Below are 57,058 nucleotides of genomic sequence, written 5' to 3' on the forward strand. Positions count from 1 at the left end.
AGATGCCGAACGCCTTGGCGCGCTCCTTGGCGTCGGTGAACATCACCGCGAGGAGGGAGAGCGCGGCGGGCGCGAGCAGCGCGCCGAAGACGCCCTGGAGGGCGCGGGCGCCCAGCATCATCGCCTCACCGGTGGCCGCGCCGCCCAGCGCGGAGGCGCCGGCGAAGCCGATCAGACCGGTGACGAAGGTGCGCTTGCGGCCCCAGATGTCGGAGATACGGCCGCCGAAGAGCAGCAGCCCGCCGAAGGCCAGGGCGTACGCGGTGATGACCCACTGGCGGTTGCCGTCGGATATCCCCAGGTCCTGCTGGGCGGAGGGGAGGGCGATGTTCACGATGGTCGCGTCGAGCACGACCATCAGCTGAGCCAGGGCGATGAAGACGAGCGCTTTCCAGCGGTTGGCGTGCGCGTCGGCGGTATCGGAGGTTCCGGATACGGCTGTTCTGGACATGGGGGTACCCACTTCGGGACTTCGTGACGGAAAAGCTCGGAAGAGAAAAGCTCGGAAAAGCTCGGAAGAGATCGAGAAAGATCGGTGTCGGGTGGCAAAAAAAGGGCGTGGAGGGCCGACGGCTCGGCGTCTCGGCAGCGGGATCGGCGTCAGGACACGTGCGGGCGCGGGTGCCGGTTTCGGTGCCGGGGTCTACGACGGCGGCCGTGGACTCGGTGGGTCGGGGCAGGCTGGTCGGGGCAGGTGGGTCGGGCCAGGCGGGTCAGGGCCGGCTGGGCCTCCGTAGGTCCTCCACGGTCACCGGGGTGCCGGGCAGTTCGGATGTGGCGGGGGCGCGCAGTCCGTCCAGGAACAGTTGCAGGAGGCGGTGGACGAAGGGGTCGACGCCGGCGCACTGGGTGCCGGCCGGCGGCCTGCTGAGCTGGCTGACGGCGATCATCAGATCGCCGACGCCCACGTCGGGGCGGAGCTGCCCGGCGTCCCGGGCACGCCGCATGATCCCTTCGACCAAGTCCTCCAGGCGCTCGCGCGCCGCCTCCAGGTCGGGGTGGTGCTTGTCGAACGTGCTCTGGACCATCGGGCAGAGCGCGCTGACCCGTTCGTCGGCCGAGCTGTGCACGAAGCGCGAGAGCGCCTCGAACGCGTCACCGGTCTCGGCGAGCGCCACCTCGGCCGCGAGGGCCGTGCGGTCCATGACCGAGCAGACGACCTCACGGACCAGTGCGTCACGGTCCGGGAAGTTGCGGTACAGCGTGGCGTTGCCGACACCGGCCCGGCGGGCGACCTCGTCGAGCGGCACCTCGGGGCCGAACTCCACGAACATCTCCCGGGCGGCGGTGACGATCCGCTCCCGGTTGCGCAGGGCGTCCGCCCGAGGGCGAGGCACCTTGCGACGCACGGCGGTGGCGGTGCAGCTCTCCACGGCGTACTCCTCTGCCTGATCCAGTGGTGTGGGGGGCGCCCGGTGACGATCCGGGGATGGAGTCCCCGTTTCGCTCGGACGAAGGGTTAAACGGGGAAACGGTCCCCGGTTATTTCCCGGCTCCGAAGACTTTTCGCGTGACCTGGGTCACATAACGGCCCGGGGTGGCGTCCGTCGAGGTGAACCCACGTTCGGCCCTTCCAGCGCGCGCCCGCGCAGCCGTCGACCCAGGGTGATCGAGAGGGCGCAGCCTTGTCACCGGACGGCTGCCGTGGAGCGAAGGACGCGGGCATGCAGCAGCCGTTCCGCAGAAGCGGGATACCTCCGCGCCGGATACGCGCGCGGCGGACACGCCCGCGCCGGGCCGTCGCGCTCGCCTCCGTCACCGCCCTCACGCTCGCGGTCAGCACCTCCGCCGGGGCCGGGCGGCTGATGGCGAAGGAGACGACGACGGCCGCGGGGGCCACCGCCGTGGTCCGCGGTTCGGCGCTCGGCCCCTGTCTGATCCGCGGCCCGCTCGGCACCCAGATGTCCGAGGGCATGCCGACGCCGCCGGGCTACTCCCGCTCCACCGGCACGGTCCGCGCGCTCAACCTGATGATCGACTTCTCCGACGCCCCCGGTGAGGGCAGCGCGATGGACCGCTTCGCGGAGTTCGCGCCCCAGACCCAGAAGTGGTTCAGGACGAGTTCGTACGGCCGTGTCGACTACCGTCCCGAGGCCCCGCTCACCGAGTGGCTGCGGATGCCGAAATCCTTCCGCTCCTACGACATAGAGCGCGGCGCCCCCTTCGACCCCGGCTACCGCCGGCTGGTCCAGGACATGGTGCGGGCCGCCGATCCGCTCGTGGACTTCCGCTCGTACGACCTCGTCAACGTCCTTGTCACCCCGAACGCGGGGCCCTCCGCCCTGGACACGGTCCTGTCGGTGACGTTCGCGGGCAACCGGGAGGCGCCGGTCGCGGACGGTGTGCCGGTCTCCAACGCGTCCTTCGTCTACAGCCGCCAGGACGACGGCTCGGGGTCGTACGGGGAGACCGGGTACCGGGTGCTCCCCCACGAGAACGGCCATGTCTTCGGCCTTCCCGACCTCTACACGCACGAGGGCGGGGGCGCGGTCGGGCACTGGGACATCATGAGCGAGGACTGGGGCGTCGACAACGATCTGTTGGGCTGGCACAAGTGGAAGCTCGGGTGGCTCGACGAGACGCAGGTGGCGTGTGTGGCGCACGTCGGTTCGGCGGAGTATCTGCTGACGCCGCTCGCCGCCGAGGGCGGGGCGAAGCTGATCGTCGTGCCGCTCAGTTCCCGTACGGCGTACGTGGCTGAGTTGCGGACGCGGGCGGGCAACGACGCGGTGGTGTGCCGGCCGGGGGTGCTGGTCTACCGGGTCGACGCGGCCGTCGACACCGGGAACGGGCCCATCAAGGTCCACGACTCACGGCGGGACAGCGGGGGGTGCACCCGGAGCCCGAACGTCCACGCGGAGCTGTCCGACGCGCCGTTCGTGCCGGGTGAGACGTTCAAGGACGCGCGGGCGGGGGTGGAGATCGCTGTGGCGGGGGTGGATGTCGGGGGGAACCATCGGGTGGTGGTGAGCCGGAGGTGAGGGGGTGGGGGGTGGGGGGCGGGGGTGAGGGTGAGGGTGAGGGTGAGGGTGAGGGGGTGCGTTGTCGGGTGCGGGTGGGTGGGGCTTCTCGCGCAGTTCCCCGCGCCCCTAAAGGACCAGGCCCCTGCGGGCCTGAAAGACCACGCCCCTGCGGGCCTGAGAAGCGCGGGGCGCAGCCCCGGCTTTTCAGGGGCGCGGGGAACTGCGCGAGCAACCCCCACCCAGCCGCAGTCGCCAACGAACCGTCCGCCCCGAGCCATCAGGCGCCCGGCGCGGCGGCGCAGCCCGACCGCATTACCGTGAACCCATGCTCCCGAACGCCCCCGGCGCGGTCGCCGCCCCCGCGCCCGCGCCCGCCGAAGCCGTCGCCCCCCTGATGCGGGGCCTCACCGTGCTGCGCCGGCTCACCGAAGCGGACGGCGCGCTGAGTCCGAGCGCGCTGGAGAAGGCGACCGGGCTGGCCCGTTCCACCGTGGACCGGATCACGGCGACCCTGGCACGCATGGGCTACGTACGGCTGGACGGCCGCGACGCGGTCCTCGCCCCCCGGCTGATGGAGCTGGGCAACGCCTATCTGGCCGCCCTCCGCCTCCCCCGCCTCCTGGACGCCCACGCGGACGCCCTCGCCGACGAACTCGACGAGTCGGTGTCCCTCGCGGTCCGCGACCAGGACGGCGTCCGCTTCATCCACCAGGCCACCCGCCGCCGTGCGATGTCCCTCAGCTTCCGCATCGGCGACCTCCTCCCCGCCGAACGCACCGCGCCTGGCCCCCTGTTCGCCACCGAGTGGGAGCCCGCCGACTGGGCCCTGTGGCGTACCCGCCGCACCGCCGACCCGGAAGGCCACGGTTTCCCGGCGGTGCCTCCGCGCGGCGGCGCCTACGACGACTTCGAGGACCGTACGGACCGGGCGGGCGCCCAGGGGTGGGCGCTGGACGACCAGTTGATCGAACCGGGGCTGGTGGCGGTCTCCGTACCCGTACGGGATCCCCGTACGGGACGGATCGCGTGTGTGGCGAGCGTCGTCAGCCACACGAGCCGGCACACCGCGGATGCGCTGCGCTCGACGCTGCTGCCCCGACTGCGCGCGACGGTGGCGGAGATGGAACGAGAGCTGCGGGAAGCGCGCGACCCGCGGGAGCCGAGGGGGGCGGGCGGTGCCGTCGTCGGTGGCGACGCGGCGGCCTCCGGGCTGGCCGCCTGGACGGGTGCCTCCAAGCAGGAACTGGGCCGCGAGTTCGTCGAGTCGCTCGCGCGGGGGCTCACCGTGATCACCTCGTTCGGCGAGGGCCGGGCCGAGCTGACCCTCACCGAGGTCGCGCAGGCCACCGGGCTCGCGCGGGCGACGGCCCGACGCGCGCTGATCACCCTCGAACACCTCGGGTACGTCGAGTCGTACGACCGCATCTTCCGCCTGACGCCCCGTGTGCTGGGCCTCGGCTTCCCGCCCCTGTCGATGCTGCCCCTCTCCGCGATCGCCGCGCCGCACCTGGCCGAACTCTCCGCACGGCTCCACGACTCGGCGTCCCTCGCCGTCCTCACCGGGGGCGGGGAGGAGGTGCAGTACACGGCGCGGGTCGCCACCAGCCGCATCATGAGCGTCAACATCACCCTCGGAACGCGGTTGCCGGCGTACGCGACGTCCCTGGGGCGGGTGATCCTCGCCGACCGGCTGCCGGAGGTCCCCCTGCCGGAGCGTCTCGACCCGCTGACCCCGCACACGGCCACCGACCGGCGGCAACTGCTGACCGTCCTGGAGCGCGTACGGGACAGCGGGTACGCCCTCGTCGACGGGGAGTTGGAGGAGGGGCTGCGGTCCATCGCCGTACCGGTGCGGGAGCGCGGCGGACGGGTCGTCGCCGCGGTGAACGTCGCGATGCACAGCAGCCGGCGGTCGATCGAGGAGTGCGTGACGGAGGTCCTCCCCGAGATGCGGGTCGCGGTGGGCCGGATCGAGGCGGAGCTGGCGGTGGCGGGGATGTTCCGGCGCGTACCGGAGGTCTGACCTCCGGGAGGAGCGGGCTGCGCACACCGTACGCTGGTGGCGTCATTCGTACGCTGGTCGCGTCAGCCGTACGCAGGGAGAGGAGACGTGCCCCCATGGCACCCGAGAAGCCGGTCAGGAAGCAGCAGGGGATCCAGTCGGTCTGGACCCGGCCCCGGACCGGGCGGGAGCAGCCCGCGCTGAGCCGGGAGCAGATCGTGGCCGAGGCGCTGCGGCTGCTCGACGAGGAGGGCATCGACGCGCTGAGCATGCGCAAGCTCGGCGCCCGCCTGGGGGCCGGCGCGACCTCCCTCTACCGCCACGTCACCAACAAGGACGAACTGCTGGAGCTGGCCGTCGACGAGATCTACGGCGAGATCGAGGTGCCCACGACCCCCGACGCGGCGAACTGGCGTACCGACACGGCGAGTTGCGCCCACAGCCTGCGCACCACGATTCTGCGCCACCCGTGGCTCGCCTCCGTGCAGGGCGAGTTGGGCATGTCCTATCTCGGCCCGAACTGGATGCGGGTCTCCGAGGCCATGCTGAGGGTGCTGACCACCGCCGGGTTCCCGGCCGACGAGGCCGACCGAGCGCTCACCACGGTCGTCGCGTACGTCACCGGCACCGCCACCACCGAGGCCGCCTGGCTCAACGTCCTCGCCCGCAGCGGGCAGGACGAGCAGAGCATGGTCGAACAGCTGTGGCCCGCCGCCGAACAAGCCGCCCAGGACTATCCGCTGCTGCGCGAGGGCTACGCCGAACAGCGCGGCGCGGACCCCCGGGCGGCCCGGGAGGAAGGGTTCCAGTACGGTCTCGATCGGGTCCTGGACGGCTTGGCGACCCGGCTGAAGTGACCCGCAAGCTCCTCCCCCATCACCCTTCGCTCCCCCGACCCTCCCTCCTCTCCTACCCGTTGACGCCCGTGTACTTGCTGAGGCTCCAGTTCCACAGCAGCCGTGACAGGACGAAGGCGGTGAGGCCGATGAAGGGGGAGGCGACCGCGAGCACCTCCGGTACGCCCATCGCGTCTCCGTGGCCGGTCAGCACACCGGCCGGGAAGTAAGCGATGAACGCGAGCGGTACGACGAAGGTGAACGCGGCGGACGCGGCCTTCGGGAGGATGCTCAGCGGGTAGCTGCCGAAGGTGCCCATCAGCTCCTCCAGCCACTGGCTCCAGTACGACGTGGCCGGGAAGTGGAACGCGGCGGCCGCCAGGGCGGTGAAGAGCGCGGCCTCCACGAGCATGCCGCCGAGGACCCCGGCCACCACGTACGTGATGCGGCCGGCCGTCCAGTCCAGCGCACTGCGCTGGAGCGCGGCGACGAACAGACCGACCGCGACGACCAGGTCGCCGATGGCGTTGACCGGGAAGAACGTCAACTGGACCTGCCGGTAGACCGGCATCGGACGGATCAGACAGGGGTCGACGACTCCTTCCTGGACGAGCATGTTCATGTACTGGATCCGGCCGAGGAAGAGCACGTACAGACCGTGGGCCAGCATGCGCATGCTGGCGATGAGCAGCACGTCGGAGCTGGACCAGCCGCCGAGGCCGGGGAACCGGGTGAGCAGGACGGAGGCGAAGACGACGATGGAGACCTGCCAGATCGCCCCGACGGCGACGCCCATCAGGAACTCGCCCCGGTACTCCAGCCGGGCCTTGAAGTTGAGCTTGGTGATCCGCCAGACGACCCGCCAGGCGTGCGCGGCCCCGTGGGGATTTCCTTGGGGTGTCCCTGGGGGTGTCCCTGGGGGTGTCCCTGGCGAATTCCCATGGGTGCTGTGTGTGGTTGCGGTCTCCATGGTCATCCTCCCTGGGACACGACGCGACGGCCGGCCAGGGCCCAGAGCCGGCGGGTGAGCAGCGCGAGCAGGACGACCCAGACGGCCTGGACCGCTAGCTGCCCGAACGCGTCCCCGACCGCGATCCGGCCGACGTAGATGGAGAGCGGCACACTGAGCGTCGCCTGGAACGGCAGGAACGAGCTGAGCGTGATGAACCAGTCCGGGAAGTACCAGAGCGGGGCGTACACACCGGAGAGCAGGTTCTGCGCGAAGACCAGGATCAGCAGGGCCGCCTCGTTGCGCAGGGTCCAGAAGCAGAGCAGGTCGACCAGCATCATCACGTAGTAGAGGACGAGTTGGCCGAGCAGCATGCTCACCGCGAAGACCCCGGCGACGGAGAGGGAGGCGGGGAGGGGGACGACGCCCACGGCGAGACAGAGCAGGTATCCGGCGAGCACCCAGCAGAAGCCGTACAGCTGGTCGCCGAGGGCGCGCAGGGCGTAGTAGCGCTGGGGCTTCATCGGCCGCAGGTACCAGTAGACGATCGTGCCGAAGCGCAGGTGCTGGATCACCATGTCGCGGCCCGCCTGCCGGTCGAGGCCGCGGATGCGGTTCGCGAGCACGGCGAGTACGGCGTAGCCGACGGCCTGGCTCTCGTCGAGCCCGGCGCTGGAGTCGGTGTTCGCGTACAGCCCGCGCCAGAGGTAGACGACCAGGCAGACCTGGACGAAGAGCCGTATGGCGGTGGCGGACATCCGGGGCGGCGCGAGCAGTTCACCTCGGGGGGTGATCCAGGAGACGCGACGGGCACGGGAGAGGGCGGCGGTGAGGGTGGTGGGGGTGGGAGCGGAGGGGGTGGTGGCGGCCATGGTTCAGCTGCCCTCGGGGGTGGAGGGGGAAGGGGAAGGGGAGCCGGTGGTGGATGTGGGGGCGGAGGGGGAGGCGGAGGCGACGGTGGCCAGGTACTGATCCTCGCGCCCCTCCTGGTTCTCCTGGGGCGGTACGTCCTGGTTCTCCTGGGGCGGTACGTCGCTGAGGTAGGCGGCGCGCATGACGTCCTCCAGGTCGTTCTCCTCCAGCGCGAGGTCCGCGACCCGGAACCGCCCGATGATCACCTTGAGGGCCTCGTGGACGGTGGGCGCGTCCTCCCCGACCGGCCCGAAGACGACCCGCGGCCCTTCGCGCCGCAGCACCCCGATACCGCCGAACCCGGGCAGCGCAACGGGACCGCCGCCCCCTTCGCCCTGCTCGACGGCCTCGACGTCGGCGGGGTCGGCGAGGGTGGCGCGGACCTGCCAGGTGCCGCCGAAGCGCCGCCGGATCTCCTGGAGGGAGCCGTCGAGGACGATCCGGCCGTGGTTGATGAGCACGACGCGTTCGGCGAGGCGTTCCACCTCGGTCATGTCGTGCGTGGTGAGCAGGACGGTACGGTCGCGCTCCTCGACCTGGTGCCGCAGGAACCGCCGTACCTGTTCCTTCACCACCACGTCCATGCCGATGGTGGGTTCGTCGAGGAAGACGACGGGAGGATCGTGGAGCAGGGAGGCGGCGAGATCGCAGCGGACCCGCTGCCCGAGGGACAGATGGCGGACCCGGGTGTCCCAGAACTCGGAGAGTTCGAGGAGCCCGTCGAACTCCTCGATGCGCTCGCGGAACCGCGCTTCCGGAACACCGTAGATGTCCCGGAGGATCTCGAACGACTCCCGGGCGGGGAGGTCCCACCACAACTGCGTGCGCTGCCCGAAGACGGCCCCGATGTTGTGGGCGTTGCGCTCCCGGTCCCGGTGCGGGACGACACCGGCGACGAGCGCCTCGCCCGAGGTGGGCGTGAGGATGCCGGTGAGCATCTTGATGGTGGTGGACTTGCCGGCCCCGTTGGGACCGAGGAGCGCGAGCAACTCCCCTCTGCCCACGCTGAAGTCGACGTCCTGCACGGCGACCTTGTCCACGCGGCGCGGACTGACGAGCGATCTGAGCGCCCCCAGGAACCCGGGTTGCCGCACGGTCGTCTGAAACACCTTGGACAGCCCACGCGCCTCGATCACCGCGGACAACGGCGCCACTCCCCTTCACCCGACCCGCTCGACATCACACGCACCACTCCGTCCGAAATCCCGGACACCATTCGAAGCACCTTGCGGACCACCTGGCCGAACGCCCCGGAACGCCAGCCGGACTCCACCCGGAACCCCGCTCGTGCCTCGCCTCGGAAGTCCACTCGGAACGACTGCGGCATGCTAGGCCCGCAGACGCCCCCGGCAAACCGATTTCTCGACCGCCCGGACCTACCCACCCCACCCACCCCGAACGCCTACTCCCCACCCGCCCACCACCCGCTACACTGACCGGGCACCTTGCCTTCGTAGCTCAGGGGATAGAGCACCGCTCTCCTAAAGCGGGTGTCGCAGGTTCGAATCCTGCCGGGGGCACCACCTGCACCGCAGGTAAGAGAGATCCCGGCCCCCCGTTCCATTCGAACGGGGGGTCTTCCTCATGTCTGGAGTCCACAAAAGTCCACATCTCCATGTGAACCCCGGACGCGCCTCTCGCAGACCTGCGCGGTATCCGTCGGGAGGCGCGGTATCCATCGGGAGGGCGGCCCGGGCAGGTGAGGAGCCTGTCGTGGAAGCGGACCTGTTACATCGGTGACTGGTCGTTCCTGCCGCAGACCCGTTTCCGCGGTCCCGGCGTGCCGGAGCTGTTCTCGGGGATCTCGGTCAACTCCTTCCGTAGGTTCCCGGCGGGCGCCTCCAAACACATCGTGCAGACCAACGCGCACGGCCATGTCATGAGCGAGGGCATCCTGACCCGGCTGGATGAGGAGGGCTACGTCTTCCACGGGCCGGGTGGCGACTGGGCCCGGTACAACCTGGAGCACGGCGACTTCAAGGCCACTGCCGGGGACGAGGACTGGTTCGTGTACCAGGTCTCCGGCCCCGCGCACTCCCTCGGTCCCGCTGCTGCTGGATCTGACCGGCGACGATCGGCTGCTGGAACCCCGTACATGCATGCGGTGCCCACCACCCTCGCCGGGCACCGCGTCTGAGCGCTGCGGCAGGGCATGGCCGGCGAGGTCGGGTTCGAGTTGCAGGGCCCACGCGAGATCGGCTGTGCCGTGTACGACGCGGTCGTTCAGGCCGGGCAGAAGTACGGCATCCGCCGCCTGGGCAACCGGGCCGCGCCCATCAACCACCTGGAGAACGCGGTTCCCACCCGGAACCTGGACTACCTGCCCGCCCTGTACTAGCCCGAGCAGGCCGACTTCCTGGCCCACCTGCTCAGCTCGCCCTGGCACATCCCGCGGGCGTTCATCGCCGGCAGCTTCCAGGGCGAGTCGCTGCGCGACTCCTACCGCGACCCGGTCGAACTCGGCTGGACCAGGCAGATCAGCTTCGACCACACCTTCCTCGGCGATGCCGCCCTCATGGAGCGGCTCGCCAAGCCCGCGCGGGTGCTGCGCACCCTGGTGTGGAACAGCGACGACGTCCTCGACGTACACCGCTCGCTGTACGGCGACGGCCCGCACCCCACCTTCATGGACATGCCCCGCGACCTGCGCGGCCACCTGTGGATGGACCGAGTGGAGCGCGACGGCGTCCTTGCCGGCACGGCCACCCGGGCGCGCCCGCCGAGAAGGCCCAGGCGGCGGGCACCGCCCAGCCCATGGGCGCTGGCCGCAGCTGACCGGGCGGCAAGGGGAGGGCGTCGCACGCGCCGGTCACAGCAGAGCCCGAGGGCAGGTCTATGCACCTCACCAATCAGCTGACCTTCTCAACAAGCTCTACTGCACCCGCGACCGCCAGCCCCTGAAATGGCGCTGCGCACAACAGGGCGTAGCACTGGGAGAGCCGTGGACGTCACCGGAAACCAGTACTCAGGAACGGACTGGATCGGCGAGAGCCGAGACGCTCTGTATCAGGACGGCCCGACACTTTGAGGCGCAACACCGAGAGGCGCTGGAGATCGGCGACACGTTGCATGCTGCCGGGTCTCGGCCGTGAGGGCCGGCTCGGGAGAAGGTCTCTCTCGCGCCGGCCCGTCCTCGCGTCTCGGTCGTGCCGCACGCTCTCCGCCCAGCAGCAGGGGCAAGGAGCGCCCGGTGTCGACGCCGTCAGTCGTAGACACCGTCAGTCGTAGGCTCGGTCAGTTGTAGACGTTGAATTCCGCGATGGACCACCAGTTACTCGCGACATCAGCGGTGTTGACGACCTTGATGTGGCGAGCCGTCCGCGTGGGGAAGGAGACCACCTGGACGCGCTGGCCGTCCGTCACGGAGGAGACCTTGATCCAGTCGGTTCCATCCTCCGAGACGTACACGTCCGCGCTTCGCGCGTAATCGTCGATGCTTCCGCCGACATCCAGGACGACCTTGTCGAAGGTCTGCGCCTGCCCCATGTCCACGTGGATCCAGAGGCCGTCGTACTGCCCGGTTCCGGAGCTGTAGCGGTTACCGGAATCGCCGTCCAGCATGTTTCCGGGTTCGTCCCACTGGCTCGCGTCCGAAGCCGTCGCGGTCCAGCCCGTGCGCGGCAGTGCGGGGCCCAGGTCCATGACGTCGAAGGACGAGCCGCCCGCGTCCGCTCCGGTGGCGCCCTTCACGGAGACCGTGACCTTCCCCGCCGGGAGTCCCTTCGGGACGTAGGCGCTGATGCTCGTGTCCGACCAGGTGTCTGTCTCGGCATAGCTCGATCCGAAGTACACCGTGCCCAGCCCCTGCGAGTCGCCGAAGCCGGAACCGTGGATCGTGAACTTGGAGCGTGGCACGCCCCGTTCCGGCTTCAGATCGCTGAAGGTCGGCGACGGGAAGCTCGAGAGCTTCCTGGTCGTGAACATCGCCGAGGTGCCACCCGGCAGCTCATAGGTGTACGAGCCGTCGGTGGACATCTTGAAACTCCTGCTGTCAGCGGTCCCGTTGAAGACCACGGTGACCTGGTCCCCGTGCTTGCTGGTCCAGCTCTTCGACTGGAGGCCGCTTGCCACCGCTGTCGGAGCCGCGATGGAGCCGGTTCCGCGCGCGGCCCCGTACACCTCGATGTCGCCGATGGCCCACCAGAAACCGGAGGCCGCGGTGCTGACGATGCGAATGTACTGTGCCGTGCGGGTCGGCAGTGCGACGGTTATTTTCCCGATTCCCCCGCTGCCGCTCGCGACCGCGCTGCCCCACTCGGCTCCGTCGTCCGACACGTAGATCTGATACTTCGTGACGTAGTCGAACGAGTTGTTCACGCCGGTGTCGAAGACGATCTTGTTGAAGCTCGTGGGGCTCCCCAGGTCGGTTTGGAACCAGTCACCGCTCGTCGTCCCGTGCCCGAGGCTCCACTTGGTGTTGATATCGCCGTCGATCGCGTTCGCGGCCCTGCCCCAGTCCGGCTGCGCGGAAGCCGTGGCCGTCCACTTGGTACGGCTCAGTGCCCTTCCGGTCGTCCGGACGGAGGCTCCGATCGGCAGGGAGTACGTGATCAGCTTGTTTCCGGTGCGGATGGAGTTCTGGTGGGGCAGCAGTGCCGGGTCGTAGGTGACGGTGACCGGACCGGACTCCGACTTGAACGCGAAGTCGTGTGTCGGGTCCGGGACCTTGGCCGCTGCGGGGGTGCTGCCGCTCCGCGCGGGGCCGGAGTAGGTGAAGGTGACGGCGTCTCCGGCGTCCAGGGTGTAGTCGAACGAGTGTGTCCCGTCCGCGACGCTGAAGGTCTTCGCCGCCTTTCCCGAGTTGTGCGCGATCAGGACCTTCGATCCGTCCGGGTTCTGGAACGCGACGTTCTCTATGCTGCCTTCCCCGAAGGTGTTCGAGTAGATCCGGCGTGCTCCGGGCCTGACGAACCTGCTCGCGTGAGCGAGGGCGTGGTAGTCGACGTTGTAGGACACCTGCCCGTCGGCCGGGTCGATCGTGAGCAGGCCCCGCAGCATGGGGATGCCGGCCGTGTCGCTGTTGAGCGGGCCCCGGTCGGGGTCGAGTGCGATGTTCCACAGCATCACACCGTTCGCCCAGTTGCGCGTGCCGTTGATGATCCACGTACCCAGTGCCTCGGTGAACGCCGTCTGGTCGCTGTCCTGCCACACGCCCCCGGTGGCCTCCGTGATGAAGGTTTCCTTGCTCGGGTAGTCGTTGTGGACCACCGTCTGATACGTCGGGTCGCCGCTGTAGATGTGCCATCCGGTGCCCGCGGTGTACCGGGAGGCTGCGGGGTCGCTGAAGATCGTCTCCGGGTACGAGGGCACGTCCCAGTTGTGGTCCCAGGCCAGGATCTTCGTGGAGATCCCGTTGGCTTCGAACGCCTTGCCGATCTTCTTGATCAGCTCGGCTTCCTGGTACGCGGACAGGAACATTCCGGGCCAGGTGGGGGTGCCCATGGGTTCGTTCTGCGGGGAGATGTAGGAGATGGGCACGCCGGCTTCGCCATAGGCTTGCACGAACTTGACGAAGTAGTCCGCCAGCGCGGAGACGTACTCGCTCTTGAGGGTGCCGCCGATCATGGAGTCGGAGGTCTTCATCCAGCCTGGTGGGCTCCAGGGGTTGGCCATGACCTTGAGGGACGGGTTGAGGGAGAGGGCCTGGCGCAGGGCCGGAATGATGTACGGGACGTCATGCCGGATGGAGAAGTCGGCCAGCGTCGGGTCTGTCCGGCCGGCGGGCATGTCGTCGTAGGAGTAGCTGCCGGACGCGTTGAAGTCCGTGGCGCCCATCGGGGAGCGGAGAAGGCTGAGGCCGATTCCCTTCGAGGGATCGAACAGCTTCTTCATCACCTTGGCCCGCTCGGCAGGGGACAGCTTGTCGATGAGCCAGGCGGCGGAGTCGGTCATGGCCGCGCCGAAGCCGTGGACCTTCTGGTACTTGACGCTGTCGTCGATCTTGATCGTCAGCGGGTTGGCCGCTTTCCTCGCCTTGAACAGCACATCGTCCTGGCCGGCGACCCACGTGTCGGCCGATACGTCCGTCAGCCACACACGGACGGAATTGTCACGTGGGGCCTGCTTCAGCCGCGGGGCGGCTATGGCATTCCCGGAAACCTGGGTCCACGCGGCGGCGACGCCGACCGCGGTGGCCAGGAACCGGCGTCGTCCGAGACCGTACGAGCTCATGGAAGATCCTCCTTCGGACCAGCTTGTTCTGTACTTGGGTGAGGGGGTGGGACACAGTGCCGAGGTGGGGGATCGACCGGTCGGAATCGGTGCTACGGCGACGTCGGCGCCGACTGTGCGGCGCTGGTACTCGGTTCCTTGATCACGAGCGGGTGCAGGTCCCAGGCGTCGACCGCGAAGCCGAGGCGCGTCCCCGGTGCGGTGCGGGCCCGCAGTCGCCAGGGGCTCTGCCCTGTGGGGTAGAAGCGCAGGGTGAGGACCTGGCCGGTGGTGATCAGGAAGATCTCGGCGATGGAGTGGTCGACGACCACGCGCAGGTCGACGGGCTGCTCCGCCGGGCAGGGCATCCGGTGGGAGCCGCCGCGGGCTCTGCTGTCCAGTGAGGCGTGGTCGCGGTCGACGACCAGTTCACCCGCGTCGGTGTCGAGGCGGATGTCGAGGTACTCGGAGCCGTCCGCGGTGGTGACCAGCCGTAGGCCGGCGTTTCCCGTCGGCTCCAGACGTGCCGTCAGGTCGAAGGCGCGGCCCACGGTGCCGAGGTCCACCGGCCACGGGCCGTCCGTCGCTCCTGTGGCGTGGAGGGTGTGTCGGCCGCGCAGGGCGAGCAGTTCGGCGGCGGGCCGCTGGCGCAGTGTGCCGTCGTCGTCGACGTGGATCTCGCGGGGCAGCGTGAGGACTCCGGCCCATCCGTCCGCGAGGGCCCAGGCTTCGTCGCGGGCCTCCCATGACCAGGCCCACAGCAGCCACCGGTCGTCCGGTCCGCGCAGCAGGGCCGGTGCGTAGCAGTCGGGGCCGTGGTCGGCGGGTACCGCCGGTCCGGCCTCGAAGTGGCCGTCGTGTTCTTCGCCGATCAGGGCCGCGACGCTCAGCGGGCCGGTGGGTTCGGTCCACGTGCCGAAAATGAGGGCGCCGGGCCCGTCCGCCGCCGGAAGGTACTGGGGGCATTCCCAGCCCTCGCCGGAGTGCAGGGCGGTGTCGCCGACGGGCTCCGGGCGACGGGCCGCGAAGGGCCCTCGCCAGGTCCAGGTCTCCAGGTCGGGTGAGTCGTACAGGAGGGCGGCGGCGCGGCCGTCCGCGAGGGCGGCGCCGACCAGCATCCGCCAGCGGTCGCCGTCCTGCCAGACGTAGGGGTCGCGGTACATGGTGCAGCCCTCGGGCAGCTCGGGGATGAGCAGTTCGCCCCGCGGGGTGAAGGTGCGGCCTCCGTCGGCGGAGACGGCGGAGGTGACCGGCTGGTGCTGGAAGGAGCGGTCCTCGCGGTGCGCGGAGTAGAAGGCGACCAGCCGTTCGCCGTCGGAGACGGCGTTGCCGGAGAAGCAGCCGTCGGCGTCCGGGCCGCCCGCGGTCGGGGACAGGGCGATCGGCAGCGGCTCCCAGGTCAGCAGGTCGGGGCTGCGGAAGTGGCCCCAGTGCAGGTTCGCGTGGGTCGTTCCGTAGGGGTTGTACTGGTAGCTGACGTGGTAGTGGCCGTCGTGGAAGACCAGGCCGTTGGGGTCGTTGATCCAGTGGTGGGGTGGGCGCAGGTGCGCCACGGGGCGGTGCGGATCGCTGGGTGTGGTGGACACACGCGTGCCTTTCGGTCTTGCTGGGCCCGCCCCGCCGGCCCTCGATGCGGCGGGGCGGCCGGGTCGGCGGGGCGGGGGTCTTCGAGCCCGTGCGGGGCCTTGTGGGCCGGGCGCGGTCAGGTCTGGAGGCGGTCAGGTCTGGAGGCGGTCAGGTTCGGATGCGGAATCGTGCGCTCAGCTGCTGCTCCCGCCGTGAGCTGGGCCCGACGCGGAGCGCGAACTCACCCGGTTCGACCACGCGGCGGTTGTCGGCGGTGACGAGTGAGCACTGCGCGGCGGGGATGCTGACGGTGGCGTCCAGGCTTTCGCCTGGGGGGATCTCGACCTGGGTGAACGCCTTCAGTTCCTGCTCGGCCCAGGTGACGCTGGTGGTCAGGTCGCTGATGTAGGCCTGGACCGTCTCCAGGGCCGGACGGCTGCCGCTGTTGGTGAGTCGTACGGTCGCGTCGACGGTGCCGTCGGCGGGGATGTCCGGGTCGTGCACGACGAGGTCGGAGTAGGTGACGGTGGTGTAGGTGAGGCCCTCGCCGAACGCGAACAGGGGGTCCTGCGTGAGGTCGGCGTAGCGGCTGCCGTGCTGGCCTCGCACCTGGTTGTAGAAGACGGGCTGCTGTCCGACGTGGCGGGCGAAGGAGACGGGGAGCCGGCCGCTGGGTTCGATGAGGCCGAGGAGGAGTTCGGCGACGGCGCGGCCACCGCGCATGCCCGGGTTGAACGCCTCGATGAGCGCGGCCGCGTTCAGTGCCGAGTCCGGGAGGGTGCTCGGCTTGGACTGGGCGAGCACGACGATCATGGGTGTGCCGGTGGCGGCGACCGCGTCCAGCAGGGCGATCTGTCCTCCCTGGAGGTCGAGCGTGGCGGTGGAGCGCACCTCTCCGGTGAGGTCGATGGTGTCCCCGACGACCACGACGGCGTAGTCGGCGGCTTCTGCGGCAGCGATGGCCTGCCCGAGTTGTGCCTGGTCGACGGGGGCGGGGGTGAAGACGTCCGGCTGCGGTTGGCCGTCGGGGCCGAGGGTCCACCCGGTGTCCTGGTGGGGGCTGGCGATGTCGGCCCCGCGGGCGTGCGTGATGGTCCAGTCGGTGGGCGCGACGGCGCGGAGGCCGTCGAGGACCGTCTCCACCGACTCCCGTGGATGGCCTTCGGGCATCCACGGGACCTGGCCGGTGGCGCCCGCCCAGTCGCCGAGCATGGCTTCGGTGCTGTCGGCGTTGGGGCCGATGACCGCGATCGTCCGCGGAGTACCGTGGCTCACGGCGCGGCCGGTTCCGTCCGAGGTCAGCCCTCCTTCGAGGGGCAGGGTGCCGTCGTTGCGCAGCAGTACGAGGGAGCGTCGGGCGGTCGCGAGGTTGAGGTCTGTGTGGGCGCGGCAGCCGATCACCTGCGCCTGCCGCTCGGGGTCGGGAACGCGCGGGTCCTCGAAGAGTCCGAGCTCGAACTTCAGCCGCAGCACCCGCCGTACCGCGTCGTCGATCTGCTTCTCCTCGACCAGGCCGCGGGCGACCGCCTCCTGCGCGCCCTCGAAGAAGCCGGGGGTGGCCATGATCAGGTCGTTGCCGGAGTTGACGGCGACGGCCGCAGCCTCGGCGTAGTCGGCGCAGGTCCGCTGGTCGTAGACCATCCGGCCGACGTTGTCCCAGTCGGTCACCAGCGTGCCGGTGAAGCCCCATTCGCCCTTGAGCACATCGTTGATCAGCCACTCGTTCGCGGTGATGGGCACCCCGTCGATCGACTGGTAGCCGAGCATGAAGGCCCGGCAGCCGGCCCGGGCCGCCCGCTCGAACGGGGGCAGGAACCATGAGCGCAGCTTGCGTGGGCTGAGATCGGCCTCGCTCGCGTCGCGCCCGCCCAGGGTCTCGGAGTAGCCGGCGAAGTGCTTGGCGTACGCCAGCACGGCGGTCGGGTCGCCGAGGCCCTCGCCCTGGTAGCCGCGCACCATCGCCGCCCCGAGTTCACCGATCAGGTACGGGTCCTCTCCGAACGTCTCGTTGATCCGGCCCCAGCGCAGGTCCCGGGTGATGCACAGCACGGGGGAGAACGTCCCGTGGATCCCCGTCGCCGCGATCTCGGTCGCGGCCGCCCGGGCCACGCGGTGGAGCAGGGCGGGGTCCCAGGCGCAGGCCATGGCCAGCTGGGTCGGGAAGATCGTCGCACCGGGCCAGAACGAGTGGCCGTGGATGCCGTCGTCGGCGGTCAGCAGCGGAATGCCCAGCCGTGTCCGTGTGGCGATCTCCATGGCCTGCGGCATCAGGTCGGGTGACACGTGCAGAACCGATCCGGCCAGCTTGGCCGACACGATGTCTTCCAGGTCCCCGTGTTGTGCGTCGAGCATCAGCAGCTGCCCGACCTTCTCCGGAAGGGTCATCCGTGACAGCAGGTCCTCGGTTCTTGCTTCCACGGTCGCTTCCGGGTCCAGGTACACGGCGGTGCCGACCGGCTGTCCCACGTTGTTCTCCCAGTGATGAGTGGTGAGGGGCGGAGCGTCGATGTCCGGCGGCGGGGCACCGGGAGGTCACTTCAGGCCGGTGGTGGCGATGCCGGCCACGAACTGGCGCTGGAAGAGGAGGAAGACGACCATCACCGGCAGCAGCACGACCACGGCGCCGGCGAGCAGGATGCCGAAGCGGGTGAAGGACTGTCCGCTGCTGGCCAGGGCGAGGCCGACGGGAAGGGTGTACTGGCTCTCGTTCTGGGCCACTACCAGGGGCCACAGGAAGTTGTTCCAGGAGCCGAGGAAGGTGATGATCCCGAGGGTGGCGAGGGCCGGCTTGGTCAGCGGCAGGATGATCTTCGCGAAGACGGCCAGTTCGCGGCATCCGTCCACCCGCGCGGCGTCGATGAGTTCGTCGGGCAGGGTGGAGATGAACTGCCGCATCAGGAACACCCCGAAGGGGCCGGCGAGGAACGGCAGGACCAGCCCGACCAGGGACCCGGTCAGCTGCATGTTGGACACCAGCACGTACAGCGGTACGAAGGTGACCAGTCCGGGGATCATGAGCGTCCCCATGACCAGCAGGAAGACCGCGCGCTGTCCGCGGAACTCCAGCTTGGCCAGGGCGTATCCGAGCATCGAGCAGAAGATCAGGTTGCCCGCGGTGACGGCGAGGGCGACGATCACGGAGTTGGCGAACATGCTCGTGAAGTCGAGCGTGCTGAACAGTTCACCGTAGTTGGCGGTCGTGGGCGCCGTCGGGACCAGGACCGGCGGTACTCGGCGGATGTCGGCCTCGGGCTTGAAGGAGCCGGACAACATCCACAGGAACGGCGCGATCATCAGCAGGAGGGCGCCGGCGAGCGGCAGGTACAGCCAGGGCCGGCCCCAGGTCTGTCGGACGCGGCGGCGACGCAGGGTGCGCTCCGTGTCCGGGGTTGCCGTCGGCACGGTGGCGAGGGTGCTCATGGGGCATCAGTCCTTAATCCACGGATCGCAGCACGCGGAACTGCAGCACGGTCAGAGCGACGATGAGGACGAAGATGACGTAGCTGGCCGCCGACGCCATGTCGTAGTTGCCGTTGCCGAACTGGTTGTAGGCGTACAACGTGGCCGACAAGGTGGAGTCCAGCGGCCCGCCGCCCGTCATCACGAACGGCTCGTCGAAGAACTGCAGATAGCCGATGCCGGTGGTGACGGCGGTCAGCAGCAAAGCCGGACGCAGGAGCGGGAAGGTGACCCGCCAGAACCGCTGCCAGGGCCCGGCTCCGTCGAGTTCGGCCGCCTCCATCAACGACTGCGGCACGGACTGCAGACCCGCCAGCATGATGATCATGACCGTGCCGAGGTTGCGCCACACCGCCATCACGATCATGACGGGCAGGGCGAACCGGGTGTCCGCCAGCCAGGCCGGACCGTCGATCCCGAACCAGCCCAGCACGAGGTTCACCAGACCCGCGCGCGGTTCCAGGAGCGTCTTCCACACCACGGCGACGGCCACGATGCTGGTGATCACCGGCAGGTAGAAACCGACCCGGAAGACGGCCCGGAAGCGGCGGATGCCCCGGTCGAGGGCGACGGCCGCGGCGAGCCCTGCGGCCAGGGTCAGCGGCAGGGCCACCAGGACGAACACGCCCGTGTTGCGCAGGGCCGTGAAGAACTGGTCGTCCTGGAAGAGCCGTACGTAGGTGTCGAGTCCGGTGAACGACACGTTCAGCGGGGTGCGCAGGTCGGCGCTCTTGGTGTCGGTCAGGCTCATCAGCAGCGACCAGACCACCGGCACCAGCATGAAGACCGCGAACAGCGCGAGGAACGGGGCGGCGAGGATCCAGGCGGCCCGGGCCTGCCTGCCGCGCGCCGGGCTCCGGAGCCCGGAGTGCCGGCGACCGGCACTCCGTTCCGGTCCTGCCGTGCTCTGCTTGTGGGTGTCGCCCCGCTCAGGGAGCGTTTTCGTGGACATGGATGTCATCCGTCCGTACGAGGGGTCCTCACCTGCGGCGCTCAGCGGCCCGTGCCGATGCTGGTGGCCTTGGACTGCAGCGCCTTCTGCACCTCGGCGACGGAGGCCTTGCCGAGGGCCAGCTTCTCCAGTTCGCCGTCGATGGCGTCGGCGATCTGCTGCCAGGTCGTGATGGCGGGCTGCGGCCTGCTGACCTTGAGCTGCTCCTCGAACGCCTTCATGTTCTCGTCCTCGGTCAGCTTCCCCTCCGTCCACGCCCGGGGCGCGGGGGGCAGGCTGCCGGTGACCTTCGCATAGGCCGCGAGGTTGGCGGGGTCGGTCAGGAACTGGGCGAACTTCCATGCCGCGTCAGGGTTCTTGGCGTCCTTGAACACCGCGAGGTCGGTGCCGCCGGCGAACCCGGCGGGCTGCTTGGTGTACGGCACCGGCATGGTCTTCCACTTGCCGTCCAGCTCGGGGGCGTCCTTGTGGAAGCTGCCACCGGCCCACGCGGCCTCCTGGTAGGTGGCGAGCAGCCCGTCCCTGAATCCCTGGACGTTGTCGGACCTGTCGGTCGGTGCCAGTCCCTGCTTCGGGACGCTCGCCCAGTACTCCAGCGCCTTGGCGACCTCGGGTGTCTCGAAGGTGAACTTCCCGGTCTCGGCGTCATAGATGTCACCGCCCTGCTGCCAGACCATCGGCAGCCAGAAGACCCAGGAGTTGAAGCCCATCACCAGCCCGGTGGCGTGGCGCAGCTTGGGGTTCTCCTTGCCGGCGGTGGCCTGGATGGCCTTGAGGTCCTTGAGGTATCCCTCCCGGTCGGCGGCCGGGGCGCCCTTGATGCCGGCCTTCTCGATGATGTCGGTCCGGTAGTAGACGACCGTGGTGTCGGCGCTGAACGGGACGCCGTAGGAGGTGTCCTTGTACTTGGTGGTGTCCCACTGGCCGGGATAGAAGTCGGACGACCTGATCGACGACGGTGTGGCCTGGAAGGCGTTCATGGCGGCCATCTCGGGCATCCAGGTGCTGCCGACCATGGAGAGGTCCGGGGTGTTGCCGCCGGCGACCGCGGTGGTCAGCTTGTCGTGGGCCGCGCTCCACGGGACCGCGGTGATCTTGACGGTGGCGTCCGGGTTCTCCTGCTCGAACTTCTTGGCCAGGTTCTTCAGGTTGTCGTCGGGGTCGCCCAGGGACCACATGACCACCGTGCCCTTGGCCTTGCCGGCGCCGAGCTTCGCGGGTGCGTCGTTGCCAGGGCCGGAATCCTCGCTCCGGCCACAGCCGGTGGCCACCAGGGCTGCCGTGACGGTGACGGACAGGACCTGGACGGTTCTGACAGCGTGACGGGTCGATATACGCATGGGTGCGGCTCCTTGCCAGTGAGCGATACGGAAGCGAGTGGGCCGGCGAGCGGCGGAGAGCGGGAGGGCACGGGTGCTCGGCCGGGTCGGCCCGTAAGTGAGGGCCGAGTGCGAGAGAGGCATTCACGGTCGGACGCACGACGCGGATCGCGACTGGAGAGTCCGACGCGGAGTGGGATGGCGGCCGGGGGAGGTGTGCCCGGCCCATCGATCGGTGTCCCGGATCAGGAACGCGCGAGAAGGGGGGTGCGGAGGGACGGTGCGGCGTGAACGCAGGCGCAGCCGACGGGAGTTGTGAGGAAGGTGAGGCGGAGAAGGTCCGCCGAGGTGTCAGGAGGACGGGGCGGTGTGTCGCGCGGGGACGACACACCGCCCGACCACGAAGCGCCGACGTCCGGGGCGCATCGCTGTGAGGCGCGTCAGTTCGCGCTCGGCCCTAAGGTCGAGCCACGCACCACGAGGCTGGTGGGAATGATGCGCGAGGTGGCGGCTTCCGGGGATCTGCGTACGTGGTCCAGCAGCAGACGGGCCGCCGCCTCCCCCATCTCCCGCATCGGCTGGCGGATGGTGGTCAGCGCCGGATAGGTGTACGACGCGATCTCGACGTCGTCGAACCCCACCACGGCCACGTCCCGCGGAACACCCAGGCCGGCCTCGTTCAGGGCCGCGAGCACACCCGCCGCCGAGGGGTCGTTGTGCCCGAAGACCGCGTCGAACTCCACACCGTCCGCGATCGCCTTCGCGACCACGGCCCGGCTGGTGTCGAACAGGAAGTCGCCGCAGACGATGCTGCGCCGGTCGAGCTCGATCCCAGCCTGCGCGTAGACGTCGACGAAGCCGCCCAGCCGTTCCTCGGTACAGCCGAACCCCTCGGGGCCCGTCACCACCAGAGGGCGACGACGGCCGATGTCCAGCAGATGGCGTGCCGCCTGTTCACCGCCCTCCCTGTTGGTGGTGGCCACGTAAGGGAAGCCAGGCCGGTGAAAGCGGTCGTCGATCAGCACCATCGGCAGCCCTGCTTCGTGCAGTTCCGTGATGTACCCCAGGGCTCCCTCGGGCTCTATCACCAGCAGACCGTCGAACGACTTGGCGGCGACCTGCAGACCCAGTCTGCGCAGTGACTCCTCACCGCGGTTCCAGGTCAGCATGCGCAGACCGAAGCCCTCGGTCTCCAGCGTCTCGACGACCGCCTGCACGATGCCGGCCCAGGCCCAGGCCATGTCAGGGACCAGCATGCCGATCATCTGCGTCGTGCCGCGGGCGAGCCCCACGGCCCCGGCGCTCGGCACATAGCCCAGGTCCGAAATTGCCTGGCGGACCCTCAAGACGGTGTTCTCGTTGATCTCGCCCTTGCCGTTCAGCACCCGCGAGACCGTCGTCTTGCTCACTCCGGCCCGCGTGGCCACGTCGGCGATAGTGACTCCCATGTCACCTCCCTTCTCTCCCGGTAGAGGCGGAAGACGTCCTCCCGCGCCGAAGGGCCGATCGTACAGCGACCCTCGGAACCGGTACCGGAAGCGGTTCCGGAACCGGTTTCGGTACCGGTTCCGGAAGTGAAGCACCGAGAGGCCCGACGGGTCAACACATCGGAAACAAATCGCTTCACCGGCCGGTCTCGGCATCACCGATGCCACGGAAGGCGATGGACAGGAACCCGACGCGATGGCCCTGAACTGCATGTTTGCGGCCTGAGAGGCTCCCCTCCTCGCCGCTTGGGCCCAGTTCACGAGCGCCGACGGCGCCCCGGAGGCGCGGGCTCGTATCGGAGCAATCACGTCACAACCGTTGACGCACTGGCCTGATCGCGCTTCATAATCGGGCACTCGCTGTCATCGATGACATAAGTCAACGATGACACCCAGTCGGCTGCGTGGACGTCGCCGTCGCTGGAATGTCGCATTTCGATCCGCCCGCGCCAGGGCCGCAGTCACCGCTGCGAGGACGGTCCGCGGGACAAGGAGTCACCATGAGCTCTGCACGCGTATCCCGGCATGCCCGCATGCGGCTGATGGCGGCGGTGGCGACCGTCTGCGTCCTGTCGGCGGCCCCGCTCGCGCCCCAGGCCGTCGCCGCCGACCCGCCGCCGTACACCGAGACCTACAGACCCCAGTTCCACTTCACGCCGGAGAAGAACTGGATGAACGACCCCAACGGCCTCGTGTATTACAAGGGCGAATACCACCTCTTCTACCAGTACAACCCGAACGGCAACTCCTGGGGCGACATGTCCTGGGGGCACGCGGTGAGCAAGGACCTCGTGCACTGGGAGGAGTTGCCGCTCGCTCTGTCGCACGACGACGAGGAGATGGTGTTCTCCGGCAGCGCGGTCGTCGACGTGAACAACACCACCGGCTTCGGCACGAAGAAGAACCCGCCCATGGTCGCGATCTACACCAGCGCCTACAAGGACGGCGGCAAGCAGGCCCAGTCCCTCGCCTACAGCACCGACCGCGGCCGCACCTGGACCAAGTACCAGGGCAACCCCGTCATCGACATCGGCTCTGAGAACTTCCGCGACCCGAAGGTGCAGTGGTACGCGCCCACCAGGAGCTGGCTCATGACCGTCTCGCTCTCCAAAGAGCACAAGGTGCAGTTCTACTCGTCGAAGAACCTCAAGGACTGGAACCTGCTCAGCGAATTCGGGCCCACCGGCGCGACGGGCGGGGTGTGGGAGTGCCCCGACCTGTTCCCCCTCGCCGTCGACGGGGACAAGAAGAACATCAAGTGGGTCCTGGTCGTGAACCTCAACCCCGGCGGAATCGTGGGCGGTTCCGGTTCGCAGTACTTCATCGGCGACTTCGACGGCAAGAGGTTCACCGCTGAGGACAAGGGCACCTACACCCCGCCCACCGGCACCGTGATGCAGGGCTTCGAGGGTGCGGGCTTCGGTGAGTGGACGACGACCGGAACCGCCTTCGGACAGGGACCGGCCACCGGGCCCGTCGACTGGCAGGGGGCTGTCACCGGCTTCGAGGGCAAGGGCCTCGCCAACAGCTTCCACGGCGGTGACGGCGCCACCGGCACCCTCACCTCCCCCTCCTTCACCGTCGACAGCCCCTACCTGAACTTCAAGATCGGTGGCGGGCGGCATCCGCACGAAGCCGGAACCGTTCTGGACGCGTCGCCGCCCGAGGGCACGGTCCTGGCCGACTTCGAGGGCGGCACCTACGGCGACTGGACAGCGACCGGGGACGCCTTCGGCACCGCACCGGCCGCCGGCACCCTCCCCGACCAGGGCCAGGTCTCCGGCTTCCTGGGAGACGGGCTGGTCAACACCTTCCTGAACGGGGACTCCACCACCGGCACCCTCACCTCGCCCGAGTTCGCCCTCGACAAGAAGCACATCAACTTCCTCATCGGCGGCGGCAACCACCCGGCCGGCTCCGACCACGCCACCGCGATCGAGCTCCTCGTGGACGGCCAGGTCGTCCGCAGCGCCACCGGAAAGGACGCCGAAGCGCTCAACTGGGCCTCCTGGGACGTCGGCGACCTCGCGGGCAAGAAGGCGCGGATCAGGATCGTCGACGACAACACCGGCGGCTGGGGCCACCTCAACGTCGATCACATCGTGCTCTCCGACACCACCGCCCCACGCGTCTCCACGGAGACCTCCGTCAACCTGATCATCGACGGCAAGGTCGTCCGCACCGCCACCGGCACCGACAGCGAGACCCTGGACTGGGCGTCCTTCGACCTGCGCCCCTACGCAGGCAAGAAGGCACGCATCCAGGTCGTCGACATGAACACCGGTGGCTGGGGCCACGTCATGGCCGACCAGTTCACCACCGCCGACAAGCCAGCCAAGTCCGTCCTGCAACGGGCCGACTGGACCGACTACGGCAAGGACTACTACGCGGCCGTGTCCTGGGAGAACGCCCCGGGCGGCAAGCGCTACATGATCGGCTGGATGGACAACTGGGACTACGCCGGCTCCGTCCCCACCACCCCCTGGCGCGGCGCACAGAGCATCCCCCGGGAAATGGCCCTGCGCACGATCGACGGCCGGACCCGACTGACCAGCAAGCCGGTGGGCAACCTGGAGTCCCTGCGGAACAAGCGCCCGGCCACGGCCTCCGGCGTCACCGTCAAGAACACCTCCAAGCCCCTGCTCAGCCGCACGGCCAAGAGCAAGACACTCGACATCGAGGCCACCTTCTCCCTCAAGGACGCCAAGCGGTTCGGCCTCAAGGTCCGCACCGGCGCGGGTGGCGAGGAGACCGTGATCGGGTACGACGCCACGACGCAGGAGCTGTATGTCGACCGCTCCCGCTCCGGCGCCGTGGACTTCCACAACCTCTTCTCCACCGGCATCGAAACCGCACCCCTCAAGCCCAAGAACGGCAAGGTCAAGCTGCGCGTCCTCGTCGACGCGTCGTCCGTCGAGGTCTTCGGCGGCAACGGCGAAGCCGTGATCACCGACCAGATCCTCCCCGACCCCTCCAGCACCGGTGTCGAGGTCTTCGCCGAGGGCGGCACCACCACCCTCGACCAGCTGCGGGCCTGGCAGCTGGGATCCATCTGGAAGTGACGAACCCGCAGCTCACCGCAGCTGGCCGCCGGGCAGACCGCACGCACGCGCCCTCCCTGGCCGGGAACCCGGCCAGGGAGGGCAGCAGGTGGCGGGTTCAACGGCAAGCCGGTGGGCGGTGAGCGGATCACCGCAGGGTGATCAACGGGGTGCTGTTCCGGGCCCGGATCGGGGTGGCCTGGCGACCGGGCCCGTCCGCTGCACTGGATGACCTCGCCCGGTCAGCGGGGTGACAGCCCGATGTTCGCCCCGGTGCTGGACGGCTTACGCATCCGGCCGGACCGGGTGCGCGGCGACGATGCCTACTCCAGCCGGGACAACCGCGCCTACCTGCGGCGACGCGGGATCAAGGCCACCATCGCTCAGCCCGACGACCAGCGGGCCCACCGCAAACACCGGGGACGAGCCGGTGGCCGGCCCCCGGCCTTCGACAAGGCCCAGTACCGCCGCCGCAACGCCGTCGAGCGGTGCGTGAACCAGTGGAAGCAGTTCCGCGCGGTGGCCACCCGGTAGGACAAGCGCGACTACATCTTCAACGGCACCCTGACCGTCACCGCCGTCGTCATCTGGCTCCGCGACACCGTCCAGGAGCCATCAGAAACGGCCCAGGGGAACCGAGTGACCTCTTGGGCAAGTTCACGGAAGCGGCCAGAACCGCACTCGACGTAGGCATACAGCGTATGCGTGTCTGACTGCGTGACAGCACCTGTGAACGACGGCGGACGACCACGGACGTCTGCGGACCGTCAGCACAGGTGAGAGTCACACCAATCACTTCTTCGCCGTCACAGCTTGCCCTGGGTAGGCGATGCTTGAGGTATGGCCTCTGAACCCAGTACTGCCGCGTCGACGATCACTCACACGAGCGCGGCGTCCGAAGGAGTCACCAGAGTTTTCACGTGGGAGGAGGGCGCACGCATCGAGGTCCGCAACCTGGGCGGGGAGATCGTCATCGAGGCAAACGCTGCCGGGTTGAAGACCCTGGCAGGCCACCTCCTCACGCTTGCCCAGGACGGCACACCGGACGGCGCCCATCTCCACCTGGAGGAGCACAACGGGCTCGAAGAAGGCTCCGCGGCGCTGGTCTTGGAGCGGTGCGACAAGGAATGACTCATGCCGTACGCGTGCCAGATCGTGCGGAGAACCACGGGGAACAGCGGGGAACAGCGGGGAACCAACCGATCGTCTTCCCAAGTCGGTCATCATCCCGGCCGTTCGGGGGAGATACGCGCGGCCTCGGAGGCGTGTCTCACCCGGCGGGGGCATCCCTTGCTGGGACGAAAGGGAGACATGATGCCGCTCTATCTATCAAGGTTCAGCTACACGCCGGAGACGTGGTCGAGGCTCATCGGCCACCCCGAGGACCGGGCAAAGGCCGCTCAGTCGTACATCGAGTCCGTCGGCGGCAAGCTGCACGGCTTCTGGTACGCGTTCGGCACCCGCGACGGCTACAACTTGTGGGAGGCCCCCGACAACGTCTCCATGGCCGCGGTCGCCCTGGCGATCAGCGGAGGCGGCGCACTCAGCTCGTTCGAGACGACCGTTCTCCTGAGCGTCGACGAAACCATGGATGCCCTGCGCAAAGCCGGGCAAGTCCAGTACCGGGCCCCCGGCGCGTAGCGGTCCAGGTGGCTGGCAGCGACGAGTAAGTCCCGGATTCGGGGCCGTCCCTGGGCCGTCCGCTTCGACATGCGAAGCCCTCGCCGTCTCAGGCGTCGCAATGGACTTCACCAGCCGGCCGGACTTGGTGGTGGGAAGTGGCCGCGGAAGCCGAGCATGCGGGCCCAGGCGCCCCCCATCACGCGGCCAGACCCTCTCCGGGTGGTGGAAGGGGCGGTTTCTGACGTCGGCGTGACTGTGGGGTGCGGCGGCTCGATGGGCTGGCGTCTGGCTACGGCGCTGTGCGGCGAGGCGGACGGAGGCGTTGGCGGCGCCGTAGCCGCGGTGCCGCCGGTGCGTTGGACGAGTTCGAAGAAGACGCGTCCGACGGTGGTCGTGTAGAGGTGACGGAACACGCCGCCTTGTTCGTCGCGGTCGTAGAGGATGCCGGGTTCCCGGTAGGCCCCAACCGCTGAACCCGCCGGGGGCCGGCCCGTCGGCCCTGCGGATCGGGCGGCGGGCGAAGGCATCGGCGGGCGTCAGCGCGAAGGCCCCGGAGCGATCATGGTCCGGGGCCGAGCGGGTTGTCAGGGGGTGGGCGGGTCGAGGGGGTGGGCTAGCCGTCAGAGGGCGGGCACCAGGGTCCCGGATGAAGCGCTTGGTCCATCAGGTGGTCCGTCAGGGGGTCCGTCCCGTGAGGGGCCCTCGCCGGTGCCGGGTCACCTCATCTGCCTGCGGGCCCGTTTCACCTCGCCGTCGATGGCCCAGGCGTCGGCGACCGGGCCGAGGTGGCCCAGCTTGTCGGGGTTGATCACCGAGCGGATGGTCTGGATCTGCCCGTCGAGCATGTCGAGGGCCAGGGTGTGGAGGACCTTCCCGTCCCGGTCGCGGAAGACGGCGCCGGGTTGGCCGTTGACCTCGTGCGGCTCGCACGTCACGTCGATCCTGGCCAGCAGCGGGAAGACGGAGGCCAGCAGCCGGGCCACGTTCTCCGCACCGGCGACGGCCTTGGCCAGCTGCGGGGCCTTGCCGCCGCCGTCCCCGACCAACTGCACGTCGGCGGCCAGCAGATCCCGCAGGCCGGCGACATCACCTTCGTGGAGGGCCTCGAAGAACCGCGTCGCCAACTCCTGCCGCTCCTGACGGTCCGCCTCGAACCGGGGCCGCCCGGCCTGCATGTGCCGCCGTGCCCGTACCAGAAGCTGTCGGCACGCCGCCTCCGAGCGCCCGACCGCCGAGGCGATGTCGTCGAACCCGAAACCGAACACCTCCCGCAGCACGAACACCGACCGCTCCAGCGGGCTGAGCCGCTCCAACAGCAGGAGTGCCGCCATCGACACCGAGTCGGCCAGTTCGGCCGAGCGCGCCGGATCCTGGTACGGATCGCTCAGCAAGGGCTCGGGGAGCCACGGTCCGACGTACTCCTCGCGTCGCATCCGTGCCGAGCGCAGCACGTCGATCGAGATCCGCGTCACCGTGGTGGACAGAAACGCCTTGACCGAGGCGGGAAGGGTCGTCGAACCGTCGTAGCGCAGCCACGTCTCCTGCACCGCGTCCTCGGCCTCGCTCACGCTGCCCAGGATCCGGTAGGCGATCGAGAACAGCAGGGGCCTCAGTTCCTCGAACTCCTCGACCTTGTGCACGCCGTATCCCCCTTGATGTCGACTTGATGGCGCCTCGATCGCACCCTGATCGCGACTTGCTCGCGCCCTGAACGCGCCCTGAACGCGCCCTGATCGCGACTTGTTGTCGTCCCCTAGTGGAACTGGCCGACCTCGTAGTCGCCGGCCGGCTGCCGGGCGATGATGTTCAGCCGGTTCGCCGTGTTCATGAAGGAGACCAGGACCGCCAGGGCGGTGAGCTGCTCCTCGTCGTAGTGCTTCGCGGCACGTGCCCAGACCTCGTCGCTCACGCCCTCGGCGGCGTCCGCGACGCGGGTGCCCTGCTCGGCCAGCTCCAGCGCGGCCCGCTCGGCCTCGGTGAAGACCGTGGCCTCCCGCCACGCCGCCACCAGGTTCAGCCGCACGGAGGTCTCCCCGGCCGCCGCGGCCTCCTTGGTGTGCATGTCGATGCAGAGGGCGCAGCCGTTGATCTGGCTCACGCGCAGGGCCACGAGTTCCTGTGTCGCGGCCGGCAGGGGTGACTCCTTGAGCGTCCTGCCCGCCGCCATGAGGTGCTTGAGCGCCTTCGCGGCGGTCGGGCTGGCGAAGTAGTTCAGTCGAGCGTCCATCTCGTTCTCCTCCGTGCTCGTCGGTGGCTACACCCCCTGGGACGAGACAGCCCGATGCCCTGTGACACGGACACATGTGACCCACGTCTCCCTGCTTCCAGGCGCTCTCGCCCGGGCAGGTGCGGCAGGGCATGCCCGCCCAAGGGCTGCCCGAGGAGATCCCCGCCCGGCTGCTCGGCTCCCTCGCCGACTACGCCGACCGGCCGGGCCCCACCACCAGCACGGTGGAGGACCGGAGCGGCCTGGCTCATACGGGCTGCGGCAGCGCGGTCGCGGTCACTCCCCCGTCAGCGCGCGGGCCCGCTTCGCGAGCAGGGGCAGCAGGGTGGTGCGCCACGTGTCGAGGTGGATCATGCCGCTGGACATCCCGCCGTGGGCGTACTGCTCCCGGTAGACGGCCTGCGTCTCGGCCTCGGCGCGGTCGAGAGCGGTGAGTTCGTCGAACGTCGCCCGCAGCAGGGCGGCGGCCTCGTCGTACGACGGCGGGACCTCCGTGTGCGACAGGTGGGCGCGCATGGTCCGCCACAGGTGCGGATCGCCGCGCAGGCCCCACCTCTCCGGCTCGGGGTCGAAGAGGACGGCCATGGTCACGGCCTTCGCGTCATCAGGTGCTTCGTGTGTCACGGGGAGAGTCTCCCGCAGCCTCGTGAACGGGCCGTCGATGGGTGTGGGGCGGATGGGTGTGGGGCGGATGGATGTGGGGCGGATGGATGTGGGGCGGATGGATGTGGGGCCGGCTGTTGATCAGGCGGCGGGTGGGGTCGTCAGGGTCGTGATCAGTTGGTGGGCTCGGGTCTGTCCGTTCAGCAGGGACTCGACCACGGGGCCCGTGCCCGGGTCGGGTGGAAGGTGGTCCGTCGGGGTGGTCGTGGGGGTGGCCAGGTAGTGGGTGAGGGGGTGGGGGTCGGGGAGGAGGCGGACCCGGTCGCTTCCCGTCAGGGCCCGGTGGACCGAGGCGTAGTCGAGGCCGAGGTCGGTCAGGCGTTCGCCGCCCGTGTAGCGGAGGTCGGGGGTGGGGGCGTTCTCCTCCGCGAGATGCGGGTGGTGCGACGCGACCTCGTGCGTCGCGAGGACCGCCAGGAGGACGTGTTCCGTACCGACCGCGTCGGCGCCCAGGCGGTGCGCCAGCTCGTGGGCCTCCATGTCCACCCAACGGGCCGGGCGCGACGCCCAGTTGACCCCGGAGCGCTTGATGAGCCACCGCTTCCAGAAGGGTAGGTGACGGTAGTGGTCGCGGCCGAGGAGCCGGTCGCGGGTGGGGTGCAGGAGTGAGGTCAGGCCGCCGTCCGTCGCGACGTCGCCGGTGTCGTCGCCCCTGCCGTCGAGGCGGGCTCGTACGGTCCGGGGGGTGATCCCGCAGGCGCCCAGCAGTTCCACCGCTCGGTTGTCCTCGTCCAGCAGGGCCCGGAGCAGATGAGGGGCGCCGAACTTCGTCGCGCCCTCCCGTTCCGCGTGGCGCATCGCCGCGGTCAGCGCCCTGGCCGCGGCGCCCGTGAAACGGTCGCTCCGGCCGTCGCTCTCGCCCAGCACCTCGCGCGCGTCGACGCTCGCCTCCGGGTCGTCGTCCGCGCTCCACGCCGCCTCCCGGTCCTGCCGGTGCCGCAGCACCGCCAGCAGGGCCGTCTTCGTCGCGCCCTCGCTCGCGAGTACCTCGCGGGCCGCTCCCTTGGACGTGGTGATGCCGGTGAGCAGGTGCTCGGTGCCGAGAGCGCCCCCGCTGCCCGACCGGGCTCCCCGGGCCGCCCCGAGAATGCCCACGGTGTTCCAGTCGGGCTCCTTGATCGCTTCCATCCCGGCTTCCCTCTCCTCGCTGGTCCTGACGCCAGCCTCCCCGAGCGGGGGTCCCGGCCACATCGATCCGGAGGGGGACCTCGGCGGGCCCCGGCGTGCCTCTCTGGTTACACGCCGGACGGCCCCAGGGGGGAGTTCCGGTGCGGCGTGATCCGCGGGGCACCGGCGAGTACGGCCGGGAGCGGGTCCCCGGCGAGCACCGCCTCCACGCCGCCATCACGATCCAGCCACATCCCCTCCAAAGAACGGCGCACGTACGGGATGATTCACCCTTCAACTGCACCACCGTGGGGGGACCAATGAGCCACGACATCACGCCACCGCCCATGCCGGGCTTCGGGCCGCCGATACCTCCGCAGCCGCCGAAGCCGCCGGGCGGGAACCGTACGAACCTGATCATCGTCGGCTGTGCCGTCGCCGTGGTCGCCAGTGTCATCGGCACGGGCATCGTGGTCACCCACGACGGCGACGGGTCGGCCTCGCCCGCGCCGACGGTCACCGTCACGAAGACGGTCGCGGCGGAGGACGCCGACACGACCGGCGACGACAGCGCGGGCGACAGCGGCGGTGACAGCGGCGACCGAACCGAGGACGCCTCCGAGGACACGAGCGACACCGCGACCGACGACGACGGGGTCTTCGCCCTCGACGACGAGGTGGTCTACGACAGCGAGGTCGAGGTCGCGCTCTCCGGGTTCAAGCGCGGGGTGTCCAGCGAGTACGCGGTGCCCGAGCGCACGCCGTACGTCAAGTTCAGCATCAAGATCACCAACGGGTCCGACGCCACGGTCGACGCCAACGAGCTGACCGTGAACTGCGCCTACGGCGACCAGGGCAAGGAGGGCGAGGCGATCTACGACGACGGCCTCGACGGACTCCCCGACACCCGTATCCTCGCCGGACGCTCCCTCACCGTTCCGTGGGCCTGTGAACTGCCCAAGAGCGAAACGTTCCTCCAGGTCGAGGTCTCCCCCGACTGGGACTCCGAGGAGGCGATCTTCACGGGCGACGTGAAGAAGTGAGGGACGGGCACACTTGAGGGCAGTGCGTACGGTGCGCGCAGCGCGCGCGGTGCGTCGATAGGGCACCCCCGGGAAGGATCAGATGTTCATCATCTTCGGCACCAAGGGATACCTGTACCAGCTCGCGATACTGACGCTGGTGTGCGGGCAGTGTGGGAACCCCGCCGCGCACACGCTCAGGAAGCGGGTCACGAAGTTCACGCTGTTCTTCGTGCCGCTCATCCCGCTCTCGACGAAGTACCAGACGCAGTGCACCTTCTGCGGCGCCGAGCACAAGGTCAGCGCCGAGGAGGCCGAGCGGCTCCAGGAGCAGAGCGCCGGCGCGCACGGCGGCCGGTCGTCCGGCCAGCCGCAGCAGCAGCCGTACCAGTCGTGAGACAGGACCGGCACCGGGCACACGGTCGGACGTGTGCCGGAGGGGAGCGCGAAGGCGCCGCCCCCACGGCACCGAACGCATTCACCTCACCGAGCGCACTCACCTCACCCGGCGCACTCACCGCACCCACCGCGTCTCCGACCCCGCGCTGAAGGACACCGTCTCAGCCGTGGGCCGTCGGGCCCGAGTCGGAGGACTCCCGGGGGCGGCGGGGCAGGCGGGGGGAGGTGGGGTGCAGGGGCGGGGGCGTCATCCAGGAGGCCGCGGCCGAGGCGGCGGCGACGAGGATGCTGATGTGTTCGGCGAAGTCGGGGCCGGGGAGAGGCAGTTCGAAGTCGGGGTTGTCGACGTAGCCGAGGGCGACGGCACCGGGGACGTAGTGCATGACGGCGTCGACGAGTTCCGTGCGGCGGGGCGGGGCGGTGCGGTCGAGGTGGGTGAGGGCGCGCAGGACGGTGGGGAAACTGGCGTCGTACGCGGTGGGGATGCCCGGGTCCGGGACGGCCGTCAGGGGTTCGGGGGCCGGGCGGGTGGCGATGTTCGTCTGGTCGCGCCACCAGGCCGCCGCGTCCGTGTCACCCAGGATCAGATGGTGGAGGTAGAGGCAGTACGAGGCGAGGTCGTCGCCGGCGCCGGCCGCGTACTGCCACCAGGAGCGGGCGCTGTCGCCCGCGTCGGCGAGCTGGAGGATGCAGCCGAGGGCGCGCGCGCCGGGCGGCTCCGGCAGGTGCTCGGTGACGAAGTCCTGGAGGGCCCGGGGGGTGGTGTGGGTCAGGACCGTCTCGCAGAGGGTGCGCAGATCGCGGGCCGCCATGGTGCTCGTGCGGTCGTCGTGCGGGCCGGGGAACGGCAGCAGGGCGTCGGGCCGCCGGACGCCGGGGACGACGTCGTGCGGCGTGTGCGGCTCCTCCAGGAGCAGGGCTCGGGCGAGGAGGGCGTCCATCGGGGACGTCGGGGGCGTCGAGGATATCGGGGTGGGCATCATTCCGGGGTCTCTCCCAGGGCGTTCTGGGGGTGGAGAGCTGCGCTCAGCGTCTTGCGGGCGTAGCGGTCGGCCGTGTGGACCGAGGCGATCGGGACGCCCAGGACGTCGGCCACGGCCGCGTGGTCCATCCCGCGCAGATACGTGAGGACCATGACGTCCAGCTGATGGGCGGGCAGCCGACTGATGGTCCTGAAGAGGGACATCGACTCCTCGATCTGCGCGAACCGTGCCGCCGGCGTCGACAGCAGGCTCAGGGCGACGGTGTCGAAGGCGGTACGGGCGAGTTCGGGGTGGCCGTCCGCGTGGCGGGCCCGGGCCATGACGCTCCCGCGCAGCACCGACCACGCGAACGGCACCACGTCGGAACTGGCCAGCGCCTCGTCCCAGCGGAACCACAGCACGTCGAACGTCTCCGAGACCGCCTCACGGGCCTCCTCCTCTCCGACGAAGAGCCGGGCGTAGGCGAGATAGGCGGCGCGGTTGAGTTCGGTGAACGCGCGGTGCTCCAGCGGGGGGACGGCCGGGCCGCTCGACAGAACCGCGCCGGGGCCGGGCGGACGGTTCGGGGGCTGCTGGCCCCGGCGGCTCTGGATGCAGCCGTCTATCCAGTCCGGCTTCTTCCGTGCCTCCAGCGCGGCGGCCATCCACAGCCGCCGCATCGGCCAGGCGGGCAGATCGAGGACGTCCAGCAGACCGTGGGTGATCTCCCAGCGCGGGTAACGGCCCGCGCCGCGCAGCAGTTCGGAGATCTTCGACTTGGCCCAGCCCGACCGGTCGCTCAGCTCGCTGATCGTCAGACCGCTGGCCAGGAACCGGATCCGCAGGGGTTCCAGCCAGGCCCGGTGGGCCCGGCCCACGCCCTCCGCTATCGGACCCAGTTTCCGGCCCGGCTTGCCCGCCGGCGCGCCCCCTCCGGGCCGCCGCGACAGGGACGGCGGGGTCACCCGAGGCGCTCCTCGTCACCCGGTACGCGCAGGGGGTCACCCGGTACGCGCAGGGGGTCACCGTTCGGCACGGGCACCCGTGCCGTGGCGGTGGTCATCGACGTCACGACCTGTTCCGCGCTCACGACGAGCGCGGGGACCGCGGCGGCGGCCGCGGCCGTCTCCCCGACGGCGACGAGCACCACGCTCCACCCGAGGACCGTCAACAACACGATGACGGATAAGACTTGCCTTCTGGACATCGGTACCTTCCGAGACATACGTACGTCCGAGAGGCCCCCTCGGCGGTGCCGGCGCGTCATCGGGGAGCCGGACGTCAGCATGCTGGGCCCGATCGCCCTGACGCCACGGCATCCGGGAATCGCGGAACAATGCGACAGCCGTACGACAGCGCGCAAGGTACCGCCCCCCAGCGCACATCAGCCGCGAAACGCGTGGCAGTACAGGCTTTCGGGGCGAAGTTCCCCCTTCCCCGGGCGCCCGGACCTACGGCCCGCATGATGGAGACCACAGGCGCCCCGAGCGCCGCGCCTTCCCGTCCGGGAAGCCGCGCCCCTCGTGCCGATGAAGAGGGGCGCCCCGCTCTCGCCCGTCCGGCCAGGACGGGCGGGAGCGGAGGGGCGGTGGGCCGTGGGCCGTGGAACGAGGGGCCGTGGGCCATGAGTCATGAGCCGTGAGCCGTGAGTGAGCCGTCAGCCGTCAGCCGTCAGCCGTCAGCCGTCAGCCGTCAGGAGACGGGTAGCGGTGGGGTGTGGGCGGCTCGGTCGCCCCGGGATGCGGTCCACAGGGCCAGGGTCGCCGTCGCCGAGGCCGCGGCGAGGAGGGTCATCGTCGTCGCCGGGCTGGTGAGTTGGGCCAGGGTGCCGGCCAGGGTCGCGCTCACGCCCTGCCAGGTGAGCATGCCCGCGGAGTGCAACCCCAGGACATGGCCGGTGAGTTCGGGCGGGGTCAGGGCCAGGAGGCGGCGCTGCTGGACCAGGCCCGCGCCGAAGCCGACGGAGGCGAGGGTCGCGCAGGCGACCGCGACGAGGGTCGGTGGGTGGAGGGCGAACAGCAGGTACGGGGTCGCCAGGAGCAGGAGCAGCGGGGTCGCCAGGCGGTCGCGTGTCCGGGGCGGGAGCAGGCGGCCCACGGTCACGTCGCCGACCAGCATGCCGAGCGCCGCGCACGCGAAGAGCAGGCCCGCGCGGTCGGGGGCGTACGCGACGAACAGTGACTCGCAGCCGACGACGAGGCCGTTGGGGATCCACAGGCCCAGGAGGAGGCGGCGGCGCGGGGCGGACGACCACAGGAGGGCGTTGGTGCGCCAGGTCTCGGTGACGGACGGGCGGCCGGCGGCGCGTGGGGCGCGGCGGCTCAGACCGAGCGCCGTGCACAGGGCCGCCGCCGCGTAGAGGGCCGCCGACACCAGCAGCGTGACCGCCGGGGAGAGGAGGGCCACCAGGGCGCCGCCCGTCGCGTATCCGGCGATCTGTGTCAGGCCGTGCAGCATGTTGAAGAGCGAGCGTCCCAGCGGATAGCCGTCGCCGGGGAGGATCTCGTTCAGCAGGCCCCACCGCACTCCCCCGCCGAGGGAGGCGACCAGGCCCTGGGCCGCGATCACCGCGAAGACCGTCCACAGGGGCAGGGCGGGCAGCGACAGCACCGCCGTGCTCGCCGCGAAGACCACGGCCAGACCCGTCAGCGTCGCCCTCGGGGGCAGCCGGTCCGCCGCCGAGAGCAGGGTCGTCGCGCCGACCACCTGGGCGAGGGACGGGCCGAACATGCTGAGGGCGGACAGCAGGGGGGAGCCGGTCGCCTCGTAGACGGAGGTGCCGAGGGCCAGTCCGCCGATCGTGGAGGCCGCGACCTGGAGCGAGGAGGAGACGAAGAGAGGGGTGAACTCCCTGGTACGGAAGAGGGATCGATAGCCGCGCATGGAGAACGAGCCTGGGGGCCGCCGCTCGTCTCCCGTAATGTTTCGCGTACACGCGAAGGATCGGTCCGGGCCCGGGTGGTGGCGCGGGAGACGGAGCGGTGGGGTCGCGCCGTCGGATCCCGGGGGGTGACGCATGGGCTGGTGGCAGGTCAACGCCGACACCCTCGCCGGCAGCCGGTTCGTCGTCTCGCCGCTGGCGGAGACGTTCGCGAGTCTGAAGATGCTGCACGCCGGGACGGGCACGCACCCCGGGGAGCAGACCTGGCTGCGGGCCCATCTCCCGTCCTACCGCGCCGCGTTGGCGGCCGACCCGCTCACCGCCCTGCTGATCCGCGCCGGGCTCGGCCAGGAGTGGATCGCCGACTTCCTCACCCCCACCCCGCGCGAGGGCGAGACCTTCGCCACCGAGATCGCCCGGGTCCGCGGCGCCGACCCGGCCGCCGCCCGCGCCCATCTCACCGTCTCCCTGCGCGGCCCGCTGCCCGCCGCCCTGCGCCGGGACGACCTGCCCGACCGTGCGGCCGACCTCCTCACCCGGGTGTGGGAGGAGGCCGTACGGCCGTACTGGGAGCGGCGGCGGCGCGTACTGGAGGCCGATGTGCTCGCCCGGACCGCGCGGTTGGGGCAGGGCGGCTGGGCGGCCGTGCTGGACGCGATGCGACCGGGGATGCGGTGGCTCGGCGACAACCGGCTCCAGGTCAATCTGCACGAGTACCCGCCGCGCGAGATCTCCGGGGCACGGCTGATCTTCGTGCCGGTCACGCCCCAGCGCACGGGATGGGTGGCGTGGGAGGAGCGCGAGCGGTACGCCGTCGTCTACCCGTGCTCGGGCGTCCTCGCCGATCCCGGAGGCGCCACCACCGTCTCGGCCGTTCCGGCCGGCCCCGCCGCCCCCGCCGGTCCCGCTGCCCCCGGGATCGCCGCCGTCCCCGCTGTCCCCGCTGCCCCCGGGATCGCCGCCGCCCCCGCCGTCCCCGCGCCCCTCGCCCCCCTCCTCGGCGAGACCCGCGCCCGGGTGCTCGTGCTTCTCGACTCGCCCATGAGCACCACTCAGCTCTGCGCCCTCACCGGGCAGGGGCTCGGGTCCGTCGGGCGGCATCTGAAGGTGTTGCTGGACGCCGGTCTCGTGCGGCGCGGGCGGGCCGGGCGCTCGGTGCTTTACGTGCGTACGGCGGCCGGAGAGGTGCTCCTCCAGGCCGGCCGGGGGGCGTGAACCCGCCCGGAGGGGGCGTGCGGTACCGGAGATAGCATCCGTTTATGACTACTGACAACGCCACTCCCTCCGTCCTGGACGTGCAGATCGACGCCCTCAAGGGCGGCCCCGCGAACCTCGCCCAGTACGCGGGCCAGGCCGTCCTCGTCGTGAACGTGGCCTCCAAGTGCGGCCTCACCCCCCAGTACACGGGCCTCGAGGCGCTCCAGGCCCGCTACGCCCCGCAGGGCTTCACCGTGCTCGGCGTGCCGTGCAACCAGTTCCTCGGGCAGGAGCCCGGCTCGGCCGAGGAGATCGCGGAGTTCTGCTCGGCGACGTACGGCGTCACCTTCCCGATGACCGAGAAGGTCGAGGTCAACGGAGAGGGCCGGCACGCCCTGTACGAGCGGCTCGTGGACCACGCGGACGGCGAGGGCCACACCGGTGACATCCGCTGGAACTTCGAGAAGTTCCTGATCGGCCGCGACGGTTCGGTCGTCGCGCGCTTCTCGCCGCAGACCGAGCCCGAGTCGGCGGAGCTGGTGGCCGCCGTGGAGAAGGCCCTCGGCTGACGCCCGCCGGGCCGCCGTTGACCTTGCCCCTGGGGCAAGGGGCAGCGTCCCTCTCGCCGGGCGGAAGGCGCCCGGTGACGGAGGATGCACCAGTGACCCCCATGGACGTGGACGACCTGCTCACCATCGGCGCCTTCGCCGCCCGCGCGCGGCTGTCGGCGAAGGCACTGCGGCTGTACGACCGGCTGGGACTGCTCCCTCCGGCGTACGTCGACGAGGTGAACGGCTACCGGTACTACCGGGCCGAGCAGGTCGAACGTGCCCGGACGGTGGCGCTGCTGCGGCAGCTCGACATGCCTCTCGCTCGGATCGCCGAGATCGTGGGCCTCGTCGAGCGGGACGGCACGCGGGCCGCCGAACGGCTGGCCGCGTACTGGGCCGGGGCCGAGGAGCGGTTCGCGTCCCAGCGGACCCTGGTCGCCTACCTCCGTGGACGGTTGTCGGGAACGGAGTCGGGCATGACGGAGACGTACGGGACTTTCACGGTGGAAACGGTCGACATCGCCCCTCAGGTGGTGCTGACCGAGTCACGGCACACCCTCGCGGACGAGCTGCCCGCGTGGATCGGGGCGTCGCTCGAACGGCTGGAGAACGGCGCGGCGGCCTGCGGCGGCGGCGTCGGGGCACCGTTCGTGGTGTACCACTCCGAGGTGTCGATGGAGAGCGACGGGCCCGCGGAGTCGTGTGTGCCGGTCGCCGACGAGGACGCCGCGCGGGCCTGGGCCGCCGCACACGGGCGGGCCTGGGAGACCGGGGTGCGCGTGGAGCCGGCGGCGCGGCTCGCGTACACCCGGATCAGCAAGGCCCAGGTGGCGTATCCGCAGATCCTCGCGGCGTTCGAGGCGGTCGAGCGGTGGATCGCCGCGCGGGGACTGCGGGTCACCGGCCCGTGCCGTGAGATCTACTTCGCGGACTGGGCGGCGGCGGGCCCGGAGGACCCGGTGTGCGACGTGGCGTTCCCGGTCGCATCCTGAGCCGTGTAGCAGCCGAGTAGTAGCCGCGCAGTAGCGGTGCGGTAGCGGTGCAGTAGCCGTGCAGTAGTCACGTCCTGAGCCGTGCAGTACCGGTACGGCCGAGGGGTTTCCCTACGGCCGTACCGGATCGAGCAGGTCCTGTCGGCCAACTGTCAGCGGGTGATTAGCGTCTACACCGACAAACGGACACCACCCGCCCGCACGAGTCGAACGGAACGGAAGAGCCGCAGTGGCCTTTGCCGAGCTGACCCCACGACGACCCGTCTCGCGTGCCGACGGGCCGTCGCCGTCGCGCGAGCCGTGGCGGGAACGCCACCGGGTGCCGCTCACGGCCGCCCTGTGCGCCCTGCCGCTGTACTTCGTGTGGTGGGCGGTCTTCGCGACCGGCGGCGGCGATCTGGCCGCCCAGGTGGCGTGGGCGGAGTTCGCGAAGACGTACCCGGACTCCGCGGTCAACCTGTTCTGGTACGGGGGGCTGCACGCGGCGAACTACAGCGTGCTCTCGCCGTATCTGATGGCGGCGTGCGGGGTCGTCCCCGTGACGCTGGTGTCGGGGCTCGCGTCCTCCTGGCTGGCCGGCGAGGTCGTCACCCGGACGGGCGTACGCGCGCCGGTGCCGGTCGCGCTGGCGGCGACGTTCTCGCTGTGGTGCCAGGTGGTGTCCGGCCGCTCCACGTTCATGCTGGGCACGGCCTTCGCGATGGGCGCCCTGCTGGCGGTGGTGAGCGGGCGTACCGGGCGGCACATCGCGGTGGCGGCGGTGTGCGCGACGCTGTCCACGTTGGGGAGCCCTGTCTCCGGGCTGTTCCTCCTCGTGGTCGGCGCCGCGTATCTGCTGTGCCGTGAGTGGGGCCGGGCGGCGGCGCTGCTCGTGCCGCCGGTGACCGTCGTCGCCGTGACCACGCTGCTGTTCCCCTTCGAGGGCGAGCAGCCGATGGCCTTCAGCCGGATATGGCCGCCGGTCGTCCTGTGCGCGGTGGTGGTGCTGGTCGCGCCGAGCGCCTGGCGAGTGCTGCGCCTGAGCGCCGCGATCTACGCGCTCGGCGTGGTCCTCTGCTATCTGATCCCGACCCCCATCGGCACCAACGTCGAACGTCTCCTGGAACTGGCGGGCCCGGCGGCCGCGCTGGCGATCTGCCTCCACCGGGGCGAGTCGCGCACGGCCGAAGACGGCCGTCTGCCCCTGTCCTGGTTCACGCCCCGGCGGCGGACGGTGGCCGGCGCGGTGGCCCTGGTCCTCTCCGTGACCTGGCTGACCGGCAAGACGACCGCCGACATCGTCACCAACACCAAGGTGCCCGAGTGGGCCGTGAAGACCGACGGTGTGGTGAAGGAGCTGAAGCGGCTGGGGGCCTGGAAGACCCGCGTCGAGGTGGTACCGGCCCGCGACCACCGCGAGGCCGCCATCCTCGCGCCGTACATCAACATGGCGCGCGGCTGGAACCGGCAGGCCGACGTCGAGCGCGGCCGCCTCTTCTACGAGGGTCACGGCGGGACCGAGGTGCCCGAGGGAGCGTTCACCCCGGCCGCGTACAAGGCGTGGCTGTCGCAGTGGGCCGTCGGCTTCGTCGTCCTCGTCAACGGCGAGCCGGACGGGCCCGCCGAGCTCGAACACGCGCTGGTGAGCAGCGGGCCGGACTATCTGGAGCCGGTCTGGCAGGACGCGAACTGGAAGATCTACCGGGTGAAGAACGCGACCCCGTTGGTCGACCGGCCGGCCACCGTGGTGAGCGCGGACGGGGCCAACCTCGTGGTCCACATGCCGCGGGCGGGCGAGATCACCGTCCGTGTCGCCTACTCCCCCTGGCTCTGGGCCGACAACGGCTGCCTCACCGCCGACCGCGGGTCCGACGGCGACCTGACCGAGTTCACCCGCCTCACGGTCCACGAGCCGGGCGACGTCCGGATCAGCTCCCAGTACGGCGGACCGTCCCGGACGACGGCCCTGGAGTGCGAGAAGGAGGCCGACGAGAAGGCGGGGCCGGGGGGCGGGGAGGAGTAGCGGGCGAGGGCGAGCAACAGAGGGCCGCCCCCGCGTACGAAGGAGCCCCTTCCGTCCAGGTGACGGAAGGGGCTACTCGGCTTCGGGGGCGGTCGGCTTCGCGACCGGCCGGTCAGCTCACGCGGGTCAGCCTCGTGAGGAAGTCGGGCTCGGTGAGGGGCTTCTGGAGGGCAACGGGGACCTCTACGCCCTCGCCGGCTCCCTCGCCGACGATCAGCTTGCCGACCTGGGTGCCCGGCTCGCCCTCGTGCGGGATGGTCGCGCTCGCGTCGAGTTCGAGCTTGACGGTCTTGCCCGCCCAGCCGACCGCCGCGACGTTCTTCGTGGCCACGACCGGGGTCCGGCCGCCGAGCCCGTCGTCGACGTAGCCGACGACATCGCCCTTCTTCAGGATCGTGTCGGAGGTCACCGCGTCCTGGGCGGCGATCATCGCCGTCTTGCTGACCGCGTTGACGGTGTCGATGATCGGCGGGGTGTGCTGGCCGAGGATCGCGCCGACGACGATCGCCGTCTCACCGCCGACCTCCTTCGTGCCCGCGAAGAGCAGGTTGCCGCCGGCGGCCGTGGTGGAGCCGGTCTTGATGCCGATGGCGTTGTTGTAGGGGACGAGACGGTTGAAGTTGTCCCACTTGGCGCCCGAGGGGTCGTACCAGACGGGCAGCCTGGTGATGTCGGTGAGCGCCTTCATCTTCACCAGCTCGTTGCCGAGCTTGACCTGGTCCTCGGCGGTGGAGACGGTCGTCTCCTTCAGCCCGGACGGGTCGGTGTACGTCGTGTTCTTCATCCCGAGCTCCTTGGCGGCGGCGTTCATCTTCTTGACGAAGGCCGCCTCGGAACCGTTGCCGTCCCAGCGGGCGAGGAGTCGCGCGATGTTGTTCGCGGACGGAATCATGATGGCCGCGATCGCGTCGTACTGGGAGAGCTTGTCGCCCTCCTTGACGGTGTTGAGCGTGGACTCGCCGTCCTTGTCGTAGCCGCCCTCGGTCTCCGCCTTCGCGTCGACCGGGATGGTCTCGCCCTTCTCGCCCGGCTTCATCGGGTGTTCCTTGAGGATGACGTACGCCGTCATCGCCTTGGCGACGGAGCCGATGGCGACGGGCTTCTGCTCGCCGAAGCTGTCCATCGTGCCGATGCCGTTGAGGTCCATCCAGCCCTGGCCCTCGTCGGGCCACGGGAGGGAGACCTTGTCGCCCTCGAACGCGTACGTCGCGTCGGTGGTGAGGGCGAGGGTGGGGGTGGGGAGCGGGCGTACGGCCTGTACGACCGCAAACACGATCACCAGCAGGATCACCAGCGGGGTCCAGATCTTGACCTTGCGGATGATCGTCCGCACCGGGGTCTGGCGCGGCGGGGGCGTGTTCGTCAGCTCCGCCAGCAGGTCCAGCGGCGGCTTCGGCGGCAGGGGCTGCTGCGTCGTGCGCTCCGGGCCGACCTGCGGGAGGGCGCGCGTGGCCTCGGCGGGGGTGAGGGACGGCGCGGGGCGCTCCGCGGGGCGCGCCGCCGGGGGCCTGGGCGTCGTGGTCTCGTCCAGCGGCTTCAGGGCGACGAATTTGCTGGTGCGCTCGGCCGGGGGCACGGATTCGTCCACGCCGACGCCTCCGCGGGCGCCCTCGTCGCGGAGGGTCTCCTCGTCCGTGTCGGCGCCGGTGGGGATGGCGTCGTGGACGGGGCGGCCGTCGGTCTCGGCGGGCTCGGCGTCCTCGGGGGCGCCGGGCTTTCGCGGCTCGGCGTCCTGGGGGGCGGCGCCGGCCTTGGCGGGCGCCGCGTCCCTGGGAACGGCGTCACCCAGCTTGAGCATGGTGGTGGGCTGGTCGACGGCGGGGGGCCGGGGGGCGCGGAAGATGGCGGTCGGCTGATCCACAGCCGCGTCGGCTCCGCCATCCGCCCCGCCACGCCCACCCGCCCCACCCGTGCGACCTTCGTCGTCATCTGCGGGTGGCCCCTGTGGGGCGCCTTCACCGTCGGCGACCGCGGGTTCGTCGTGGGCGACCGCGGGTCCGTCGTGGGCGCTTGCGCGGGCGCCAGTGGGCTTGTGGTCGGTGGCGGGGTCGCGGTCGGTCGCGGGCTCGCGGTCGGCTGCGGGGTCGCGGTCGGTGACAGGCGCATTGTCGGTGACAGGCGCACCGTCGGTGACGGGCTCGCGGTCGGTCGCGGGCGCTCCGTGGGTGGCGGGCTCGCGGTCGGTGACGGGCTCGCGTGTGGTCGCGGTGAGGACGCGTGTGTCGCCGCCGCTCTCACGTGCGTCGGCGGGTTCGCGTGCGTCGGCGGGCTCGTGGTCGTCAGCGGGGGCGCGGTCGGCTGCGGCCTCGCGGTCGGGGACAGGCGCACCGTCGGTCGCGGGCTCGCGGTCGGTGACGGGCTCGCGTGTGGTCGCGGTGAGGACGCGTGTGTCGCCGCCGCTCTCACGGCCGTCGGCGGGTTCGCGTGCGCCGCCGCTCTCACGGCCGTCGGCGGGTTCGCGTGCGCCGCCGCTCTCACGGCCGTCGGCGGGTTCGCGTGCGTCGCCGCTCTCGCGGCCGTCGGCGGGTTCGCGTGCGTCGCCGCTCTCGCGGCCGTCGGCGGGTTCGCGGCCGTCGGCAGGTGCGCGCGTGGCGCTGCCGCTCTCGCGGCCGTCGGCGGGCTCGCGGCCGTCGGCGGGCTCGTGGCCGTCGGCGGTTTCACTCGCGTCTCCGGCGGCTTCGCGTACCCCGTCGCCGGATTCGCCCGCGTCGTCGGCAGCCTCCCGTACCCCGCCGCCCGGTTCGTCTGCGCCGCCCTCGGCTACGGGCTTGTCGCCATCGGTTTCGTGGGCGTCGTCCGTCTCGCGCGTGTCGTCGGCGGTTTCGCGTGCGCCGTCGCCCGGTTCGCGGGTGGCGTCGGTGGTGCGGTCGGTTGCCTCGTCTGCGGTCGTCGTCTCTTCGTCAGCAGGTTCGGCCGTCTTCGCCTCGCCGCCCGCGGCGGCCTCGGGAGTCGTGGCCTTCGCCGCGTCGTCCCCGGCTGTTCCTCCGTCGGCCGTGGGTGCGGCCTCGCGCCCGGCCTCGGGCTGTCGTGCCGTTGTGGTGGCGTCCTCGGGCTCGCCCCCGGCCCCCGGTTCCGTGGCCGTGGACTCGGCCGCGTCCCGCTGCGCGCCCCCCGCCTCCTCCAGGAGTGCCCGGCGGGAGAAGACCGCCGTCGCCTGGTCCGGCTTCGGGGTGGACGGCCGGGACATCGCGAGGCGTGGGTCCGGGGAGGGAGCGGCGGAGCCTGAGGACTGGCCCGGCACCGAGCCCCCGGGTTCCGGAACCGCTGGCTCGTTCCCCGGCGTCGACTCCGTCGACGACTCGTACCGCTTCGACCTGTCGGGGGACGTGCCCGCCACCGATGCCTCCTCCCGCGCGCCGCCCGTCCTAGGAGCGCGCGCCCAACCGAACCGTGCCGTGAACCCGTGAATCCGCGAATCCGTGAAAACCCGCCGCCCGGACACTAGTCACCGGCGCGCCACCGCGCCGCGCCGCTGTCCGAACCATGTACCAGTGTCCTGTGTGCGGGCTTAACCCCTCCGGTAGACGAGAACGACATACCTACCGGTTCCACTACATTTCGGTCACGCACTCTCGACAGACCAATGTGAGAGGGGTCACCCTGTCATTCATCCACGCGGGGAGGCATGGATGGGCAGGAGCCGCAGAAGTATTCCGGAAGAGCTTCTACTGCTGGCGCTGGACCCGGCCACGGGTACCACCGCACAGCCGCAGTCGCTCGACCTCGGTCTGGCCGGAGCGCAGCTAGTGGAGCTGGCGCTGGCCGGACGGATAGCCCCTGACGGGGATCGTATCGCCGTGGTGTCCCCACGGCCGACTGGAGATCCGACACTGGACTGCGCGTTGGAGTTGCTGCGAAGGCGTGGCGCTCCCGTACGGGCGGTCCACTGGATAGGCGGGCCGCGTCTCGGGCTCCGCCAGACCTACCTCTCGCATCTGGAGCGGTGCGGCATGGTGCATGCCGTGGCGGGTCAGATGTGCGGAGTGCTGCCGACGACTCGCTACCAGGCGAGTCAGACCGAGATCAGCCGGGAGATCCGAGCCCGGCTGGATTCCGCGATCCGCACCGGCGTACCGCCGGACCCGCGGACCGCGGCGCTCGCCGCCCTGGCGCACGCGGTCGGGCTCGGCAAGCACCTGTATCCGGGGAACGAGGGACGCTCGTCCCGCTCCCGGCTGCGGGACCTGATCCGGCACGACCCCATGGGTGGCCTGGTGGCCCACGCCGTCATGGACGTGCAGAACGGCGTGGCCGCACAGCCGCGCCGCAGCCCGGCACCGACCGGCCGTCAGGCCGCGCCCGGCGCCAGGCCGCCCGCACCGGAGCCCGCGCGCGGCCTTCCGATGCAGCCACGCCGTGGCTCGATGGCCCGCGTGGTGGCGCACTGAGCACCACCCGACCCACAAGATCCACCTGATCCACCTGATCCACCTGATCCACCTGATCCACCTGAAGCAGCCCGATTCACCTGGAGCACCTGACGCACGCGAAGACGCGCTGGGGCACCGAGGTGCGTGTGGGAGCCGGGCCCCGGAGCCGCGGGTCCGATCCCACCGCACCACGTGCTCCGCGCGCCACGGACCACGCACACGCACCGGCACCCCGCGTGATCCGCTTCGCTCGCATCCCGCTTCAGCGCGCTTCGGTCCGCTTCGGCTCGCTTCGCGACGCACCACTTGCATCGCCGGCACCGGACCGCTCGCAGGGACCCCAGAACCCGTCCGGGAGCCGCCGGTTCGCGCGGGGCGTGTGCGACCGTACAGACGGCCGCACACGCCCCGCGCGACCGCATGTCCGCGCCCGCCACCCGACACCGGATCAGCACGCCGCCGCACGCCCGTTCCGCAGCCGTTCCGCAGCCGTTCCGGCGAACATCCGGCGGAGATCCCTCCACGGCGGGAAAACTCCGGCGCAAACGGCGCGTGCACAGCGCATATCCGCTGTTTTCCAGCGGTACTCAGCACCTTGGTGGCAATCTGCTCAGCAGCAGATACGCAAAGTAGAGGCACGCAGCCGGAGGTGCACGTCCCGTGGCGTCCAATGTCAATCCCACCGTCAGGCGACGCCGGTTGGGCCAGGAGCTGCGTCGGCTCCGCGAGCTCAAGGGCATGACCGCCGAAGAGGTCGCCGAGCGGCTGCTGGTCTCCCAGTCGAAGATCAGCCGACTGGAGAACGGCCGCCGCTCCATCAGTCAGCGCGACGTCCGCGACCTCTGCGGGGTCTACGAGGTCGAGGACCAGAGAGTCGTCGACTCCCTGATGCAGATGGCCAAGGACTCCCGTCAGCAGGGCTGGTGGCACGCGTTCGGGGACGTACCGTACAGCGTCTACATCGGCCTGGAGACCGACGCGGAGTCGCTGCGGGTCTACGACCCCCAGGTCGTCCCCGGGCTGCTGCAGAGCCGCCCGTACGCCGAGGCCATCATCAGGGGCGCGCTGCCCGAGACGTCGACGACGGAGATCGACAAGCGCGTGGAGGTGCGCATACGGCGCCAGGACCGGGTCACCACCGACACCAACCCGCTGCGGCTGTGGACGGTGTTGGACGAGGCGGCCCTGCGCCGGGTGGTGGGATCCCGGTCGGTGATGCGCGAACAGCTGGAGCACCTCATCGAGTTGTCCCAGGTCCCGCATGTCACGGTGCAGGTACTGCCGTTCGAGGTCGGCGCCCATCCTGGCATCAACGGCCAGTACGCCATCCTGGAGTTCGTCGACGCGGCCGATTCGAGCGTGGTGTACATCGAAGGGGTGACCAGCGACCTCTATCTGGAGAAGCCGCACGACGTGCAGAAATACACCGTGATGTACGAGCATCTGCGGGCGCAGGCGCTGAACGTGGAGCAGTCGCGGCAGTTCATCGAGAACGTCGCGAAGGAATACGCGCGCTGACGTTCGGCACAGCAGCGAACTCCCGGACAGGGCCTCGCTTCTCGACCCTCAGAGCGATTCCAGACGCCCTGGGAAGCTTCTGAACGAGGAAGCGCCGAAAGATACACCCTCCACACGGCCCAATGGAAGACCATATTGGAATATGCCACCCGCACGAGTGAATAGTCGCTTCGTCTGCCGATGCTGACGAGTAGCGTCGATCACGCCAGGAGATCAGCAGTCTTGGCGCAAACCGAACCGCGGGCTCCGTAGGGAACCCGCGGCGCGGCGACAGCAACTCAGCGACGAACCAGCACCGGAGCAGAAATGGCAATTCAGCAAGGCGCCACGGACAGGTGGGTCAAGTCCTCCTACTCCCAGGGAAACGGCGCGTGCGTCGAGATCAAGTCCCCCGTCCTGTCGGCCATGGCGGTCCGGGACTCCAAGGTCACCGACGGTCCCACCCTGGCGTTCCCCGCCGACGCGTGGAACACCTTCGTCTCCTCGGTCAAGGCCTGACGTACGGTTCCGGCCCTCGATCGAGCGCCTGAACGACAACTGCACAAGCACCACCGAAAGAGCCCTCTCGACCGGCCCGCCGTCCTGGCCGAGGGGGCTCGGCCTTTGACCGGACGCGGCCGAGGGTTCGCCTAACGCAGCCGGTCCACGTACCGGTCCGTGCCCGGCACGGTGGGGACGAACGGGGCCAGCAACTCCAGCCTCCCCAGTCCGCCTTCGGTGACCGCCTCCCCGAGTCCGCCGAAGGTCGCCTCCCAGCAGTCGCGCGGGTCGGCCTCCAGGAACCAGAGGAGGGTGAGGCGGGTGTCGACGCCCTCGACCTGCTTCACATACGACATCCGGTCGAGGGGCAGCGGAGTGGGCCGGAAGACCGTGACCATCGCGGCCGGTGAACCGGCGAGCCGCTTCGGCAGCTGGCGAGCCCGCAGCCACTCCAGCAACTCCGCCCGCTCGCCCGGCCCTTCGGCGTCGACGACCTGGAGCACGAGGCCCGCGTACGGGTGGTCGAGGGCGTGGACGTCACGCGGCCCGGCGGCGCCGTCGCGGTAGACGGTCGCCTCGTGGTCCTGGAACGCGGTGAAGACATGCGTACGGTCCTGGTAGACACGGGCGTCGCGATTGAGCCGCTTGTTGATGGCGACGGTCCAGCGCATGTGGTCGTCGTAGCGGCCGTCGGTGATCCAGTACGTGGAGAGGTAGCAGCCGGCGGTGACCGGCTGGGCGATCGCCGACTTCTCGGGGACGCGCAGGAGTTGGAGGTCGCGGGTGGCGACCCAGCGGCGTCCGGCGAACATCCAGGGCATGGCCATCGCACCCGCGTAGTAGTGGTCGTCCTCGTACCAGCGGTTGTACGCGTACTCGTGGCCCGGGTGCGGCTCGACCATCGTGATCAGGGCGTGGCCGGGGCGGACGCCGTAGGGGCCGACGGCGGCCAGTTCGGCGTACGTGGCACTGCGGGTGTCCTCGCTCATGCGCTCGCGTCCAGTCATGTGCTTCCCCTCGCTCATGTGCTTCCCCTTCCGTCCGTCTGCGGTCGCCCATACTCTGACGCTCCGTCAGATAATGCGCCAGGGCCGGGAGGTCTTCGATGTCACTGCTCGCGGGAAGGACCGTCGTCGTCTCGGGAGTCGGTCCCGGACTGGGCCGGCGGGTCGCCGCGGCGGTCGTCCGGGACGGCGGGAACGCCGTGTTGGGGGCGCGTACGGAGGCGAATCTCGCCAAGGCCGCGGCGGATGTGGACCCGGACGGCGCGCACACGGCGTACCGGGCGACCGACATCACCGACGAGGCGCAGTGCGCGGCGCTCGCGGCGCTGGCGCGGGAGCGGTTCGGGGGTGTGCACGCGGTGGTGCACGTCGCGGCCTGGGACAGCTATTTCGGGGGCCTGGAGGACGCCGACTTCACCACCTGGCAGGCGGTCCTCGACGTGAACCTGCTGGGCACCCTGCGGATGACCCGGGCCTGTCTGCCCGGCCTGAAGGCGGCGGGCGGCGGCTCGGTCGTCATCATCGGCACGCAGTCGTCGGTGGCCGCGCCCTCGCAGGTGCGGCAGGCCGCGTACGCGGCGTCCAAGGGTGCGCTGACCAGTGCGATGTACTCGCTGGCCCGGGAGCTGGGGCCGTACCGGATCCGGGTCAACACCGTGCTGCCGGGCTGGATGTGGGGGCCGCCCGTCGAGGCGTACGTCCGGTTCACGGCGCACGCCGAGGGGGTGCCGGAGGCGGAGGTGCTGGGCCGGCTGACCGAGCGGATGGTGCTGCCGGAGCCGGCCACGGACGGGGACGTGGCGGACGCTGCGGTCTTCCTGGCGTCCGACCGCGCACGGGCGATCACGGGCCAGTCGCTGCTCGTCAACGCGGGTGAACTGATGCGCTGATCGACCCGTCGGCCGGCAGGCCCCCGGCCGTGACGCGGGTGATCCTTTTCGGCCATCCAGGGTTCATATACGTAAACCCAAGTCATCGCTCGGAACTTCTTTGCCTGCTCTTGACCTTCCACTTCCTTGCCGTGGGCATGCCACCGAACCCAGAGTTCACATGCCTGACCCAAGTCTGAACCTGGCGGCGGACCCTGGAAGGGGGCCCATGAATAGTCTCGACTGGGCCGTGCTCATCGGCTACTTCGGTGTGATGGTCGCGATCGGCGTCTGGTCGCACAAGCGCGTGGACAACGTCAGCGACTTCTTCACCGCCGGCGGCAAAATGCCCTGGTGGCTCTCCGGCATCTCGCACCACATGTCGGGCTACAGCGCCGTCATGTTCACCGGCTACGCCGGCATCGCCTACACCTACGGCGTCACCTCCTTCGTGACCTGGTCGTTCCCGATCGCCCTCGGCATCGCCATCGGCTCCAAGCTGTTCGCGCCGCGTATCAACCGGCTGCGCTCACGGCTGCATGTAGCCTCCCCGCTCGAGTACCTGAAGAACCGTTACAACCTGCGCACCCAGCAGGCGTTAGCCTGGTCCGGCATGCTGCTGAAGATCGTGGACGTCGGCGCCAAGTGGGCCGCGATCGCGACCCTGCTGTCGGTCTTCACGGGCGTGTCCCTGAACCAGGGCATCCTGATCACCGGCGCGATCACCGCCGTCTACTGCACGATCGGCGGTCTCTGGGCCGACGCGCTCACCGAGTTGGGGCAGTTCGTCATCCAACTGCTCGCGGGTATCGCCATGTTCGTCGCCGTGGTGAGCAAACTGGGGGACTACGGCGGCTTCTTCGGCGTATGGGACCACCCGAAGCTCGACGGGCACGCCGAGCCGCTGGTGGGCCCCTACGGCACGGTCTTCCTACTCGCCTTCCTGTTCATCAAGCTGTTCGAGTACAACGGCGGCATGCTCAACCAGGCCCAGCGCTACATGGCCACGGCGACCCCGCACGAGGCCGAGCGTTCCGCCCGGCTGTCGGCCGCGCTGTGGCTGGTCTGGCCGCTGGTGCTGTTCTTCCCGATGTGGATGTCGCCGCTGCTGGTGACGTCGGAGAAGGGCGACGGCTCCGACTCGTACGCCCTGATGACCGAACAGCTGCTGCCGCACGGGCTGTTGGGCCTCGTCATCGTCGGCTTCTTCTCCCACACGATGGCCATGTGCTCCTCCGACGCCAACGCCATCGCGGCCGTCTTCACTCGGGACTGCGCGCCGGTGATCTGGCGCCGGGCGCGGAGCTGGAGCGAGGGGCAGGGGCTGCGGGTCGCCCGGATCACGACGGTCGTCTTCCTCGGTCTGTCCATGGCGGCGGCGACCCAGGTCAACTCGCCCGCCTTCAAGGACATCATCACCGTCGTGATCAAGTGGGTGGCCGGGCTGATGGGTCCGATGGCCATCCCGATGATGCTCGGCCTGCTGCGGCCGTTCCGCCGGTCCGGTCCGACGGCGGCGCTCACCAGCTGGGCGTGCGGGCTGTTCGCCTTCTGGCTGGTGAACTACCCGATCCACTGGAACGTCGACGGCGGCGTGCCGCTGCAGTTCCAGGTGTCCATCCCGCTGGCCGTCTCGCTGGTCCTGTACATCGTCATCGGCTTCATCAAGCCGGAGGACACGCCCGAGCGGCTCGCGATCATCGAGACGATCAACTCGGACGGCGACGGCGACGGCCGGGGCGGAGCCGCGGCCGTGGCTCCGGTGCCGGCCCAGGGGAAGGACGCGTCGAGCCCCAGCGGGGTCTGAGGCGTCGCACGGCCCCTGAGGGCCGACGCGGAAGTGGTGAGGGCCGTTCCCGGGGGTCGGGGGCGGCCCTCGCGGCTGTGTGCGGCGCGGCGCCTTGGGAGCGGGGAGCGCCGGGTTCCGTTGTGTTTTCGGGTACGGGTGCGTCGTGGCTGGGCGCGCAGTTCCCCGCGCCCCTTCGGGGTGGGCCGGGGATCGGGAGTGCGGGCTCGGGGGTGCGGGGGCGGGTCAGCGGAGGTGGGTGGCGATCGTGCGGGCGCAGGTGAGGGACTCGGTGTGGGTGGTGTCGACTTCGAGGTCGTAGTGGACGCCCCGGTGGACGAGGTCCGCCTGGGCTGCGGCCATGCCCCGGACGCGGTCGCCGCGGGCGATCTCGCGGGCGGCGGCCACGTCGGGGGCGCAGCGGACGCCGACCCACAGGACGTCCCAGGGGGCGCCGGAGCCGTCGGAGCCGTCCTGGTCGTCGAGGATGTTCTGCCAGCGCCGCTGGGAGGCGGCTCCGCCGAGGAAGATGTCGTCGATGACGATGTGGGCGCCCGCGCGGGCCATGGCCACGACGCCTCGGGCCCAGGCCTGTTCCAGGGTGCGGAAGTCCGCTCCGACGGCGACCTCGCCGTCGGCGGAGATCTCGATGCCGCCGTCCGACGTCTGCATCCTCGCCGGCATGGCGTCGATGAGGGAGTCGGCGCCGAAGGCGAGCCACTGGTCCGGCAGTTCGGCCTGGAGGCACCTCACGATGCCGGACTTGCCGGAGCTGGAACCGCCGTTGAGGATGATCATCCGGGTGGTCATCGGGTCACGGTAGAGCGGCTCGGCCGCGGTGCGAAACCTGTTTCCGTGCGGGTGGCGTGGGTGTGCGGAGCATGAACACGTCCACCGGGTCCTCGGTTTCCAGGTGGAAGCCGTGGCGTTCGTAGAGGCGTCTGGCGGGGCTGCCCTGGAGGACGTTCAGACGGACCGTCACGCCGTCGTGGTCGCAGCGGGTGAGGAGGGCACGGAGGACGGCCGTGCCGATGCCGGTGCCCTGGAGGTGGGGGGCGAGGTAGAAGTGCTCCAGCCAGTGGGCGTCGGCGGCCGGGCGGAGGGCCACGCAGCCGGCGAAGGTGTCGGCGACCTCGATGATCCAGGTGTGGGTCGGGTCGAAGGCGTCGCGGAAGCGCCGGCGGACGCGGTGGGGGTCGTAGCGGCCGAGGCGTTCGAGGTCGGGCCGCATGACGACGGCGCGCAGGTCGGCGATGGGGGTGGTGTCCGCCGGCGATGCGGGGCGTATGTTCCAGTCAGCCATGATCCGTTGTTTTGTCGGGTGCGGGTGCGGGTGCGTGGTGGCTGGGCGCGCAGTTCCTCGCGCCCCTTTGGGCTGGGCCAGGGGCTTGGGAGTGCGGGCTTGGGGGTGTTGGGTCAGGCTCGGGGGTAGCGGGTCAGCCAGCCTGGGACTGCTCCTGTGGGGGCGTGGAGGGCCGGGCCCTGGGTCATTTCCAGGGCGAAGTCGTCGGCGAGGACGAGGATCGTCGGGCGGCCCTCCAGTTCGGCGAGCCAGGCGGGCGGCAGGGCCGTCTCGCCGTGGAGGGCGCCGAGAAGGCCGCCCGTCAGGGCACCCGCGGCCCCCGAAGGGCCCCCGTGGTTGACCGCGAGGCACAGGCCCTGGCGTATGTCCTCGCCGACCAGGGCGCAGTACACGGCGACGGCCAGTACCCCGGCGGCCGCGCCGTCACCGGCCAGTTGCTCGACGACGGCCGGGGACGGCGGGCCCTGGCGGACTGCGGCGAGGGCCTGTTGGAGCGCCTCGGCGACGGGCTGGTGTCCGGGGCGGGCGGCCAGCAGGACCAGGGTCTTCTGGACGGCGGCGTCCAGGCTCTCCCCCCGCGCGAGGGCGTGCACGATGACGGCGTACGAGCCGGCGGCCAGGTACGCCACGGGGTGGCCGTGGGTCTGGGCCGCGCACTCGACGGCCAGCTGGAAGACCAACTGGGGCTCCCAGCCGACGAGAAGCCCGAAGGGCGCGGAGCGGGCGGCCGCCTCACCACCGGACGCGCCGGGGTTCTTGGGGGCGTCGAGCGTGCCCATGGTTCCGTCGCCGAAGCCGAGGAGGCAGATCACCGAGGGGTCGCGGCGCGCGTAGAGCCACTCCTCGCGCGCGAGCCAGCCGTCGTCCTTGCGGCGTTCGTCGGGCCCCCAGTCCCGCTGGGTCGCCGCCCAGCGCAGATACGCCCGGTGCAGATCGGTCGGCGGGTGCCAGACGCCGGTGTCCCGGCGCACCTGGGCGCGGATCAGGCCGTCGACGGTGAACAGGGTGAGCTGTGTGAGGTCGGTGATCGCGCCCCGTCGGCCGTACGCGGAGGCCAGGTCGGTCAGCCACTCCGGGCCGTACGCCTCGCCGATCTGCGCCAGGGTGAGCTGGTCGACCGGCGCGCCCAGCGCGTCGCCCATGGCCGCGCCCAGCAGCGTTCCGCGCACCCGGCTGCGGAAGTCCTGCTGCTCGGCACGCCCCCAGACGGCACCGGCTGTCGCACCCACCCCGGCCTCCTCACGGCCCCTGCCCGACCCGTACGTCAGTACGTCAGTACATCCGTACGCCCGTACGGCTCGACAGTCCAGCACTGTAATGGAACGGGAATGGTCGCCCCGGGGCTCCGGACGGGCGTCGAACGTCTTGTGCGCCACAACCGTTGATCGACTTCAGGCGTCAAACGGACGGATGTGAACAGCCGCCGTAACCGGGCCCAATTCCCGGAGAACTGGAGAATCCGTGCCCCTCAGCAGCAGAACTCACCGCAGCCGTCGTGGCAGCATTCGGAGCGGCCTTCGGGGCGGTGCGGCCGCGGCCGTCGTCGCCGCCGTGTTGCCGGCCGTTCCGCTGATCGCCGCCACGCCCGCCGCGGCGGTGCCGAAGGCGCCGATCAGTGACTTCAACGGCGACGGCTTCGCCGACCTGGTGATCGACGCGCCCTACGCGAGCGTCGCGGGCGCCGAGAGCGCCGGTCACGTCTCGGTCGTGTACGGCTCCGCCGCGGGCGCCGACACCGCCCACCCCCAGGTGCTCTCGCGCACCACCGCATGGCTCCCGGACGCCACGAAGGCGGGCACCTTCTTCGGCAACACCACGGCCGCGCGCGACCTCGACGGCGACGGCTACACCGATCTCGCGGTGGGCGGCTTCAACGAGGCCGACGTGATCCTGTGGGGTTCGGCGAAGGGCCTGACCTCGGCGACCGCCTTCCCCGGCCGGGTCTACCGGGCCGTCGACGGCGACTTCAACGGCGACGGCAAGGGCGACCTCGTCACCACCGGCCAGGGCGGCCTGCGGATCCAGCTCGGCCCCTTCACCCGGGACGGCGTCCCCGCCTCCGTCTCCACCATCGAGATCGACGAGCACGACGAGATCTGGGAGATCACCGTCGGCGACATGAACGGCGACGGCAAGGACGACCTGATCACCACCGGCGGCTTCGAGGAGAAGGCGTACCAGGCCCAGTGGCGCCCGGGCACCGCGACCGGGGTGAGCCAGACCGCCAGATCCACCGGCTACTTCACGCTCGGCGGCGTCGTCGCCGACGTGAACCTGGACGGCTACGGCGACTACGTCTCCCGCGAGGTCGGCCACATCGCCGAGGTGATGACGGACGAGGCCGGCAACGTCCGCGTCGTCTACGGCTCGGCGAAGGGCCCCTCCACCCGTACGACGAGGATCACCCAGGACACCAAGGGCGTCCCGGGTGTCGGGGAGAGCGACGCGGACCACTTCGACCAGTACGGCGGCGACCAGTTCGGTTACTCCGTTGCGGCCGGTGACGTGACCGGCGACGGCTACCCCGACATCGCGGTCGGCGTCCCCGGCGAGGACATCGGCTCCGTCGTGGACGCCGGGTCGGTCGTCCTGCTGAAGGGCGGGGCCTCGGGTCTCACCGGCACCGGCGCCCAGGCCTTCGACCAGTCCGACCCCGGGGTCCCCGGCGCCTCCGAGACCGGCGACACCTTCGGCGCGGCCGTCTCGCTCCTCGACGTCAACGCCAACGCCCGCGCCGACCTCGCCGTCGGCGCGCCCGGGGAGGACGGCGCCCTCCGGGACTCCGGCGCGGCCTGGCTCTTCCGCGGCTCGAAGAACGGCCTGGTCACCTCCCACATCACCTCCTTCGGCCCGGCCACGTTCAAGGCACCGGAGAAGGGGGCCCGGTTCGGGCTGGGGTTCGCGCGGTAGGGCGCCCGCGCGGGGCGGGTGGCGGGGCCCCGGCCCCTCCCTCCCCCTCCCCTTCCCCGCGCCTCACTGTGACGGTCGGCCCGGTGTCGTACGGGCCGTCGTCGCCGCCGCTCCCGCGGCCCGGGTGTGCAGGTCCGCGATCGACGCGTCGCCGGGGCGCAGCTCCCGGGCCCGCCCCGCGTCGGCCGACGCCCGCTCCGCGTCGCCGAGTTCGAGGTGGAGGGCCGCACGGTGGCGCAGGGCCCAGGGGTAGTCGGGGAAGAGGGCCAGGGCGGTGTCGAGGTCGGTGAGGGCCGCGTCGTGGCGGCCGAGCTTGGCGCGGGAGACGCCCCGGCCGGCGTACGCGGAGGCGTACACCGGGTTGAGCGCGATGGCGCGGTCGTAGTCGGCCAGGGCCTCCTCGTCGCGGTCGACGCCGCGCAGGGCGTCCGCCCGTTCGCAGCGCGGCAGGGGGGCCTCCGGATCGAGGGCCACGGCGTGGTGCAGGTCGGCCAGCTGCCGCTCGTGCTCGCCCCGGGAGCGTCGTACGCGCGCCCGGCGCATCAGGGCCCACACATACGCCCCGTCCAGCTCCAGGGCGCGGTCCAGGTCCGCGAGGGCCTCGTCGAGGCGGCCCTGCGCGTGCCGGGCGGCTCCCCGCGAGGCCCAGGTGGAGCGGCGTACGGGGTCCAGGGCCACCGCCCGGTCGAGGTCGGCGACCGCCGCGTCGAGGTCGCCGAGGAGGCGGTGGTAGTCGCCCCGCAGGACGAGGGTGGTCACGTCGTCGGGGGCGAGCGCGTCGGCGCGGTCGAGGTCGGCCACGGCCCCGGCGTAGTCCCCGGTGTGCGCCCGGGCGACCGCCCTGCCCTGCCACGCCGTGGCCGAGTCGGGGTCGAGGGCGAGCGCCCGGTCGTACTCGGTCACCGCCCGCTCGTGCGCCCCCTCCCGGTGCAGCGCCCGGCCCCGCAGGGCCCGCGCCCGCGCCTCCCGACGTGCGTCGAGACCGGCCCGGAGCAGCAGGGCTCCCAGCGCGTCGTGGACGCCGCCGCGCTCCAGCGCGCCCAGCAGCTCGCGCCCCCAGCGTTCGGTGTCCTCGTCGGCGGCGTCCTGGCCCGCCTGTGTGAGGGCCTCGGCCCACCGCCGGGCCACCGCCTCCCCCTCCCCGCACGCGTCGACGACCGCGCGCAGCACCCCGGCGAGCGCCCCGCGCTCCCCCGCGCACAGCCGGTGGTACGCCTCGGCGAGCCGCAGCTCGCGCCACCGCTCACCACCCCACCACTCCCGCTCGCGCGACCGGCTGTCCGGCGACCTCCCGTCCCGCGACTCCGTGTCCGGCGGGCCGGCCTGCGTCTCCCCGGGAGCCTCGATCTCCGTCTCCCCGGCGGTCTCGATCTCCGCCCGCCATCCGGCGAAGGCGTCCGCCAGCCGCCGGTGCCGCTCGCTCCAGAGCCGGGGGGAGCGCAGCCGCTGCAACCGGACCATCGGTGCCCGTACGACGTCGTGGAACACCACCCGGTCCCCGCGATCGGTGACGAAGGGGAGGGCACGCAGCCAGGTGAACAGCGCGTCGGGGGCGT

The 57,058-nt window shown here is 70.8% G+C and carries 46 protein-coding genes, 1 tRNA gene and 1 pseudogene (2 of these 48 running past the window's edge); 22 read left to right on the forward strand and 26 right to left on the reverse strand.

Annotated features, from left to right (window positions below; all coding sequences use genetic code 11):
- Together ACZ52C_RS17360 and ACZ52C_RS17365 are read right to left on the reverse strand one after the other, a co-directional pair.
- Positions 1-451: the start of an MFS transporter gene (locus ACZ52C_RS17360; RefSeq protein WP_469075520.1), read on the reverse strand. Its footprint begins 1,088 nt before the window's first position; 451 of the gene's 1,539 nt are visible here — the first part of the coding sequence; its start codon is at positions 449-451; its stop codon lies beyond the left edge, outside the window.
- A gap of 262 nt (positions 452-713) precedes the next feature.
- Positions 714-1,373 carry a TetR/AcrR family transcriptional regulator gene (locus ACZ52C_RS17365; RefSeq protein ID WP_469075521.1) on the reverse strand — a complete coding sequence of 220 codons (660 nt, stop codon included), beginning with the start codon at positions 1,371-1,373 and terminating at the stop codon, positions 714-716.
- A gap of 291 nt (positions 1,374-1,664) precedes the next feature.
- On the opposite strand from ACZ52C_RS17365, the gene ACZ52C_RS17370 reads away from it, so the two are divergent.
- The 3 genes from ACZ52C_RS17370 to ACZ52C_RS17380 all read left to right on the forward strand — a co-directional run bounded on the left by ACZ52C_RS17370 (position 1,665) and on the right by ACZ52C_RS17380 (position 5,822).
- Entirely contained in the window at positions 1,665-2,981 is a 1,317-nt protein-coding gene (locus ACZ52C_RS17370) for a M6 family metalloprotease domain-containing protein (RefSeq protein ID WP_469075522.1), read from the forward strand.
- Positions 2,982-3,288: 307 nt separating this feature from the next.
- Positions 3,289-4,986: an IclR family transcriptional regulator domain-containing protein gene (locus ACZ52C_RS17375; RefSeq protein ID WP_469075523.1), complete on the forward strand. Its 1,698-nt coding sequence runs from the start codon at positions 3,289-3,291 to the stop codon at positions 4,984-4,986.
- 95 nt (positions 4,987-5,081) lie between these two features.
- Positions 5,082-5,822 carry a TetR/AcrR family transcriptional regulator gene (locus ACZ52C_RS17380; protein ID WP_469075524.1) on the forward strand — a complete coding sequence of 247 codons (741 nt, stop codon included), beginning with the start codon at positions 5,082-5,084 and terminating at the stop codon, positions 5,820-5,822.
- Positions 5,823-5,874: 52 nt separating this feature from the next.
- On the opposite strand, the gene ACZ52C_RS17385 is transcribed toward ACZ52C_RS17380, so the two are convergent.
- From ACZ52C_RS17385 to ACZ52C_RS17395, 3 genes are read right to left on the reverse strand one after another with little or no spacing between them, the layout of a single operon-like run.
- Positions 5,875-6,771, reverse strand: coding sequence for an ABC transporter permease (locus ACZ52C_RS17385; RefSeq protein ID WP_469075525.1), 897 nt, complete (start codon positions 6,769-6,771; stop codon positions 5,875-5,877).
- Between the two features lie 2 nt (positions 6,772-6,773).
- Positions 6,774-7,622 carry an ABC transporter permease gene (locus ACZ52C_RS17390; protein ID WP_469075526.1) on the reverse strand — a complete coding sequence of 283 codons (849 nt, stop codon included), beginning with the start codon at positions 7,620-7,622 and terminating at the stop codon, positions 6,774-6,776.
- Between the two features lie 3 nt (positions 7,623-7,625).
- Entirely contained in the window at positions 7,626-8,807 is a 1,182-nt protein-coding gene (locus tag ACZ52C_RS17395) for an ABC transporter ATP-binding protein (RefSeq protein ID WP_469075527.1), read from the reverse strand.
- 302 nt (positions 8,808-9,109) lie between these two features.
- Between ACZ52C_RS17395 and ACZ52C_RS17400 the strand changes: the two genes are divergently transcribed.
- From ACZ52C_RS17400 to ACZ52C_RS17410, 3 genes are all read left to right on the forward strand, one after another.
- A tRNA-Arg gene (locus tag ACZ52C_RS17400) sits at positions 9,110-9,185 on the forward strand.
- 176 nt (positions 9,186-9,361) lie between these two features.
- On the forward strand, positions 9,362-9,799 hold the full coding sequence (locus tag ACZ52C_RS17405) for a hypothetical protein (protein WP_469075528.1): 438 nt from the start codon (positions 9,362-9,364) through the stop codon (positions 9,797-9,799).
- A gap of 15 nt (positions 9,800-9,814) precedes the next feature.
- Positions 9,815-10,000, forward strand: coding sequence for a hypothetical protein (locus ACZ52C_RS17410; protein ID WP_469075529.1), 186 nt, complete (start codon positions 9,815-9,817; stop codon positions 9,998-10,000).
- A gap of 896 nt (positions 10,001-10,896) precedes the next feature.
- Here ACZ52C_RS17410 and ACZ52C_RS17415 read toward each other — a convergent pair.
- From ACZ52C_RS17415 to ACZ52C_RS17445, 7 genes are all read right to left on the reverse strand, one after another.
- Entirely contained in the window at positions 10,897-13,833 is a 2,937-nt protein-coding gene (locus tag ACZ52C_RS17415) for a discoidin domain-containing protein (protein WP_469075530.1), read from the reverse strand.
- Between the two features lie 92 nt (positions 13,834-13,925).
- Positions 13,926-15,398 (reverse strand): glycoside hydrolase family 32 protein, encoded by a 1,473-nt coding sequence (locus ACZ52C_RS17420; protein WP_469075531.1) that lies wholly within the window; start codon positions 15,396-15,398, stop codon positions 13,926-13,928.
- A gap of 148 nt (positions 15,399-15,546) precedes the next feature.
- Complete coding sequence (locus tag ACZ52C_RS17425; RefSeq protein WP_469075532.1) at positions 15,547-17,844, reverse strand: glycoside hydrolase family 3 N-terminal domain-containing protein; 2,298 nt, start codon at positions 17,842-17,844, stop codon at positions 15,547-15,549.
- 66 nt (positions 17,845-17,910) lie between these two features.
- Positions 17,911-18,798: a carbohydrate ABC transporter permease gene (locus tag ACZ52C_RS17430; RefSeq protein WP_469075533.1), complete on the reverse strand. Its 888-nt coding sequence runs from the start codon at positions 18,796-18,798 to the stop codon at positions 17,911-17,913.
- Positions 18,799-18,811: 13 nt separating this feature from the next.
- Positions 18,812-19,789: a carbohydrate ABC transporter permease gene (locus tag ACZ52C_RS17435; protein WP_469075534.1), complete on the reverse strand. Its 978-nt coding sequence runs from the start codon at positions 19,787-19,789 to the stop codon at positions 18,812-18,814.
- A 41-nt stretch (positions 19,790-19,830) separates the two neighbouring features.
- Entirely contained in the window at positions 19,831-21,129 is a 1,299-nt protein-coding gene (locus ACZ52C_RS17440; RefSeq protein WP_469075535.1) for an extracellular solute-binding protein, read from the reverse strand.
- Positions 21,130-21,548: 419 nt separating this feature from the next.
- Positions 21,549-22,556: a LacI family DNA-binding transcriptional regulator gene (locus ACZ52C_RS17445; RefSeq protein ID WP_469075536.1), complete on the reverse strand. Its 1,008-nt coding sequence runs from the start codon at positions 22,554-22,556 to the stop codon at positions 21,549-21,551.
- A gap of 539 nt (positions 22,557-23,095) precedes the next feature.
- On the opposite strand from ACZ52C_RS17445, the gene ACZ52C_RS17450 reads away from it, so the two are divergent.
- From ACZ52C_RS17450 to ACZ52C_RS17465, 4 genes and pseudogenes are all read left to right on the forward strand, one after another.
- Positions 23,096-25,657 carry a GH32 C-terminal domain-containing protein gene (locus ACZ52C_RS17450; protein WP_469075537.1) on the forward strand — a complete coding sequence of 854 codons (2,562 nt, stop codon included), beginning with the start codon at positions 23,096-23,098 and terminating at the stop codon, positions 25,655-25,657.
- Positions 25,658-25,849: 192 nt separating this feature from the next.
- Positions 25,850-26,233: pseudogene (locus ACZ52C_RS17455) on the forward strand (transposase); the annotation flags it as partial.
- Positions 26,234-26,476: 243 nt separating this feature from the next.
- Positions 26,477-26,767, forward strand: coding sequence for an Imm32 family immunity protein (locus ACZ52C_RS17460; RefSeq protein WP_469075538.1), 291 nt, complete (start codon positions 26,477-26,479; stop codon positions 26,765-26,767).
- 183 nt (positions 26,768-26,950) lie between these two features.
- Positions 26,951-27,277, forward strand: coding sequence for a GYD domain-containing protein (locus ACZ52C_RS17465; RefSeq protein WP_469075757.1), 327 nt, complete (start codon positions 26,951-26,953; stop codon positions 27,275-27,277).
- 698 nt (positions 27,278-27,975) lie between these two features.
- Here ACZ52C_RS17465 and ACZ52C_RS17470 read toward each other — a convergent pair.
- From ACZ52C_RS17470 to ACZ52C_RS17485, 4 genes are all read right to left on the reverse strand, one after another.
- Positions 27,976-28,899, reverse strand: a complete 924-nt coding sequence (locus ACZ52C_RS17470) for an RNA polymerase sigma-70 factor (RefSeq protein WP_469075539.1) — start codon at positions 28,897-28,899, stop codon at positions 27,976-27,978.
- 113 nt (positions 28,900-29,012) lie between these two features.
- Complete coding sequence (locus ACZ52C_RS17475; protein WP_469075540.1) at positions 29,013-29,486, reverse strand: carboxymuconolactone decarboxylase family protein; 474 nt, start codon at positions 29,484-29,486, stop codon at positions 29,013-29,015.
- Positions 29,487-29,762: 276 nt separating this feature from the next.
- Complete coding sequence (locus tag ACZ52C_RS17480) at positions 29,763-30,110, reverse strand: hypothetical protein (protein ID WP_469075541.1); 348 nt, start codon at positions 30,108-30,110, stop codon at positions 29,763-29,765.
- A 120-nt stretch (positions 30,111-30,230) separates the two neighbouring features.
- Complete coding sequence (locus ACZ52C_RS17485; RefSeq protein ID WP_469075542.1) at positions 30,231-31,277, reverse strand: Clp protease N-terminal domain-containing protein; 1,047 nt, start codon at positions 31,275-31,277, stop codon at positions 30,231-30,233.
- Between the two features lie 299 nt (positions 31,278-31,576).
- Between ACZ52C_RS17485 and ACZ52C_RS17490 the strand changes: the two genes are divergently transcribed.
- Together ACZ52C_RS17490 and ACZ52C_RS17495 are read left to right on the forward strand one after the other, a co-directional pair.
- Positions 31,577-32,299: a hypothetical protein gene (locus tag ACZ52C_RS17490; RefSeq protein ID WP_469075543.1), complete on the forward strand. Its 723-nt coding sequence runs from the start codon at positions 31,577-31,579 to the stop codon at positions 32,297-32,299.
- Positions 32,300-32,381: 82 nt separating this feature from the next.
- Complete coding sequence (locus ACZ52C_RS17495) at positions 32,382-32,675, forward strand: zinc ribbon domain-containing protein (RefSeq protein WP_045556159.1); 294 nt, start codon at positions 32,382-32,384, stop codon at positions 32,673-32,675.
- 163 nt (positions 32,676-32,838) lie between these two features.
- Here the strand turns inward: ACZ52C_RS17495 and ACZ52C_RS17500 are convergent, their stop codons facing one another.
- The 4 genes from ACZ52C_RS17500 to ACZ52C_RS17515 form a co-directional block, all read right to left on the reverse strand.
- Positions 32,839-33,657 (reverse strand): hypothetical protein, encoded by an 819-nt coding sequence (locus tag ACZ52C_RS17500; RefSeq protein WP_469075544.1) that lies wholly within the window; start codon positions 33,655-33,657, stop codon positions 32,839-32,841.
- Positions 33,657-34,604 carry a sigma factor-like helix-turn-helix DNA-binding protein gene (locus ACZ52C_RS17505; protein WP_469075545.1) on the reverse strand — a complete coding sequence of 316 codons (948 nt, stop codon included), beginning with the start codon at positions 34,602-34,604 and terminating at the stop codon, positions 33,657-33,659. The genes ACZ52C_RS17500 and ACZ52C_RS17505 overlap by 1 nt, the downstream gene beginning before the upstream one ends.
- Complete coding sequence (locus ACZ52C_RS17510) at positions 34,601-34,846, reverse strand: hypothetical protein (RefSeq protein ID WP_469075546.1); 246 nt, start codon at positions 34,844-34,846, stop codon at positions 34,601-34,603. Before ACZ52C_RS17510 ends, ACZ52C_RS17505 begins: the two co-directional genes overlap by 4 nt.
- A 485-nt stretch (positions 34,847-35,331) precedes the next feature.
- The gene (locus tag ACZ52C_RS17515) at positions 35,332-36,522 is read right to left on the reverse strand and encodes an MFS transporter (RefSeq protein ID WP_469075547.1); all 1,191 of its coding nucleotides are present in this window, start codon (positions 36,520-36,522) and stop codon (positions 35,332-35,334) included.
- A 133-nt stretch (positions 36,523-36,655) separates the two neighbouring features.
- Here ACZ52C_RS17515 and ACZ52C_RS17520 point away from each other — a divergent pair, with 133 nt between their 5' ends.
- The 4 genes from ACZ52C_RS17520 (at position 36,656) to ACZ52C_RS17535 (ending at position 41,262) form a co-directional block, all read left to right on the forward strand.
- Complete coding sequence (locus ACZ52C_RS17520; RefSeq protein ID WP_469075548.1) at positions 36,656-37,735, forward strand: ArsR family transcriptional regulator; 1,080 nt, start codon at positions 36,656-36,658, stop codon at positions 37,733-37,735.
- 44 nt (positions 37,736-37,779) lie between these two features.
- Entirely contained in the window at positions 37,780-38,286 is a 507-nt protein-coding gene (locus ACZ52C_RS17525) for a glutathione peroxidase (RefSeq protein WP_469075549.1), read from the forward strand.
- A gap of 101 nt (positions 38,287-38,387) precedes the next feature.
- Complete coding sequence (locus tag ACZ52C_RS17530; protein WP_469075758.1) at positions 38,388-39,260, forward strand: MerR family transcriptional regulator; 873 nt, start codon at positions 38,388-38,390, stop codon at positions 39,258-39,260.
- 319 nt (positions 39,261-39,579) lie between these two features.
- Complete coding sequence (locus ACZ52C_RS17535) at positions 39,580-41,262, forward strand: hypothetical protein (protein WP_469075759.1); 1,683 nt, start codon at positions 39,580-39,582, stop codon at positions 41,260-41,262.
- A 112-nt stretch (positions 41,263-41,374) separates the two neighbouring features.
- Here the strand turns inward: ACZ52C_RS17535 and ACZ52C_RS17540 are convergent, their stop codons facing one another.
- Positions 41,375-44,599 carry a D-alanyl-D-alanine carboxypeptidase family protein gene (locus ACZ52C_RS17540; RefSeq protein ID WP_469075550.1) on the reverse strand — a complete coding sequence of 1,075 codons (3,225 nt, stop codon included), beginning with the start codon at positions 44,597-44,599 and terminating at the stop codon, positions 41,375-41,377.
- Positions 44,600-44,891: 292 nt separating this feature from the next.
- Between ACZ52C_RS17540 and ACZ52C_RS17545 the strand changes: the two genes are divergently transcribed.
- The 3 genes from ACZ52C_RS17545 to ACZ52C_RS17555 all read left to right on the forward strand — a co-directional run bounded on the left by ACZ52C_RS17545 (position 44,892) and on the right by ACZ52C_RS17555 (position 47,648).
- Complete coding sequence (locus ACZ52C_RS17545; RefSeq protein ID WP_086803729.1) at positions 44,892-45,650, forward strand: GOLPH3/VPS74 family protein; 759 nt, start codon at positions 44,892-44,894, stop codon at positions 45,648-45,650.
- 642 nt (positions 45,651-46,292) lie between these two features.
- On the forward strand, positions 46,293-47,150 hold the full coding sequence (locus tag ACZ52C_RS17550; protein WP_033531861.1) for a helix-turn-helix domain-containing protein: 858 nt from the start codon (positions 46,293-46,295) through the stop codon (positions 47,148-47,150).
- Positions 47,151-47,456: 306 nt separating this feature from the next.
- Positions 47,457-47,648: a DUF397 domain-containing protein gene (locus tag ACZ52C_RS17555; RefSeq protein ID WP_045556149.1), complete on the forward strand. Its 192-nt coding sequence runs from the start codon at positions 47,457-47,459 to the stop codon at positions 47,646-47,648.
- 131 nt (positions 47,649-47,779) lie between these two features.
- Here ACZ52C_RS17555 and ACZ52C_RS17560 read toward each other — a convergent pair whose 3' ends face one another.
- Positions 47,780-48,619 carry a hypothetical protein gene (locus tag ACZ52C_RS17560; protein WP_469075760.1) on the reverse strand — a complete coding sequence of 280 codons (840 nt, stop codon included), beginning with the start codon at positions 48,617-48,619 and terminating at the stop codon, positions 47,780-47,782.
- A gap of 116 nt (positions 48,620-48,735) precedes the next feature.
- On the opposite strand from ACZ52C_RS17560, the gene ACZ52C_RS17565 reads away from it, so the two are divergent.
- On the forward strand, positions 48,736-49,524 hold the full coding sequence (locus ACZ52C_RS17565; protein WP_469075551.1) for an SDR family oxidoreductase: 789 nt from the start codon (positions 48,736-48,738) through the stop codon (positions 49,522-49,524).
- Positions 49,525-49,732: 208 nt separating this feature from the next.
- Complete coding sequence (locus ACZ52C_RS17570) at positions 49,733-51,310, forward strand: sodium:solute symporter family protein (RefSeq protein WP_469075552.1); 1,578 nt, start codon at positions 49,733-49,735, stop codon at positions 51,308-51,310.
- A 225-nt stretch (positions 51,311-51,535) separates the two neighbouring features.
- Here the strand turns inward: ACZ52C_RS17570 and cpt are convergent, their stop codons facing one another.
- The 3 genes from cpt to ACZ52C_RS17585 form a co-directional block, all read right to left on the reverse strand.
- Positions 51,536-52,099 (reverse strand): chloramphenicol phosphotransferase CPT, encoded by a 564-nt coding sequence (gene cpt / locus ACZ52C_RS17575; protein ID WP_469075553.1) that lies wholly within the window; start codon positions 52,097-52,099, stop codon positions 51,536-51,538.
- 4 nt (positions 52,100-52,103) lie between these two features.
- Positions 52,104-52,592 carry a GNAT family N-acetyltransferase gene (locus ACZ52C_RS17580; RefSeq protein ID WP_469075554.1) on the reverse strand — a complete coding sequence of 163 codons (489 nt, stop codon included), beginning with the start codon at positions 52,590-52,592 and terminating at the stop codon, positions 52,104-52,106.
- Positions 52,593-52,705: 113 nt separating this feature from the next.
- The gene (locus tag ACZ52C_RS17585; RefSeq protein ID WP_469075555.1) at positions 52,706-53,821 is read right to left on the reverse strand and encodes an ADP-ribosylglycohydrolase family protein; all 1,116 of its coding nucleotides are present in this window, start codon (positions 53,819-53,821) and stop codon (positions 52,706-52,708) included.
- Between the two features lie 232 nt (positions 53,822-54,053).
- On the opposite strand from ACZ52C_RS17585, the gene ACZ52C_RS17590 reads away from it, so the two are divergent.
- A complete protein-coding gene (locus ACZ52C_RS17590; RefSeq protein ID WP_469075556.1) occupies positions 54,054-55,502 on the forward strand; it encodes an FG-GAP-like repeat-containing protein in 1,449 nt (482 codons plus the stop codon).
- A gap of 63 nt (positions 55,503-55,565) precedes the next feature.
- On the opposite strand, the gene ACZ52C_RS17595 is transcribed toward ACZ52C_RS17590, so the two are convergent.
- On the reverse strand, positions 55,566-57,058 hold the 3' portion of the coding sequence (locus ACZ52C_RS17595) for a tetratricopeptide repeat protein (protein ID WP_469075557.1). 1,486 nt of this gene lie beyond the right edge of the window; 1,493 of the gene's 2,979 nt are visible here — the last part of the coding sequence; its start codon lies off the right edge, out of view; it ends in the stop codon at positions 55,566-55,568.

The sequence above is a fragment of the Streptomyces sp. NPDC034049 genome, from assembly GCF_055575575.1.

What these genes read in the sequence shown, in the direction of transcription:
- ACZ52C_RS17570 (WP_469075552.1), top strand. Translation starts at nt 49,733, where the DNA reads ATGAATAGTCTCGACTGGGCCGTGCTCATCGGCTACTTCGGTGTGATG.
- ACZ52C_RS17460 (WP_469075538.1), top strand. Translation starts at nt 26,477, where the DNA reads ATGGCCTCTGAACCCAGTACTGCCGCGTCGACGATCACTCACACGAGC.
- ACZ52C_RS17530 (WP_469075758.1), top strand. Translation starts at nt 38,388, where the DNA reads ATGGACGTGGACGACCTGCTCACCATCGGCGCCTTCGCCGCCCGCGCG.
- ACZ52C_RS17445 (WP_469075536.1), bottom strand. Translation starts at nt 22,556, where the DNA reads ATGGGAGTCACTATCGCCGACGTGGCCACGCGGGCCGGAGTGAGCAAG.
- ACZ52C_RS17525 (WP_469075549.1), top strand. Translation starts at nt 37,780, where the DNA reads ATGACTACTGACAACGCCACTCCCTCCGTCCTGGACGTGCAGATCGAC.
- ACZ52C_RS17490 (WP_469075543.1), top strand. Translation starts at nt 31,577, where the DNA reads ATGAGCCACGACATCACGCCACCGCCCATGCCGGGCTTCGGGCCGCCG.
- ACZ52C_RS17370 (WP_469075522.1), top strand. Translation starts at nt 1,665, where the DNA reads ATGCAGCAGCCGTTCCGCAGAAGCGGGATACCTCCGCGCCGGATACGC.
- ACZ52C_RS17510 (WP_469075546.1), bottom strand. Translation starts at nt 34,846, where the DNA reads ATGTCCAGAAGGCAAGTCTTATCCGTCATCGTGTTGTTGACGGTCCTC.
- ACZ52C_RS17380 (WP_469075524.1), top strand. Translation starts at nt 5,082, where the DNA reads ATGGCACCCGAGAAGCCGGTCAGGAAGCAGCAGGGGATCCAGTCGGTC.
- ACZ52C_RS17415 (WP_469075530.1), bottom strand. Translation starts at nt 13,833, where the DNA reads ATGAGCTCGTACGGTCTCGGACGACGCCGGTTCCTGGCCACCGCGGTC.
- ACZ52C_RS17515 (WP_469075547.1), bottom strand. Translation starts at nt 36,522, where the DNA reads ATGCGCGGCTATCGATCCCTCTTCCGTACCAGGGAGTTCACCCCTCTC.
- ACZ52C_RS17430 (WP_469075533.1), bottom strand. Translation starts at nt 18,798, where the DNA reads ATGAGCACCCTCGCCACCGTGCCGACGGCAACCCCGGACACGGAGCGC.
- cpt (WP_469075553.1), bottom strand. Translation starts at nt 52,099, where the DNA reads ATGACCACCCGGATGATCATCCTCAACGGCGGTTCCAGCTCCGGCAAG.
- ACZ52C_RS17385 (WP_469075525.1), bottom strand. Translation starts at nt 6,771, where the DNA reads ATGGAGACCGCAACCACACACAGCACCCATGGGAATTCGCCAGGGACA.
- ACZ52C_RS17565 (WP_469075551.1), top strand. Translation starts at nt 48,736, where the DNA reads ATGTCACTGCTCGCGGGAAGGACCGTCGTCGTCTCGGGAGTCGGTCCC.
- ACZ52C_RS17520 (WP_469075548.1), top strand. Translation starts at nt 36,656, where the DNA reads ATGGGCTGGTGGCAGGTCAACGCCGACACCCTCGCCGGCAGCCGGTTC.
- ACZ52C_RS17410 (WP_469075529.1), top strand. Translation starts at nt 9,815, where the DNA reads ATGGCCGGCGAGGTCGGGTTCGAGTTGCAGGGCCCACGCGAGATCGGC.
- ACZ52C_RS17440 (WP_469075535.1), bottom strand. Translation starts at nt 21,129, where the DNA reads ATGCGTATATCGACCCGTCACGCTGTCAGAACCGTCCAGGTCCTGTCC.
- ACZ52C_RS17450 (WP_469075537.1), top strand. Translation starts at nt 23,096, where the DNA reads ATGAGCTCTGCACGCGTATCCCGGCATGCCCGCATGCGGCTGATGGCG.
- ACZ52C_RS17555 (WP_045556149.1), top strand. Translation starts at nt 47,457, where the DNA reads ATGGCAATTCAGCAAGGCGCCACGGACAGGTGGGTCAAGTCCTCCTAC.
- ACZ52C_RS17500 (WP_469075544.1), bottom strand. Translation starts at nt 33,657, where the DNA reads ATGCCCACCCCGATATCCTCGACGCCCCCGACGTCCCCGATGGACGCC.
- ACZ52C_RS17545 (WP_086803729.1), top strand. Translation starts at nt 44,892, where the DNA reads ATGGGCAGGAGCCGCAGAAGTATTCCGGAAGAGCTTCTACTGCTGGCG.
- ACZ52C_RS17485 (WP_469075542.1), bottom strand. Translation starts at nt 31,277, where the DNA reads ATGGAAGCGATCAAGGAGCCCGACTGGAACACCGTGGGCATTCTCGGG.
- ACZ52C_RS17475 (WP_469075540.1), bottom strand. Translation starts at nt 29,486, where the DNA reads ATGGACGCTCGACTGAACTACTTCGCCAGCCCGACCGCCGCGAAGGCG.
- ACZ52C_RS17495 (WP_045556159.1), top strand. Translation starts at nt 32,382, where the DNA reads ATGTTCATCATCTTCGGCACCAAGGGATACCTGTACCAGCTCGCGATA.
- ACZ52C_RS17390 (WP_469075526.1), bottom strand. Translation starts at nt 7,622, where the DNA reads ATGGCCGCCACCACCCCCTCCGCTCCCACCCCCACCACCCTCACCGCC.
- ACZ52C_RS17560 (WP_469075760.1), bottom strand. Translation starts at nt 48,619, where the DNA reads ATGAGCGAGGACACCCGCAGTGCCACGTACGCCGAACTGGCCGCCGTC.
- ACZ52C_RS17375 (WP_469075523.1), top strand. Translation starts at nt 3,289, where the DNA reads ATGCTCCCGAACGCCCCCGGCGCGGTCGCCGCCCCCGCGCCCGCGCCC.
- ACZ52C_RS17580 (WP_469075554.1), bottom strand. Translation starts at nt 52,592, where the DNA reads ATGGCTGACTGGAACATACGCCCCGCATCGCCGGCGGACACCACCCCC.
- ACZ52C_RS17465 (WP_469075757.1), top strand. Translation starts at nt 26,951, where the DNA reads ATGCCGCTCTATCTATCAAGGTTCAGCTACACGCCGGAGACGTGGTCG.
- ACZ52C_RS17435 (WP_469075534.1), bottom strand. Translation starts at nt 19,789, where the DNA reads ATGTCCACGAAAACGCTCCCTGAGCGGGGCGACACCCACAAGCAGAGC.